At 45.6% G+C, this 57,671-nt stretch carries 59 protein-coding genes, 1 rRNA gene and 1 riboswitch (1 of these 61 running past the window's edge); of the genes, 57 read left to right on the forward strand and 3 right to left on the reverse strand.

What is annotated here, in order from left to right; translation table 11 throughout:
* Both rrf and ACQKMP_RS29895 read left to right on the forward strand, forming a co-directional pair.
* A 5S ribosomal RNA gene (gene rrf, locus ACQKMP_RS29890) occupies positions 1 to 94 on the forward strand; the annotation flags it as partial.
* A gap of 255 nt (positions 95 to 349) precedes the next feature.
* Positions 350 to 763, forward strand: coding sequence for a hypothetical protein (locus tag ACQKMP_RS29895; protein ID WP_042183800.1), 414 nt, complete (start codon positions 350 to 352; stop codon positions 761 to 763).
* A gap of 72 nt (positions 764 to 835) precedes the next feature.
* Here the strand turns inward: ACQKMP_RS29895 and ACQKMP_RS29900 are convergent, their stop codons facing one another.
* Complete coding sequence (locus tag ACQKMP_RS29900) at positions 836 to 1,360, reverse strand: hypothetical protein (protein WP_042183802.1); 525 nt, start codon at positions 1,358 to 1,360, stop codon at positions 836 to 838.
* A gap of 208 nt (positions 1,361 to 1,568) precedes the next feature.
* On the opposite strand from ACQKMP_RS29900, the gene ACQKMP_RS29905 reads away from it, so the two are divergent.
* The 10 genes from ACQKMP_RS29905 to rsmI all read left to right on the forward strand — a co-directional run bounded on the left by ACQKMP_RS29905 (position 1,569) and on the right by rsmI (position 9,282).
* The gene (locus ACQKMP_RS29905; RefSeq protein WP_042123074.1) at positions 1,569 to 1,754 is read left to right on the forward strand and encodes a sigma factor G inhibitor Gin; all 186 of its coding nucleotides are present in this window, start codon (positions 1,569 to 1,571) and stop codon (positions 1,752 to 1,754) included.
* A 209-nt stretch (positions 1,755 to 1,963) separates the two neighbouring features.
* On the forward strand, positions 1,964 to 3,505 hold the full coding sequence (locus ACQKMP_RS29910; RefSeq protein ID WP_427472469.1) for an aminotransferase class I/II-fold pyridoxal phosphate-dependent enzyme: 1,542 nt from the start codon (positions 1,964 to 1,966) through the stop codon (positions 3,503 to 3,505).
* Complete coding sequence (tmk, locus tag ACQKMP_RS29915; RefSeq protein WP_042183814.1) at positions 3,506 to 4,147, forward strand: dTMP kinase; 642 nt, start codon at positions 3,506 to 3,508, stop codon at positions 4,145 to 4,147. It abuts the gene before it with no gap.
* Positions 4,148 to 4,270: 123 nt separating this feature from the next.
* Positions 4,271 to 4,600 (forward strand): cyclic-di-AMP receptor, encoded by a 330-nt coding sequence (locus ACQKMP_RS29920; protein ID WP_042183817.1) that lies wholly within the window; start codon positions 4,271 to 4,273, stop codon positions 4,598 to 4,600.
* Between the two features lie 49 nt (positions 4,601 to 4,649).
* Positions 4,650 to 5,093 carry a YaaR family protein gene (locus ACQKMP_RS29925; protein WP_042183820.1) on the forward strand — a complete coding sequence of 148 codons (444 nt, stop codon included), beginning with the start codon at positions 4,650 to 4,652 and terminating at the stop codon, positions 5,091 to 5,093.
* A 117-nt stretch (positions 5,094 to 5,210) separates the two neighbouring features.
* Positions 5,211 to 6,185 carry a DNA polymerase III subunit delta' gene (holB, locus tag ACQKMP_RS29930; protein ID WP_042123085.1) on the forward strand — a complete coding sequence of 325 codons (975 nt, stop codon included), beginning with the start codon at positions 5,211 to 5,213 and terminating at the stop codon, positions 6,183 to 6,185.
* Between the two features lie 137 nt (positions 6,186 to 6,322).
* Entirely contained in the window at positions 6,323 to 7,123 is an 801-nt protein-coding gene (locus ACQKMP_RS29935) for a PSP1 domain-containing protein (protein ID WP_076286882.1), read from the forward strand.
* Between the two features lie 31 nt (positions 7,124 to 7,154).
* On the forward strand, positions 7,155 to 7,520 hold the full coding sequence (gene yabA, locus ACQKMP_RS29940; RefSeq protein ID WP_042123089.1) for a DNA replication initiation control protein YabA: 366 nt from the start codon (positions 7,155 to 7,157) through the stop codon (positions 7,518 to 7,520).
* 77 nt (positions 7,521 to 7,597) lie between these two features.
* Entirely contained in the window at positions 7,598 to 8,371 is a 774-nt protein-coding gene (locus tag ACQKMP_RS29945; protein WP_042183822.1) for a tRNA1(Val) (adenine(37)-N6)-methyltransferase, read from the forward strand.
* Positions 8,368 to 9,282, forward strand: a complete 915-nt coding sequence (rsmI, locus tag ACQKMP_RS29950) for a 16S rRNA (cytidine(1402)-2'-O)-methyltransferase (RefSeq protein WP_427472473.1) — start codon at positions 8,368 to 8,370, stop codon at positions 9,280 to 9,282. The genes ACQKMP_RS29945 and rsmI overlap by 4 nt, the downstream gene beginning before the upstream one ends.
* 325 nt (positions 9,283 to 9,607) lie before the next feature.
* Here rsmI and ACQKMP_RS29955 read toward each other — a convergent pair whose 3' ends face one another.
* Entirely contained in the window at positions 9,608 to 9,862 is a 255-nt protein-coding gene (locus ACQKMP_RS29955) for an AbrB/MazE/SpoVT family DNA-binding domain-containing protein (protein WP_042123095.1), read from the reverse strand.
* A gap of 304 nt (positions 9,863 to 10,166) precedes the next feature.
* On the opposite strand from ACQKMP_RS29955, the gene ACQKMP_RS29960 reads away from it, so the two are divergent.
* The 13 genes from ACQKMP_RS29960 to ACQKMP_RS30020 all read left to right on the forward strand — a co-directional run bounded on the left by ACQKMP_RS29960 (position 10,167) and on the right by ACQKMP_RS30020 (position 22,948).
* On the forward strand, positions 10,167 to 11,450 hold the full coding sequence (locus ACQKMP_RS29960) for an HD domain-containing protein (protein ID WP_042183826.1): 1,284 nt from the start codon (positions 10,167 to 10,169) through the stop codon (positions 11,448 to 11,450).
* A 111-nt stretch (positions 11,451 to 11,561) separates the two neighbouring features.
* The gene (locus tag ACQKMP_RS29965; protein WP_042183828.1) at positions 11,562 to 12,332 is read left to right on the forward strand and encodes a TatD family hydrolase; all 771 of its coding nucleotides are present in this window, start codon (positions 11,562 to 11,564) and stop codon (positions 12,330 to 12,332) included.
* Between the two features lie 197 nt (positions 12,333 to 12,529).
* A riboswitch (cyclic di-AMP (ydaO/yuaA leader) is annotated at positions 12,530 to 12,759 on the forward strand.
* A gap of 281 nt (positions 12,760 to 13,040) precedes the next feature.
* Entirely contained in the window at positions 13,041 to 14,204 is a 1,164-nt protein-coding gene (locus ACQKMP_RS29970) for a 3D domain-containing protein (protein WP_042183829.1), read from the forward strand.
* A gap of 176 nt (positions 14,205 to 14,380) precedes the next feature.
* The gene (gene rnmV / locus ACQKMP_RS29975) at positions 14,381 to 14,932 is read left to right on the forward strand and encodes a ribonuclease M5 (RefSeq protein ID WP_042183831.1); all 552 of its coding nucleotides are present in this window, start codon (positions 14,381 to 14,383) and stop codon (positions 14,930 to 14,932) included.
* Complete coding sequence (gene rsmA, locus ACQKMP_RS29980) at positions 14,929 to 15,813, forward strand: 16S rRNA (adenine(1518)-N(6)/adenine(1519)-N(6))-dimethyltransferase RsmA (RefSeq protein ID WP_042183833.1); 885 nt, start codon at positions 14,929 to 14,931, stop codon at positions 15,811 to 15,813. The genes rnmV and rsmA overlap by 4 nt, the downstream gene beginning before the upstream one ends.
* Before the next feature lie 71 nt (positions 15,814 to 15,884).
* On the forward strand, positions 15,885 to 16,787 hold the full coding sequence (yabG, locus tag ACQKMP_RS29985; protein WP_042183835.1) for a sporulation peptidase YabG: 903 nt from the start codon (positions 15,885 to 15,887) through the stop codon (positions 16,785 to 16,787).
* Between the two features lie 414 nt (positions 16,788 to 17,201).
* Entirely contained in the window at positions 17,202 to 17,477 is a 276-nt protein-coding gene (gene veg / locus ACQKMP_RS29990; protein ID WP_019914493.1) for a biofilm formation stimulator Veg, read from the forward strand.
* Positions 17,478 to 17,657: 180 nt separating this feature from the next.
* On the forward strand, positions 17,658 to 17,834 hold the full coding sequence (locus ACQKMP_RS29995) for a small, acid-soluble spore protein, alpha/beta type (RefSeq protein WP_042183837.1): 177 nt from the start codon (positions 17,658 to 17,660) through the stop codon (positions 17,832 to 17,834).
* 140 nt (positions 17,835 to 17,974) lie between these two features.
* Positions 17,975 to 18,829 carry a 4-(cytidine 5'-diphospho)-2-C-methyl-D-erythritol kinase gene (gene ispE, locus ACQKMP_RS30000; protein WP_042183839.1) on the forward strand — a complete coding sequence of 285 codons (855 nt, stop codon included), beginning with the start codon at positions 17,975 to 17,977 and terminating at the stop codon, positions 18,827 to 18,829.
* Between the two features lie 76 nt (positions 18,830 to 18,905).
* Positions 18,906 to 19,733 (forward strand): pur operon repressor, encoded by an 828-nt coding sequence (purR, locus tag ACQKMP_RS30005; RefSeq protein WP_042183840.1) that lies wholly within the window; start codon positions 18,906 to 18,908, stop codon positions 19,731 to 19,733.
* Positions 19,734 to 19,943: 210 nt separating this feature from the next.
* Positions 19,944 to 20,234: a septation regulator SpoVG gene (gene spoVG / locus ACQKMP_RS30010; RefSeq protein WP_042123119.1), complete on the forward strand. Its 291-nt coding sequence runs from the start codon at positions 19,944 to 19,946 to the stop codon at positions 20,232 to 20,234.
* A gap of 272 nt (positions 20,235 to 20,506) precedes the next feature.
* Positions 20,507 to 21,907 carry a bifunctional UDP-N-acetylglucosamine diphosphorylase/glucosamine-1-phosphate N-acetyltransferase GlmU gene (gene glmU / locus ACQKMP_RS30015; protein ID WP_042183845.1) on the forward strand — a complete coding sequence of 467 codons (1,401 nt, stop codon included), beginning with the start codon at positions 20,507 to 20,509 and terminating at the stop codon, positions 21,905 to 21,907.
* 87 nt (positions 21,908 to 21,994) lie between these two features.
* Positions 21,995 to 22,948: a ribose-phosphate diphosphokinase gene (locus ACQKMP_RS30020; RefSeq protein WP_036678796.1), complete on the forward strand. Its 954-nt coding sequence runs from the start codon at positions 21,995 to 21,997 to the stop codon at positions 22,946 to 22,948.
* A gap of 185 nt (positions 22,949 to 23,133) precedes the next feature.
* Here the strand turns inward: ACQKMP_RS30020 and ACQKMP_RS30025 are convergent, their stop codons facing one another.
* Positions 23,134 to 23,334, reverse strand: coding sequence for a hypothetical protein (locus ACQKMP_RS30025; protein ID WP_042183847.1), 201 nt, complete (start codon positions 23,332 to 23,334; stop codon positions 23,134 to 23,136).
* A 124-nt stretch (positions 23,335 to 23,458) separates the two neighbouring features.
* Here ACQKMP_RS30025 and pth point away from each other — a divergent pair, with 124 nt between their 5' ends.
* The 32 genes from pth to folK all read left to right on the forward strand — a co-directional run.
* A complete protein-coding gene (gene pth / locus ACQKMP_RS30030) occupies positions 23,459 to 24,019 on the forward strand; it encodes an aminoacyl-tRNA hydrolase (RefSeq protein ID WP_042183849.1) in 561 nt (186 codons plus the stop codon).
* An 84-nt stretch (positions 24,020 to 24,103) separates the two neighbouring features.
* A complete protein-coding gene (locus ACQKMP_RS30035; protein WP_042123127.1) occupies positions 24,104 to 24,334 on the forward strand; it encodes an anti-sigma-F factor Fin family protein in 231 nt (76 codons plus the stop codon).
* A gap of 131 nt (positions 24,335 to 24,465) precedes the next feature.
* Positions 24,466 to 27,990, forward strand: coding sequence for a transcription-repair coupling factor (gene mfd, locus ACQKMP_RS30040; protein ID WP_427472482.1), 3,525 nt, complete (start codon positions 24,466 to 24,468; stop codon positions 27,988 to 27,990).
* Positions 27,977 to 29,020 (forward strand): peptidylprolyl isomerase, encoded by a 1,044-nt coding sequence (locus ACQKMP_RS30045; protein ID WP_042183851.1) that lies wholly within the window; start codon positions 27,977 to 27,979, stop codon positions 29,018 to 29,020. The genes mfd and ACQKMP_RS30045 overlap by 14 nt, the downstream gene beginning before the upstream one ends.
* 255 nt (positions 29,021 to 29,275) lie before the next feature.
* Entirely contained in the window at positions 29,276 to 29,818 is a 543-nt protein-coding gene (spoVT, locus tag ACQKMP_RS30050) for a stage V sporulation protein T (protein ID WP_042123132.1), read from the forward strand.
* A 148-nt stretch (positions 29,819 to 29,966) separates the two neighbouring features.
* Positions 29,967 to 31,649 carry a putative polysaccharide biosynthesis protein gene (locus ACQKMP_RS30055; RefSeq protein ID WP_042183853.1) on the forward strand — a complete coding sequence of 561 codons (1,683 nt, stop codon included), beginning with the start codon at positions 29,967 to 29,969 and terminating at the stop codon, positions 31,647 to 31,649.
* 66 nt (positions 31,650 to 31,715) lie between these two features.
* Positions 31,716 to 33,215 carry a nucleoside triphosphate pyrophosphohydrolase gene (gene mazG / locus ACQKMP_RS30060; RefSeq protein ID WP_427472485.1) on the forward strand — a complete coding sequence of 500 codons (1,500 nt, stop codon included), beginning with the start codon at positions 31,716 to 31,718 and terminating at the stop codon, positions 33,213 to 33,215.
* Between the two features lie 287 nt (positions 33,216 to 33,502).
* Entirely contained in the window at positions 33,503 to 33,775 is a 273-nt protein-coding gene (locus ACQKMP_RS30065) for an HU family DNA-binding protein (RefSeq protein WP_036678778.1), read from the forward strand.
* On the forward strand, positions 33,775 to 34,053 hold the full coding sequence (locus ACQKMP_RS30070; protein WP_042183857.1) for an RNA-binding S4 domain-containing protein: 279 nt from the start codon (positions 33,775 to 33,777) through the stop codon (positions 34,051 to 34,053). The genes ACQKMP_RS30065 and ACQKMP_RS30070 overlap by 1 nt, the downstream gene beginning before the upstream one ends.
* 144 nt (positions 34,054 to 34,197) lie before the next feature.
* The gene (gene yabP, locus ACQKMP_RS30075) at positions 34,198 to 34,482 is read left to right on the forward strand and encodes a sporulation protein YabP (protein ID WP_042123140.1); all 285 of its coding nucleotides are present in this window, start codon (positions 34,198 to 34,200) and stop codon (positions 34,480 to 34,482) included.
* Complete coding sequence (gene yabQ, locus ACQKMP_RS30080; protein ID WP_076286874.1) at positions 34,479 to 35,042, forward strand: spore cortex biosynthesis protein YabQ; 564 nt, start codon at positions 34,479 to 34,481, stop codon at positions 35,040 to 35,042. The genes yabP and yabQ overlap by 4 nt, the downstream gene beginning before the upstream one ends.
* Positions 35,043 to 35,065: 23 nt before the next feature.
* Entirely contained in the window at positions 35,066 to 35,401 is a 336-nt protein-coding gene (locus ACQKMP_RS30085) for an FtsB family cell division protein (RefSeq protein WP_042183861.1), read from the forward strand.
* A 124-nt stretch (positions 35,402 to 35,525) separates the two neighbouring features.
* Positions 35,526 to 36,026 (forward strand): S1 domain-containing RNA-binding protein, encoded by a 501-nt coding sequence (locus ACQKMP_RS30090; RefSeq protein ID WP_036678766.1) that lies wholly within the window; start codon positions 35,526 to 35,528, stop codon positions 36,024 to 36,026.
* A gap of 343 nt (positions 36,027 to 36,369) precedes the next feature.
* Positions 36,370 to 38,877 (forward strand): stage II sporulation protein E, encoded by a 2,508-nt coding sequence (gene spoIIE, locus ACQKMP_RS30095; protein ID WP_076300975.1) that lies wholly within the window; start codon positions 36,370 to 36,372, stop codon positions 38,875 to 38,877.
* Positions 38,878 to 39,415: 538 nt separating this feature from the next.
* Positions 39,416 to 40,162: a VWA domain-containing protein gene (locus ACQKMP_RS30100; protein WP_042183866.1), complete on the forward strand. Its 747-nt coding sequence runs from the start codon at positions 39,416 to 39,418 to the stop codon at positions 40,160 to 40,162.
* Entirely contained in the window at positions 40,152 to 41,090 is a 939-nt protein-coding gene (locus ACQKMP_RS30105; RefSeq protein WP_042193073.1) for a serine/threonine protein kinase, read from the forward strand. The genes ACQKMP_RS30100 and ACQKMP_RS30105 overlap by 11 nt, the downstream gene beginning before the upstream one ends.
* A 36-nt stretch (positions 41,091 to 41,126) precedes the next feature.
* A complete protein-coding gene (tilS, locus tag ACQKMP_RS30110; RefSeq protein WP_427472490.1) occupies positions 41,127 to 42,569 on the forward strand; it encodes a tRNA lysidine(34) synthetase TilS in 1,443 nt (480 codons plus the stop codon).
* Positions 42,570 to 42,615: 46 nt separating this feature from the next.
* Positions 42,616 to 43,155 carry a hypoxanthine phosphoribosyltransferase gene (hpt, locus tag ACQKMP_RS30115; protein WP_042183870.1) on the forward strand — a complete coding sequence of 180 codons (540 nt, stop codon included), beginning with the start codon at positions 42,616 to 42,618 and terminating at the stop codon, positions 43,153 to 43,155.
* A 109-nt stretch (positions 43,156 to 43,264) separates the two neighbouring features.
* Positions 43,265 to 45,319, forward strand: a complete 2,055-nt coding sequence (ftsH, locus tag ACQKMP_RS30120; RefSeq protein ID WP_149643860.1) for an ATP-dependent zinc metalloprotease FtsH — start codon at positions 43,265 to 43,267, stop codon at positions 45,317 to 45,319.
* 258 nt (positions 45,320 to 45,577) lie between these two features.
* Positions 45,578 to 46,516: a quinolinate synthase NadA gene (gene nadA, locus ACQKMP_RS30125; protein ID WP_042183878.1), complete on the forward strand. Its 939-nt coding sequence runs from the start codon at positions 45,578 to 45,580 to the stop codon at positions 46,514 to 46,516.
* A gap of 39 nt (positions 46,517 to 46,555) precedes the next feature.
* Entirely contained in the window at positions 46,556 to 48,172 is a 1,617-nt protein-coding gene (nadB, locus tag ACQKMP_RS30130) for an L-aspartate oxidase (RefSeq protein ID WP_427472493.1), read from the forward strand.
* The gene (nadC, locus tag ACQKMP_RS30135; RefSeq protein WP_042183890.1) at positions 48,162 to 49,037 is read left to right on the forward strand and encodes a carboxylating nicotinate-nucleotide diphosphorylase; all 876 of its coding nucleotides are present in this window, start codon (positions 48,162 to 48,164) and stop codon (positions 49,035 to 49,037) included. Before nadB ends, nadC begins: the two co-directional genes overlap by 11 nt.
* Positions 49,034 to 49,801 carry a type III pantothenate kinase gene (locus tag ACQKMP_RS30140; protein ID WP_427472494.1) on the forward strand — a complete coding sequence of 256 codons (768 nt, stop codon included), beginning with the start codon at positions 49,034 to 49,036 and terminating at the stop codon, positions 49,799 to 49,801. Before nadC ends, ACQKMP_RS30140 begins: the two co-directional genes overlap by 4 nt.
* A 47-nt stretch (positions 49,802 to 49,848) precedes the next feature.
* Complete coding sequence (hslO, locus tag ACQKMP_RS30145) at positions 49,849 to 50,733, forward strand: Hsp33 family molecular chaperone HslO (protein WP_042183894.1); 885 nt, start codon at positions 49,849 to 49,851, stop codon at positions 50,731 to 50,733.
* Between the two features lie 8 nt (positions 50,734 to 50,741).
* A complete protein-coding gene (locus tag ACQKMP_RS30150) occupies positions 50,742 to 51,686 on the forward strand; it encodes a peptidylprolyl isomerase (RefSeq protein WP_379426099.1) in 945 nt (314 codons plus the stop codon).
* Between the two features lie 174 nt (positions 51,687 to 51,860).
* The gene (gene cysK / locus ACQKMP_RS30155) at positions 51,861 to 52,799 is read left to right on the forward strand and encodes a cysteine synthase A (protein WP_042123166.1); all 939 of its coding nucleotides are present in this window, start codon (positions 51,861 to 51,863) and stop codon (positions 52,797 to 52,799) included.
* 421 nt (positions 52,800 to 53,220) lie between these two features.
* The gene (locus ACQKMP_RS30160) at positions 53,221 to 54,828 is read left to right on the forward strand and encodes an anthranilate synthase component I family protein (RefSeq protein ID WP_427472496.1); all 1,608 of its coding nucleotides are present in this window, start codon (positions 53,221 to 53,223) and stop codon (positions 54,826 to 54,828) included.
* Positions 54,825 to 55,406, forward strand: coding sequence for an aminodeoxychorismate/anthranilate synthase component II (gene pabA / locus ACQKMP_RS30165; protein ID WP_042123170.1), 582 nt, complete (start codon positions 54,825 to 54,827; stop codon positions 55,404 to 55,406). The genes ACQKMP_RS30160 and pabA overlap by 4 nt, the downstream gene beginning before the upstream one ends.
* Positions 55,403 to 56,284, forward strand: a complete 882-nt coding sequence (locus ACQKMP_RS30170; RefSeq protein WP_427472497.1) for an aminotransferase class IV — start codon at positions 55,403 to 55,405, stop codon at positions 56,282 to 56,284. Before pabA ends, ACQKMP_RS30170 begins: the two co-directional genes overlap by 4 nt.
* The gene (gene folP, locus ACQKMP_RS30175; protein ID WP_427472499.1) at positions 56,281 to 57,138 is read left to right on the forward strand and encodes a dihydropteroate synthase; all 858 of its coding nucleotides are present in this window, start codon (positions 56,281 to 56,283) and stop codon (positions 57,136 to 57,138) included. The genes ACQKMP_RS30170 and folP overlap by 4 nt, the downstream gene beginning before the upstream one ends.
* Positions 57,139 to 57,168: 30 nt before the next feature.
* Positions 57,169 to 57,531: a dihydroneopterin aldolase gene (gene folB / locus ACQKMP_RS30180; protein WP_042183904.1), complete on the forward strand. Its 363-nt coding sequence runs from the start codon at positions 57,169 to 57,171 to the stop codon at positions 57,529 to 57,531.
* Between the two features lie 11 nt (positions 57,532 to 57,542).
* Positions 57,543 to 57,671, forward strand: the 5' portion of a protein-coding gene (folK, locus tag ACQKMP_RS30185; RefSeq protein WP_427472502.1) for a 2-amino-4-hydroxy-6-hydroxymethyldihydropteridine diphosphokinase. Its footprint extends 423 nt past the window's final position; the window shows 129 of its 552 coding nt (coding positions 1-129); its start codon is at positions 57,543 to 57,545; its stop codon lies beyond the right edge, outside the window.

The raw sequence follows: 57,671 nt of genomic DNA on the forward strand, positions 1-57,671 counted from the left end.
TCCACGCGTACCCATCCCGAACACGACCGTTAAGCCCTCCAGCGCCGATGGTACTTGGACCGAAGGGTCCTGGGAGAGTAGGACGTTGCCAAGCAGATTAAGCCATTGTTGATAATATCAGCAGTGGCTTTTTTTCTTTTTTATTATGCAAGTATTTAAGGCTAGTAATAACAGTAGAATAGGTTACTGTGGAATGACATTTTTGTTACCGACGCTGCGGTGGATACAAGTATAATAGAAAAGTGCTAATAGTTAGCAGATCTTTAATACGAAGGAACTACTCATAAATTCTAACTTTGAATTTTCTTGTGTCTTTAGATGCATTGTAGAGGTAGGGAGGATTTAAGGCATGAAACAATTAAAAATATTCAAGTTAATAATGATTTCTTGTATTTTAACTTTAATACTGGCAAGTTGCGGGGCTAAAGAACCTAAGTGGGATACTTTTGAGGGTGCACTGAATGAGAAAAGCTTCCCTGTCCCCCATGAGGCAAACTCACCAGACCAGACCACTACTAACGTTGCCATGGATTATGTACGTTATTCTTTACCTGGATTAAAGGAGAAGAATGGTATTCCGGATCCTTATTTGGAGGCTATTAAAGCCTGGGGATGGACAGAACAGGAAGATGATGATAGTGATTCTTCGGGTGTTTTTCTGAAGGATGGGTTAACGGTTCATTTAACAGTGCATGATGATTATTTTGTAGTGATGATTCCTAAAGAAAAGAAGACCTCCATTAAAGGCCTTAAGACGAAATAAAGAATCGCCATCCCTAAGGATGGCGGTTTATTTTTTAATACGTGAAAATAATATGAGCTATACTGCTGCACTTTATTGAGAGTAATAGGATACATCGGTCGGATTGAATTTCAGCATGCCTCCCTGATCCTGTCGATTCAGTCTGAACAGAGTATAAAGACGAGGCAGTAGGAGCCATAAGTGACAAGTGATCAGTGATACTGTAAATGCTGGCGGTGACCAGAAAATAAAGAGTGCTGCAATACAAAGACCGATATAGAAATTATGTAGTTGTACTTTACGGAATATACGGTAACTAATATGTTGATCAGGCATAAACCCTAACCAAGGCAGTTTAAATGAGACAGACCATCTTTTTGAAATGGGGTGTCCTGAGATTAAAAGAACTGAGCGTGAAATGACATATTGAACCCAGAAGGCTACAGGCGCTGCTATGATTATGTAAAGAATGCTCCACCAGGAAAGAAATACGGTTTCGAGCACAAGGACTAATAAGGGAAGCATAATATAAATAGGCAGCAGGCGTGCCGTTAGATTTACTTTTTTAATTAGTTTATATTGATAGAATGTAGCTGCACCTTTGGTAGTGGGTTCCATAGATTATAGTCTAACCTCCTCGTGAATTCGTATGTTCTTAATATCGGCGAGTGGATGTATTTTATTAAACTGCGGCGAAAATTCACCGATATAACGGCAACGGAATATATATAATGCACGATACGGAGGATATGAAAAAACTATGAAAAGGTTTAAAATGATAGAAGGTGTATCATACTGTTCTTAAAAGAGTCAAGGTGGGATGGTTATGGAACAGCAAACCGGGCAAGCTTGTATCATTTGTGGACAGGTAAAAGAGGAAGGTATTGTGATTGTCTCGCATTTTATTTGTGAGGAATGTGAGGCTGAGATGATACGTACCGAGGCTGAAGATGCCAAGTACCGTTTTTTTATCGGCCGGATGAAGAAGATTGGATTGCAAAAGAACGCTTAAGTAGAGTAACTCTGTTAAATGATGCAATTAAGAGAGCGGTCTGGATGAAAGATACGAAGGCTGCATTAGTGATATTCAATACACGGCTTCCTCGTTCTTCAGGCGGGAGGAGCCGTTTTGTTGTCCAAAGGGCCGCTTTTACACTGAAGCGTAGGCGTTTGCGAATATTTACGTTAAAATAGAAGGAACCCTATGGGAAGGAATTTAATATGAATAAATTACAACGTTGTAGGGCGCCTATATACGAAATGCTGGAACAATATAGAATTATGGGTAATAGATCATATCATGTGCCAGGTCATAAGAATGGAGAGGCATATGATGGCGTTGAAGGCGCTGGCTTTTTAGATGAGGTAATGAAGTATGATGTTACGGAAATTTCCGGAACGGATGATCTTCATCATCCTGAGGGAGTTATCAAGGAAGCGCAAGAGTTGGCAGCAGATTGCTTTGGAGCAGAGGAAAGCTTTTTTCTGGTTGGAGGGAGTACAGCCGGCAATCTGGCTCTTATTCTAACCGCTTGTCCCGAGCCTGGAATGATTATGATTGTTCAACGCAATGTGCATAAGTCAGTCATTCATGGACTGATGTTGGCTGGAGTACGTGCTGTTTTTCTGGAGCCTCTGATTGATCCACTCAGCGGCTTGGCAGTCGCGCCGGCGGCCAAAGCTGTTAAGGCTGCACTTGCAGCCTATCCTGAAGCCGCAGCTGTACTTGTTACTATGCCGAATTATTACGGCATGGGTAGTGATCTTGCGCCCCTCGCGAGTATTTGTCACGACAGCGGTGTACCGCTGCTTGTGGATGAGGCGCATGGGGCGCATTACGGGCAGCACCCGGCGCTGCCAGCCGGGGCACTTGCTTGTGGCGCGGACGGCGTCGTGCAGTCCACGCACAAGATGCTCACAGCGATGACCATGGGCGCTATGCTGCATGTCCAAGGGCCGCGGCTCAACCGCGCCCTGCTCCGGCAGCGGCTCGCCATGGTGCAGAGCTCCAGCCCATCATATCCTATGATGGCGTCGCTGGATCTTGCCCGGCGTCTGCTGCACAGCCGGGGCAAGGGTGCCTTCACGGCGGGGCTGGCCGCCGTGGACGTTCTACGGCGCGGGCTCGCGGAGCTGCCGCGCTACGGACTAGTGCAGCCGGCAGAGCCGCTGCACCCGAATACGCCGCCTGATTCTTTGGCGGCGTATGTGACACAGGACCCCTTTAAAGTCGTCATTTATGACGCCACCGGGGTCCTGAGCGGCTTCGAGCTGCAGCGCAAGCTCGAAATAAAGGGCTGCGTGCCGGAGATGAGCGATGACCGGCACGTAGTGCTGCTGTTCAGCCTTGGATCGAAGGCTGAAGATGCAGATCATTTGCTGCAGGCGCTGCGGGAAATAGATTCGGAGGAACCTTCCGAATCACAGAACGCCCCCGACTTATCAGGCGCTCGCAATATTTCCACGTGGAACAATTTCCATTCTTTACAAATCTCAGATCCTGTCCCCTTCTCATTGAAGCCGGTGTCAGCAAATGAAATTGAAAGCATTGATCTTGAACATTGCGTGGGTAGAGTGGCGGCAGAGATGGTTATTCCCTATCCACCAGGCATCCCGGTATTATATCCGGGTGAAGTGATCACAGATCAGATCCAAAGAAGGCTGGCTGGTTTAGCTAAAGGAGGCGCCAAATTCCAGGCTTGTGCTGATCCGGTCTTGCAGCGTATTGAGGTATACAACATTCAGAAGGGCGGAGAAGCATAAGTGGGAAAAGAAGGATTCTTCATAACATTAGAAGGGGGCGAAGGCTCCGGAAAAACAACGGTACTAGGTAGAGTAACGGCCTATTTACAGAACCGGTCCATGCCTTATCGAATTACCCGTGAACCGGGTGGCGTTGAGATTGCTGAGAAGATTCGTTCCATTATTCTAGATCCTGCCCATACAGCTATGGATGCGCGTACAGAGGCATTACTATATGCTGCATCAAGAAGCCAACATCTCGCCGAAGTCGTTGAACCGGCTCTTAGAGAAGGGCTTACTGTACTCTGTGACCGCTTTGTAGACAGCAGCCTCGTTTATCAAGGACATGCGAGAGGACTCGGAATAGAAGAGGTATGGAGTATTAATCGTTTTGCGATAGGGAACCGTATGCCGGATCTAACCTTTTATCTGGATGTAGACCCAGAGATAGGGTTGTCACGGATTGCAGCGAATCAAGAACGGGAAGTGAATCGTCTGGATCTGGAGAGCCTTTCTTTTCATAAGAAGGTTCGTGAAGGCTATCAATTATTAGCCCAGGCCAATCCGGACAGAATAGTAGTTCTGGATGCTAATCGCCCCATTCATATGGTAGAACAAGATATCGTGAGAACTCTTGAAGAGAGAGTATTAAAGGGTTTTTAAGGTGTTTTGTCTAATATACTAAGAGAAGTAACATATAACTAGGCGTGTGCTTATGAAGTAAGGGTTACTACGAGTAACTCTAAGTAGTAATACACCATAAAAATATTGGGAGGGAATGCGAAGATGAAGTTGATCATTGCAATTATCCAGGATAAAGACAGTAACCGGTTGTCCAGTGAGCTAGTCAAAGCCAATTTCCGTGCTACTAAACTTGCAAGTACAGGTGGATTTCTACGGGCAGGGAATACGACATTTATGATCGGGGTAGAAGACAGTCAGATTGAATCCGTATTGACCGTGATCCGTAACAGCTGTAAAGTGCGTGAACAGCTAGTCACTCCTGTAACACCGATGAGTGGAACAACGGATTCGTATTTGCCACTTCCTGTTGAGGTACAAGTCGGTGGAGCTACTGTATTCGTACTTCCTGTAGATCGTTTTGAACATTATTAAGTATAATATAGATTAGCAAGCCATTTATAAAAAGGGCGGTAGATAACCTTTGAAGATCAATCCGGGGTATAGGCCCTTGAAGAGTGAGATGCCAAATGCAGAAGGGGCTAACAAACCCGTTCAGCAAAAAACGTTCTCTGATGTTTTTCAGCAGCAAAGTGAGCAGAAAACCAAAGATGAACTGAATCGCCAGATCAAAGAAATACAGTCTCAAGGCGATCGTTTATCTAAGTCTATGACGATTCGTGAGCTTACCATCTACCGGATGATGATCAAAAGATTTCTGGAGGAAACGGCTCGAAGAGGCGTCATTCTGAAGGAAACACGCGGATGGGATCGACGTGGACGTGGCAAGCGTTACAAGCTGCTTGAGGAAATTGATTCGGCTTTGCTATCAATGGCAGATGATTTGCTGAATAGTGAGCAAGGCCGGATCGATCTGTTAGGACGCGTTGGAGAAATCCGTGGGTTGTTAATCAACCTTTCTTTTTAAAATATAAGAAAGTATATGCTTTACACTATACTTTAGCCTTATATTTCTCGATTAAACACTTATCGTCCTTATAAGGACGATAAAGGCGTTTATGTTTGAAAGTTTTGGGAGGAAATTATGCCTTTTCATGATATAGTAGGCCAGGAGAACGCCAAGCGGCTACTCCAAAACGCCTTGCGCAAAGAAGCTGTGAGTCATGCTTATTTATTTACAGGGCCGGCAGGCAGTGGACAAATGAAAACGGCGCTGATGTTTGCCCAAGCTATATTTTGTACCCAGAGCAAGGACGATGCCTGTGGGGAATGCCTGGAGTGCCGCAAAGTAGAACATGGAAACCACCCTGATTTGTCACTGCTGCAGCCAGATGGAGCAAGTATTAAAATAGATCAAATCCGTGAGCTGCAGCGCGTCTTTTCCTATCGGTCAGAGGGTGTGAATCCGAAAGTTTATATTATAGATGGAGCAGACAAAATGACGGTACAAGCTGCCAATAGTCTGCTGAAATTTCTGGAGGAACCACCAGCTCCGGCTGTTGGAATCTTAATTTCTGATAATAGCCGTTCCTTATTGCCAACCATTCAGTCGCGGACTCAGCGGATTCCATTTAGTCCGTTAAACCCGGATATTATGCTCCAAGCTCTGGCAAGTGAGGGCGTTCCCATACCCTTAGCTCGATGTGCAGTATCACTTAGTTCAGGACTTGATGGTTGCAGGAAACTTTTGGAACAGAATTGGTTTGCAGAAATGAGAAATGTAATGTTACAATTAGCTAAGGAGTCCTTAGGCAAGGGCAGCTCCGCTGTAGCAACTGCTGGGCAGAAGCTGTTCAAGACCGGACTCGCTGAACATTTGGATATCTTCTTCAGCATGTTCCATCTGTGGTTTAAAGATATGCTTTACTTCCTGTATCGTAAGCATGAGAGTATCGTTTTCATAGATCAGTTAGACTTTATTTCCAGGCATGCCCGTGAGCGGAGTGCGGAACAATGGGTGGCTTATATGGGATTTGCTGCAGAGAGCACTAAGAAGCTGCGATCCAATGCCAATGCCCAATTGTGTCTGGAGCAGTTTTTAATCCGACTGGAAAGTTAAAGGATTAGTTATGATATATCCTCCGGATGTCGCTTTACCTGGAAATATCGTTTTAACAGACGAGGAAGGAAGCATGGATCATCAGGGAGCGGACATGCCCATAGATTCCTTTTACCGGCAAACAAGGGGGTTAATTTTTGTACAGCGTAGTAGGTGTCCGTTTTAAAAAAGCGGGTAAAATATATTATTTCGATCCACTTGATTTTCCGATTGAACGGGATCAACATGTTATTGTGGAGACAGCACGTGGGGTTGAATACGGTAAAGTTGTCGTAGGCAAAAAAGAGGTGGAAGAATCCGACGTAGTTTTGCCCCTCAAAAAAGTGATGCGTATTGCCGGAGAAACCGACGCACGCGTAGTTGAAGAGAACAAAGGGGCCGCTAAAGAGGCTTTTACCACCTGTTTAAATAAAATACGCGACCATGGTCTCAAAATGAAGCTCGTCGATGTAGAGTTTACTTTTGACCGTAATAAGATTATATTTTACTTTACGGCCGAAGGACGGGTCGACTTTAGAGAATTGGTTAAAGATCTAGCAAGTATCTTCCGGACCCGCATTGAGCTACGGCAAATTGGGGTGCGTGATGAGGCTAAAATGCTAGGTGGACTTGGACCTTGTGGGCGAGTGCTTTGTTGTTCATCTTGGTTAGGGGATTTTGAACCCGTATCCATTAAAATGGCGAAGGATCAGAACCTGTCACTTAATCCGACGAAGATTTCAGGACTTTGTGGACGTCTGATGTGTTGTTTGAAATTTGAGCATGACAATTATGAGAGTGTAAAGGAAGAAATGCCAGCGGTCGGCAAGATTGTCGTGACCTCATTGGGTGATGGCAAAGTAGTAGGACTTAATGCCGGAAGCCGTACGGTTCATGTACAGTTGTTTGAAGTGGGCAAAGTTAAGGAACTTCCAATGGATGATGTTGTCGTCAAGTAAACCATTATAAGGTTACTTTCGGGGTGGAAACTTGGAGAAGAAAAATATATTTGCACACATGCAGGATATGGAAGCACAGATGGAAACGATGCGCGCCAATCTTGGAGAATGGAAACAGACGGTAAAAGAACTGATGGAAGCTAATCAGAGGTTAACTCTGGAGAATGAACAGCTTCGCAAAATTTTAAAGCGGGATGCACCTTTGGATCCTACCGTAGATTCTGCGGAGGCGGAAGCTCTTTTAGCTGCCGGAGAGGGAACAGAAGAGGTTGTCGGGGAAGGTTATGACAACTTGGCCCGGCTTTACCATGAAGGCTTTCACATCTGTAATGTTTATTTTGGACATTTACGTACGGAAGGTGATTGTCTGTTCTGTCTTTCTTTTCTTAATAAATGAGGATATCCAGCCGTAGGAGATTGATCCTACGGTTTTTTTTGAATTTTAGCTCAACAAAACATTTAGGAGATTACTACATGACAAATTCTTTTAACGATATATCTGTTCCTTTGTTGCCGACGGAGCGGGTGGATGATTTATTAACACATGACTTGCGCATTATTCAAAGTGACGAAGTATTTAGCTTTTCTATGGATGCTGTACTGCTTGCCCGTTTCGCCAGCGTTCCGCCTCGTGGGAGAGTCCTGGATCTTTGTACTGGGAATGGTGTAATTCCTATTTTGATGACGACCCGAACTAAAGCTTCTATAGAAGGGATTGAAATTCAGCCCCGTTTAGCGGATATGGCTCGGCGTAGCGTGGCTCTAAATGGGCTACAGGATCAGGTTGTGATCCATGAAGGTGATTTACGTGAGTTATATAAAGTAGCAGGACATGGCGTATATGATGCAATAACAGTCAATCCTCCTTATATGCCGCTTAACGGCAGTGACCTCAAGCTGAACACTCATCAGGCTATGGCTCGTCATGAAATCGGGTGTACGCTGGAGGAGGTCATTCAAGCCTGTGTGAGACTGGTTCGCACCGGTGGAAAGGTAAGTATGGTTCACAAGCCACAACGATTGGTCGATATTATTAGTCTTATGAGAAAATATAGGCTCGAGCCTAAGATTATTCGCTTTGTACATCCACGTGCGCATCTGGAAGCTAATATGGTATTAATTGAAGCGATACGTGATGGTAAGCCGGAGGTTCGTTTACATCCACCACTCATTGTATATAATGAGGACAATCAATACTGTCCAGAAATTATGGACATCTACTATGGTGCTAAAGAGGGTAAATCATGACGATATCATGCCAAAGCAGTTTTCAGAACAATAACAATACACATAAGCAGGAATCAACCGGTTCACTCTTTTTGGTGGCAACACCCATCGGTAATTTAGAGGATATGACTTATCGTGCTGTCCGCACTTTGCAGGAATGCGATATTATTGCAGCTGAGGATACAAGACAAACTCGGAAATTGTTGAGCCATTTTGAAATTACACCCTCTATGCTGTTCAGTTATCATGAGCATAATAAGGCTGCCAGTGGACCTGAACTTATCCGCTATATAATAGAAGGAAAAAATTTGGCACTCGTCAGCGATGCCGGTTTACCAGCCATTTCCGACCCTGGTGCTGACCTTGTAGCCCTTGCCATAAGTCACGGTATACCAGTAATTCCTATACCCGGAGCTAACGCAGCTTTGTCAGCATTAATTGCCTCCGGTCTGCCTACGACTACTTTCACTTTTATCGGCTTCTTACCTCGAGAACGTAAAGATATCCGTGTGGTATTAAGTCCACTTCGTTCGGCGCAAGGGACTATACTGTTCTACGAATCTCCACATCGCGTGGTGAAGACATTGGCTCATCTCCATGAAGCATTTGGCAATCGGCGAATTGTGCTTGCTCGTGAACTGACAAAGAGATATGAGGAGTTTCTGCGTGGGACGATCGAGGAATGTACGGATTGGCTCGCTGAACATCCACCACTTGGTGAATATGTTATCGTCGTTGAAGGCGAGAGCAAGGAAGATGCTGAAATGGCGGAATCGGCCTGGTGGCGCCAGTTAAATATTGAAGAACATGTTGCTCATTACGAAGCAGCAGATATGCCGCGTAAAGAAGCTATGAAAAAAGCAGCCTCTGATCGTGGTGTGTCAAAGCGGGATATTTATAACGCACTTCTGGATAAAACGGAGCAGCAGTAAGTGTTATTGACGGATTCTAATTCTAAGAGGCTAATAAGGTGCGGAGGGGTATTACGAAGCTGACGAGATTCTAGCCTGAAGGTGGTTCCCAAAAGGAAGCCCAAGATAGACCAGATCATGGTAAAAACTCGATTTGCTTCATGCTCTCACCGCATTCCCCATCATTATTAGGTGTCATGAGGGGAGTTAATACTTGTAAACACCTTTTGGGCAGGAAACACAGGTGATTGCAGAAAAAAAATACCTCCCGCGGTCACGGGAGGTCAAGGAGATATGAAAAGGTTAGAATTAACAATTTGATTAGTTCTATTATATACTATTTATTTTAGTTTGTCACAGGGGTAGGGATAGTAGAAATGCATTCATGACAAACTATTTTTCCTTTGAAGTAAGTTACGTTCTCAGCGTTGCCGCAGAAAATGCAGGCAGGCTCATATTTCTTAAGCATAATGCGCTCACCATCAACGTAAATTTCAAGTGCGTCTTTTTCACCAATGCCAAGAGTACGGCGCAATTCAATGGGAATAACTACCCGTCCAAGTTCGTCTACTTTTCTTACAATTCCTGTTGATTTCATCATAACAATCGTTACTCCTCTCAATGTTCCAAAAACGTCATTATTCGACATTGTTCACTGTTTTATGATATTTATAATACCAACGATTCCCAAAACAGTCAACCTTTTTTCATCTGTTGAATAAGTGCTTTTTCACGAAAACTTTGAATTCCCTATAACAATCACGAATTCTAAAAAAAGTGAAAAAATAAACTTTGTCGATTTACCAAGACTAAAAACGTCACTATTCGACAAAGTACGACATAATTACTTATTATATACTTATATTGGTTAAAATCATACTAAATTTAATAAAGGAGTTGATCTCATGAAGCAGCCGCTCACAGAAGAAAAGGTTTTCAAAGATCCGGTTCACAATTATATCCATGTGCAGGATACTATTATTTGGCGACTAATAAATACAAAGGAATTTCAGCGTTTACGCCGTATTCGCCAGCTGGGTACCTCGTATCTTACTTTTCATGGCGCAGAGCATAGTCGGTTTTCTCATTCCCTAGGGGTGTACGAAATTACACGTAGAATTATTTCGCAATTTGAACGAAGCGGGTATAAGGATTGGATTCCTGAAGAAAGTCTGCTCACCTTGTGTGCGGCCTTGCTGCATGATCTGGGACACGGTCCATTTTCCCATTCTATAGAAGAAGCTTTTGAAATGAATCATGAGGATTGGACTTGTCGAATTATTCTGGAGGACACAGAGATTACTGAGATCTTGCGTGATGTGGAGGAGGATTTTCCTCGTAAAGTAGCCTCTGTAATCGCTAAAACTTATGAGCATGAAATTGTTGTAAATCTGGTTTCGAGTCCGCTAGATGCTGATCGCATGGATTATTTGCTGCGTGATGCATACTATACAGGTGTAAACTATGGAACGATCGACATTGATCGGATTTTAAGAATGCTGCGTCCTTATAATGGTCGAATTGTTGTAAAAGAATCGGGAATGCATGCCATTGAAGATTATTTAATGTCGCGTTATCAAATGTACTGGCAAGTCTATTTTCATCCGGTGACACGCAGCTCAGAAATTATTTTGCGACAAATTTTTCGTAGAGCCAAGGAGCTTTTCCAAGAGGGGTACAATTTTAGTTTCATGATTAATCCACTGGAGGATTTGTTCCGTGGTGAGGTGACAGTGAAGCAGTATTTAATGCTGGATGAAGCACTGGTACAGACGGCTTTTATGCAGTGGACGCTTGAGAAAGATGAGCTACTAAGCGACTTGTGTACCCGTTTTATTCATCGTAAACTTTATAAATATGTTGAGGTGGAGAATCTCGATACAGATATGATTACTGAAATTCGCAGCAGTTTTGCGGCAGCGGGACTTCACCCAGAATATGATTTGGAGATTGATTTTCCGACAGATCTGCCCTATGATGTGTTCCGTCCGGGAGAAGCTTTTGACAATAAACAAATTCTGCTGCTTGATCGGCATGATCATCTGCGGGAAATTTCAGAGGTGTCGGATATTGTGCGTTCTATTAGCGGCATTCACCGTGGAAGATATCATCTTTATTTTCCTCAGGATAAGTTAAGAAATGCGCTTACGCGATTGCCTGCTTCTATTGCAGAGATTTTTGCAAAATAATACAAGAAAATATGGGATTTTTGACAGGAAGAGTAGAAAAATAAGATATCACGGATAGCGTGAAACTTATATTGTCTTATATTAAAAAAAGAACAAGGAGTGAGGGTTAAAATGTTTCTGTTTGACACACATACGCATCTGGATGCACCTCAATTCGACGAGGATCGCGAAGAAGTTATCGCTCGTGCTGTAGAAGCAGGAGTTAGCAAGATGATTAATATCGGATTTAATCGGGAGACGATTCCCTCAACGATGAAGCTGGCGGAATCTTATGATTATATTTATGCGGCAGTGGGTTGGCATCCTCAGGATGCGATTGATATGAAAGAAGGAGATCTCGATTGGATCGCTTCTCTATGCAGTCATAAAAAAGTAGTGGCTATTGGTGAAATCGGACTGGATTATTACTGGGATACTTCTCCCAAGGATGTGCAACATGAAGTTTTTCGCAAGCAAATTGGACTAGCCCGTGAATTAAATATGCCGATTTGTATTCATGATCGTGATGCACATGAGGATGTTGTACGGATTTTACGGGAGGAAAAAGCAAATGAGGTTGGAGGCGTGATGCACTCGTTCTCAGGAAGCTGGGAAACAGCTAAAATGTGCTTGAATCTTGGTTTTCATTTATCCTTTGGAGGACCCATTACGTTCAAAAATGCAAGAGTGCCAAAAGAAGTGCTTGCGCAGACACCACTAGACCGATTATTGATCGAAACCGATGCTCCATATTTGACTCCACACCCCTTCCGCGGGAAGCGAAATGAGAGCGCTCATGTGAAGCTTGTAGCAGAGGCAGCAGCTGAAATTAAAGGGTTAACATGGGAAGAATTGGCTAAAATAACGTATGCGAACGCACTGGAACGATTTGGGATTGAGTGAAAACGGGAGCAAAACAGGTGAAAAATAGAGAATGGCCGATATATTAAACTTTTTTAATATAAAAACGGCTGAATATTACAATATTTTAACCATATTTTTGCGTAAACGTGGTTGAATCGTCCTTTACAACATGCATCAAAACAGGATATCATCTTTTCAGTGATGTGAGCTGTGTTATAGTGACAGCCATTGATTCATGGATCGTCTCGCTGAGTCTCCGTATGGAGAACGGGGGAACCAATATTGACCTACCGCATGCCTGTATTTTAAATACGGTTTAGACGTGCCGTAGGACAGTATTTGATTTCTTCACGTGGTCTTTGGGGTGAATTTAAGGGCAACCGCCATGAGCGGGTGACCTGAAATAGGGCGTCTCTCTTTCGTCCGAACCCGACAGCTAACCCCGTAAGCGCAAGTAAGAGAGGCAACCTCGTGCACAAGCATTCTCTATTCTGATATTGGAGAAGCCACGAAAGAGTCCTCAGTTGAACTCTTTTTAGGCTTTTTTATTTTTGAATAAATAGAATGTTGCCCACATACTGTTATATAACAGGGGTGGGAGTAGCTGTGCCGAGCAGGCGATCCATGAGCAGGAGACGCTAAGTTATTACGTGCGTGTCCTGTGACAATCTCAAATAGTTTCGTCAAAGGAATTCAGTCCTCATGATATACAATTGACGACGGGGCTATGTAAGGAGGATGGAGAGAATGGGCGTATTCCAACCAGAAGTATCCCATGATTCGCAGTCATCCAGCAGGTCTTTCGCATTACGGTGGGAGCAAGTAAATACTCGCGTACTTTTACTTGCAGGCGTGATTTCAGTCGCTATCGCGCTACTTATTCTGCTGTACGTACACGGTCAAAGTAACAAACAATTATTTTTAGTAATAGACGGGCAAACACAGACGCTTGAAACGCGGGAAGCGCTTCTTGGTGATGTGTTGGAGAAAGAGCAAATTTCGCTGCAGCCGCATGATGAACTATCTTTAGGTCTGAGTGATGAAATAAAAGACGGTGACCGTGTCGTTATCAATCGTGCGCAGAAAATTAGTCTTACTGCGGATGGAGCAACAAAAACGTTATATACGACCGAGGACACAATTGGTAAAGCAATTGAGAAAATGGGCATTACCCTAGAAGGTCATGATAAGATTTTCCCTTCGTTAGACACCACCATTTCTGCAAACATGGAGGTTAAGATTGTTCGCATCAACAAACAGACCGTACAGCGAACAACTAACTTACCCTTCAGAGTCATCAAGACAGCAGACCCCTCCCTTACTGTGGGAACAGTTAGAGTGGCACAGGCAGGCAAACCAGGCGTCATGATTCAGCATATTGAGAAGATCTACCAAGACGGAGAACTGGCCTCTATGCGCATGATTGGTAAGGAAGTACAAACGGTAACGAAAGATAAGATTATTGCCGTTGGTACCAAAGCACTTCCTAAGCCGGCTGTAGCTAAGACTACAACAACTTCCAAATCAAACACCACTTCAAAAACGGCTAAGGTTAGCGCTAAGACTAATAATGTCACAAGCAAGGCTGGCGTAGACTTTGAGTACAAGAAGATGATTAAGAACGTCTCCATGACAGCTTATTCATCAGAAGAGCCAGGTATTGGTAACAAAACTGCTTCCGGAACACGCGTAACGGAAGGTCGTACAATTGCGGTAGACCCGAATGTAATTCCTATTGGCTGGTGGGTATATATCGAGGGGCTTGGATTCCGCCGAGCAGAAGATACTGGCGGTGCCATTAAAGGCAATAAAGTAGATGTCTATTATGATTCACTGAGCCATGTGCGTAATTTCGGACGTAAATCACGTACCGTTTATGTGATTGGACCTGTGAAGCCGGAGTTAAACTAGGCTGAAGCTTTTGCAAATTATTCTTTGATAAGCTATAGTGATGATAACCGTTAAGGAACGCCAGATGATCATTTCGTTGATCGCAGAGCAACCGCTCATCACTTATACATTCTTTAACCAAAAGAAGAGGAGCGAAACCTCTTCTTTTTTGCTTTTTTTGGAAGGAGTCAAGAGATATGATTAAGGAATTAATTGTCGTTGAAGGTAAGAGTGATACCGTCGCTGTTAAACGTGCTGTAGAAGCAGATACGATCGAAACAGGGGGCTCGGCTGTAGACCGGACCGTAATTGCGAAGATCGCGCTTGCTATGGAGCGTAGAGGAGTGATTATCCTTACTGACCCGGATCATGCGGGTGAACGAATTCGTAAGATTGTGTCCGCAAAGGTGCCGGGCTGTAAGCATGCCTTCATTCCTGAGAAGGACGCAACCCGCAAGGGAGATATCGGTGTGGAGAACGCTTCACCAGAGGCGATTCGTCATGCGCTGCGGAATGTACATACCTCTTTTGAAGGTGCACCTGCTTTAATTGGACTTGATGATTTAATGGCCGCTGGAATGCTTGTACACCCTCGGGCAGCTGAAAGACGTATGGCACTTGGTAATTTGCTTGGAATCGGATATTGTAATGGCAAGCAGCTGTACAAGCGGCTGGCGATGTTTGGAATTACGCGGGAGGAATTTGCCGGAGCTCTCGCCCAAATTGATCAGGGGGGCATTACTTCATGAGTGGTAGAGAGGAAATTTCGACTCCAAAACGGACGAAAGAAATTATTCAACGTTATGGATTCAAGTTCAAGAAGAGCTTAGGACAGAATTTTTTGATTGATCAAAATATATTGGACAAGATTGTTGACGCTGCTGGGCTAGATAGCGAATCAGGGGCATTGGAAATCGGCCCTGGGATTGGTGCCCTGACGGAGCGTTTGGCGCTAACCGCTGGTGCGGTGACCGCTGTGGAGATCGACCGTAGGCTGATTCCTATTTTAAGGGACGTACTTTCCCCTTATCCGCATGTTAAGGTTCGTAATGATGATGTTCTGAATGTAAATCTGCAGGAGCTGTTCAAAGAAGATTTTGCATCCGTGAACAAGGTAAGCGTAGTTGCCAATCTGCCGTATTATGTAACTACTCCGATTCTGATGAAGCTGCTCGAAGAGAAGCTTCCGCTTGATAACATTGTTGTAATGATTCAGAAAGAGGTTGCGGAGCGTATGGCCGCTTCTCCGGGAGGAAAGGAATACGGGAGCCTTAGCATTGCCGTGCAGTACTACAGCGAGCCTGAGCTCGTCTGCATTGTGCCGCGTACGGTGTTCATTCCTCAACCTAATGTGGAGTCCGCTGTAATCCGTCTAAAGGTAAGAGAGCGTCCACCGGTAGAAGTTGAGAGTGAGAAGCACTTCTTTGAGGTCGTCCAAGCTTCTTTCACACAGCGTCGCAAGACGATTGCTAACAATCTCAAGGCTCGTTACTTCCCTGAAGAGGGACGTGAGCGTCTGGAGGCTTTACTCGCAGAAGCTGGTATTGAACCAACACGTCGTGGAGAAACGTTAAGTCTAGAAGAATACGCCCGATTAAGCGGTGTTCTGTTGGCTGCTGGAATTGAATAAGCTAAAAACATAGCTAGTTATGAACCAACTGAGGCCTTTGCCCATACGATGGGGTAGAGGTGGTGGTTGTAATGAATTTAGGAGACTTGGTCGTTCGCAAATCTTATGGCGGAGATTTGACTTTTCGTGTAGATCATATTGTGCAGGACAGAGCCGTCATTAAAGGCACAGATTTCCGTCTGTTGGCGGATTCTCCTCTGAATGACTTGGTTCAAGTTCCTCCTACCCGAATTACGGAACGAGGACAGCAGGCACAGATTAAAGCGAATGAATCACTGACACAGCTGCGGAAAGACCGACAGGAGCAAAGTCAGCGGAGCGGGAGCGCTCTATCAGAAGGAGCATGGGCTCCATCGCCCAAGGAAGCTGCTTATTTTGAAGTGCCGGGGAAAGTACTGCATCTGGATGGCGATCCAGCGTATTTGAATAAGAGCCTTAGCTTATACGAGCAATTGCGGATCCCTGCTGAAGGTCATCATGTTCATGAGTCCGCAATGGCTGACACTTTATACCGGCTGCTGCCCCGCGTGCGTCCAGATATTGTGGTGATTACCGGTCATGACGGGGTGCTGAAGCAACAGCATACTTACGATCTTCACAGTCTGAGCAGCTATAAAAATTCGCAAAACTTCGTAGCTGCTATTAGGGTAGCTAGGGATTATGAGCGAAATTTTGATGCGTTGACGATTGTTGCAGGTGCTTGTCAGTCACATTTTGAAGCACTGCTGGGGGCAGGGGCGAATTTCGCCAGTTCTCCTGGACGGATATTGATCCATGCCCTAGACCCAGTTTATGTGGCGGCAAAATCGTCGTTCACGCCCATTAGGGATACGGTGAATCTGAGTGAGGTTTTGAACAACACCATTAGTGGTAATCAGGGAATCGGCGGTATTGAGACCCGTGGCAGCTTCCGTATTGGGATGCCGCGTCTGCAGAACCTGTCAGCACTAAAAGTGACACCTTCCGCAATTTAATCGACAGGTACTGGTCTATTTTCAAAGCTAATAGGTAATTTGGAGTGGCCGAATAGAGTAACGCGAAGAAAGGGTGAGCGATGAGCTTAACCCTTTTTTTATATAAGAAAGTATAAGTTTCACGCTATACATTATCCTTATATTTCCCGCATTAACGCTAACCGTCCTTATAGGGACGACGCCAAAGGCGATTATGCTTGTGTGAAATGGTAGTTATCTTTAAAGATCGACAATGTTATTTTTCTTGCTTTGTGGTAAACCTATTACAGATAACAAGGCTATTAGTTCGCCTCTGATTCTCCGCAAAAAAATTCCGTTGACAACCAAATATTCATCATCTATAATTATTTATTTGCTTTGACAAACACCTGGGGAAGTTGTATAATGGACAAGAAAAGAGGTGGTCGTCAGGCAATGGCTAATAACGCGCTGTTGGAAATCAAACGCAGTCTCGAAGCTCACGTCGGTCATAAGATCACGTTGCGTGCAAACGGAGGTCGTCGTAAAACCGTAGAACGCACCGGTGTCCTGGAAGAAACGTACCCTTCTGTATTTATTGTCAAACTGGATCAGGAGCAGCAAACATTCAAGCGAGTCTCCTATAGCTATGCCGATATCCTTACTGAATCTGTGGAAATCACAGTATGTGAAGACGATGGGCAGATGCGGATTATGTATATTAAAGCTTAATGTTTCACGGGCAGCTTCCTTTGGAGGCTGTTTTTTATTTGTATCAGAAACGGTTGTCCTTCATAAAGGATGACTGTTTCTTTTTTTGCGTTAATATTCAGTGAATGATCCTTGTTCTAAGCAAGCATACTAATTGAGCAATCGGTTTATCATTTTCTTTCATAAGGGAGGAATTCCGTAATGAGCCGCAGAAAACGAGGCATGATGTCGGAAGAACTAAAGACAGAGTTAGCCAAGGAGCTTGGTTTTTACGAAACGGTGGAACGTGAAGGCTGGGGAGGAATACGGGCGAAGGATGCAGGTAATATGGTGAAAAGAGCGATTCAGCTCGCTGAAGAGGCTGCCCGGAAATCTTAATCTTTAGCGTGTGAACAATTATTTAACGAAAAAGGGTGCGTCTAACTGGCGACACCCTTTTATTATTGGACTTCATTAGAAGTTTTTCATATAATATGTTAAGTTGTTTTTACGGGAAAAGCTGAAGGTGGGTGAACGCCTTGAAAATGTATGAGAAGGCACCAGCTAAAATTAATTTGATGCTGGATGTGCTGCACAAGCGTGCTGACGGTTTTCATGAGGTGGAAATGATTATGACCATGGTAGATCTAGCAGACCGTTTAGAGCTGTCTGAGCTGCCAAGGGATACTATTATAATATCAAGTCAAGCGGGTTATATTCCCCTAGATGAGAAGAACCTGGCCTTTCAAGCGGCTAGGCTTATTAAAGAGCGTTATAACGTGAAGAGTGGTGTACATATCCATCTGGATAAAAGAATACCGGTGGCAGCTGGCCTGGCTGGCGGCAGCAGTGATGCAGCGGCTACCCTGCGTGGTCTGAACCGACTGTGGCGCCTAGGTATACCTGCGCAGGAGCTGCAGGAGCTTGGCGCTGAGCTTGGCTCAGATGTGCCTTTCTGCGTTACAGGTGGCACTGCCTTGGCAACAGGTCGTGGCGAGAAGCTGACGCCGATTAAGAATCCTCCGCAATGCTGGGTAGTATTGGCTAAGCCACCTATCAATGTATCGACTGCGGAAGTATACGGACGTGTGCGGAGCAATAATATAGCTGTTCATCCTTCGGCTCGAAAGATGCAGGACGCGATCGAAGCTGGAGATTTTGGGGGCGTGTGTAATCATCTGGGCAATGTGCTTGAGGATGTTACCCTAAAGCTACATCCAGAGGTCCAGCAGCTCAAAGAGGCGATGGTTAAGCTCGGAGCAGACGGAGTGTTAATGTCCGGCAGCGGTCCTACAGTGTTCGGTTTAGTGTCCAAGCAGTCTAAAGTAGCAAGAATTTATAATGGACTGCGAGGGTTCTGCAAGGAAGTCTATGCAGTGAGATCACTCAATTAGTATGCTTCTCTTGTGTAAACCCGTACAAAAGTGATATATTTTTCATAAAATATTCGGTTTTGGCGAGGAGCATTCCGTGAAGAAATTAAAAAGAAGCCAACGTTTGGTAGACATGACTCAGTTTTTACTTGAGCGGCCACATGACCTACTGCCGCTGTCTATATTTGCCGATCGGTATGGAGCGGCTAAGTCCTCCATCAGTGAAGATTTGGCAATCATAAAAGAAGTATTTGAAGGTGAGGGCATTGGAGAGCTTCAGACCTTAGCCGGTGCAGCAGGTGGAGTACGTTATATTCCTGTGATGCCTAAAGAAATGGCGCTCTCTTTTGTTAAACGTTTATGTGTGCAGCTGGAACAGACAGATCGGATATTGCCTGGTGGTTATTTGTATATGTCGGACCTGCTTGGACTGCCATCTTTGATGGAGCAAGCAGGGAAGATCATCGCAACGGCCTTTTATGGATCGGAAATCGATGTGGTGATGACAGTAGAAACTAAAGGGATTCCGCTAGCCTATGCAACGGCAGCACAGCTCGGCTTGCCAGTAGTGCTGGTACGACGTGATCATCAGGTTACAGAAGGCTCAGCAGTAAGCATTAATTATGTATCTGGATCACATAAGAGCATACACACCATGTCTCTTTCTAGACGAGCACTCAAGGAGAAATCACGGGTACTCATTGTAGATGACTTCATGAAGGCAGGCGGGACCGTTCGAGGGATGGTTGATTTACTCGGTGAGTTCAATGCCGAAGTTGCTGGAGTGGGTGTGTTGGTCGAATCAGGTGCAGTAGAGACGGAAGAGCGTCTGTTGCATGACTATGTTTCTTTAGTGAAACTAAGCGAGGTAGACTCGAAAGAGCGGCGGATTTCCGCGCATCCGGGTAACTACTTTTCCTCTTGATAGATTGACGTTTCTTTGTTTTCAAAAAGCGTGGAAATTGTCGAAAACGTAAGGGATATTAAGAAAATCACCCGATGCGTGTCGAAAACAACAGATCCTAAAAAATATATTTCTTTTTTAGGTATTTTATGGAATCAAAAAGAAGGAATTCGCTTTGCTGTGTGGAATTATACACCAAGTCTCTGATGGAAAAAGGTGGTGAACACACACATGCAAATTACGGATGTCAGACTCCGCCGCGTTAACTCTGAGGGGAGAATGAAAGCAATCGCATCCATTACAATCGATAACGAGTTTGTTGTTCATGACATTCGCGTCATCGATGGTAATAACGGGATGTTTGTTGCAATGCCCAGCAAGCGTACACCGGATGGCGAATTCCGCGATATCGCTCACCCGATCTCTTCGGGAACACGCGAGAAGATTCAATCCGCGGTTCTGGCCGAGTACGATCGCGCCGCTACTGAAGAAGAAGAAGAAGTTATTGAAGAGGGAGCTTAGGCTGCCTCGGAAGACGGCTACCTTTTGGGTGGCGTAGGATCCGCCGTTTTTGATAAGATCATACCGAATATACTTCATGACTTAAGCAGCTTGATCTTGCAAGAAAAGCTAGCGCTAGTGAAGGATTTGACGACATCTTCGAAAGGCAGCGATAAATGCTTTTCTAACATGGGGTTTATAGAAAAGAGAACCATGACTTCATGGTTCTCTTTTCTTTTTGCCCGGAATGAGATATATTCAGTAGTGAGTTCAAGAGTAGGAGGTTGGCATTCTTGAAAAGAATGGCTGTAGTTCTTGCCGCAGGTCAAGGCAAGCGAATGAAATCTAAATTATATAAGGTGCTGCACCCCGTTTGCGGTAAGCCAATGGTAGGGCACGTGCTTGATACAGTAGAAGCGACCGGATGCCAGCGCACCGTTGTTGTTGTTGGGCATGGCGCAGAGAAGGTTAAGGCCTATGTAGGGCAAAGTGCGGAATACGTGCTGCAGGAAACTCAGCTCGGTACTGGTCACGCTGTCAAACAAGCTAAGGATTTGCTCGGTGGTGAAGAAGGAACGACGATTGTTGCTTATGGTGACACTCCGCTTATTACATCGGAGACGCTGATAGGATTGATGGCTCTGCATGAGGAGCGTCAGGCGGCAGCGACTGTATTAACCGCAGTAATGGATGATCCATCTGGATTAGGACGGATTATACGTAGTGAAGATGGCGGCTTAATGAAGATCGTAGAACAGAAAGATTGTAATGCCGAACAGGCAGCTATTCATGAAATCAACACAGGAATTTATTGCTTTGATAACATCAAGTTATTTTCGGCTTTAGAGAAGGTTACTAACAGCAATAATCAACAGGAATATTATTTGACAGATGTTATCAGTATTCTGCGTGAGCAAGGTGATCTTGTTCTAGCATTCCAGACTGAGGATGCTAACGAGTCTATTGGTGTTAATGACCGTTTAGCTTTATCTGATGCGGAAGGTATTATGCGTCAACGTATCAACCGCAAACATATGCTGGGTGGCGTAACCATAATCGATCCTGCCTCCACATATATCGGAGCAGATGTAGTCATTGGGTCGGATACAACGATCTATCCAGGAACCATCTTGAAGGGTAAAACTGTAATCGGTGAGAACTGTGTGATCGGACCGGCAAGTGAAATCGAAGATTGTCAGATCATGGACGACGCGACGATTAAGCAGTCCGTATTGAATCAAGCACAAGTTGGCGCACGGACTACCGTTGGGCCTTTTGCCTATTTGCGTCCAGGTTCTATACTTGGAGAAGAAGTGAAGGTTGGAGATTTCGTCGAGATCAAGAATGCTACGATTGGTGACGGTTCTAAGGTGTCGCATCTTAGCTATATTGGCGACGCATCTGTGGGTAAGAATGTAAACGTCGGTTGCGGTGCGATTACTGTTAACTACGACGGGTATAATAAATTTACGACAACAATTGAAGACGATGCCTTTATCGGCAGTAACGTTAACCTTATTGCACCGGTTTCTGTGGGCAAGGGAGCTTTTGTTGTAGCTGGTTCGACAATTACGCGTTCCGTTTCAGAGAACGATCTGGCTGTTGCCAGAGTACGGCAGGAGAATAAACCGGGATATGCAGAGAAGATCCGTTCCCGTGCAAAAGCGAAGAAAGACCACTCGAGTCCATCGTAAAGCGTTGCTAAGAAGCGCCGGACGGACTTATATTTCCGCGCCGGCGCCTTTGGAAAGCTAAATTCCGTCACGGAGGGTTTAAATTTTATGACTTATTGTGATTCCAAATTAAAGATTTTCACCTGTAACTCCAACCCAAAGCTTGCTAGTCAAATCGCTGATTACATCGGAATTCCGATGGGTGAATCGCATACTACAAGTTTTAGCGATGGAGAAATTCAGGTCAAGCTGTCAGAGAGCGTTCGGGGTTGTCATGTGTATATTGTTCAATCCACCTGCGGCCCGGTTAATGACAACCTAATGGAGCTTTTAGTTATGGTGGATGCACTCAAACGCGCCTCCGCAAAAAGCATCAATGTGGTTATCCCTTACTATGGTTACGCTCGTCAAGATCGGAAAGCTCGTTCCCGTGACCCTATTACGGCCAAGCTGGTAGCAAATTTGATTGAAAAAGCCGGCGCCCACCGTGTAATTACGATGGACCTCCATGCTATGCAGATTCAGGGATTCTTTGATATTCCAGTGGATCACTTGCTGGGAGTTCCTATCCTGGCTCAGTATTTCCGTTCCAAACAAATCGAGAACCCAGTTGTCGTATCGCCAGATCACGGCGGTGTAGTACGTGCAAGAAAGCTTGCTGATTTCCTGAACGCTCCGCTTGCAATTATAGACAAGCGTCGTCCAGAGCCGAATGTCAGCGAAGTCATGAACATTATCGGTAATATTGAAGGTAAAACAGCCATTCTGATCGATGATATTATCGATACTGCTGGAACCATTGTACTTGGTGCTAATGCTTTGATGGAAGGCGGCGTGAAGGAAGTATACGCTTGCTGTACACACCCAGTATTGTCTGGTCCTGCACATGAACGTCTGGAGAATTCTCCAATTAAAGAGATTATCGTGACAGATACGATTCCAATTCGCAGCGCGAACCCAACTTCTAAACTCAAAGTGTTGTCCGTGGCTCCACTTATGGGTGAGGCAATTATCCGCGTTCATGAAGAGTTGTCGATTAGTAAATTGTTTGAAATTGAATAAATATAATCAATAATAGCAAGCAAAAACGCCTTCGGCGTCCCAAAAGGACGGTAAGCGTTTATGCGAGAAATATAAGGTTGATGTATAGCGTGAAACTTATACATTCTTATATTGTACAAAAGGGTTACACCTCCGCTCTCGGAGATGTAACCCTTATCGGCGTGATGCAGGTAGAAGCGCTGGCTTCAATACCCGGCGCGGGAGACGAAGGTGAATATGCTGCGGTTATAGAGTGTCCCTTGCAGCTCCACGAATCCTTCGTCCACTGCTGTCAATACACCAATGTCAATGTGCACGTCGCCTCTGTATATTTCCACAGGCACAGCATATTGGATATGGTACTGAAAATCGCGCTGATGTGTTAAGATTCCACTTTGATGTAGCATAGGTTATCACCTGTCTTCGGAGTATAATTTCGCTCTGGTTGCACAGAGATATGTAGATAAGATCTATTGTACCAAAAACGGACTTCTCTTGCCGGAGAGCCCGATGGAAAGGAAAGGTTCGATAATGAAATGGATTGTCGGATTGGGAAATCCGGGAACACAATATGCGAAAACAAGGCATAATGTTGGTTTTATGGCATTGGATGAGCTTGCGGCTCAGAACGGGATTTCCTTCAACCAAAGCAAATGTAAATCCGTGATCGGTGAAGGGGTTATCGGGGGAGTCAAAACCGTATTGATTAAACCGATGACCTTTATGAATTTGTCCGGTGAGGCCGTTCGCGCTTATATGGATTATTACAAAGTTAAACTAGAAGATATGATCGTCGTCTACGATGATCTAGATACCGAAATCGGAAAAATTCGCTTGCGTTATCAAGGTAGTGCTGGTGGGCATAACGGAATTAAATCGATCATTCAGCATGTAGGTACACAAAGCTTTAATCGGGTACGAATGGGTATTTCTCGCCCTGAACCGGGTTTTGCAATAGTGGATTATGTTCTCTCTTCTTTTCCTAAAAAGGAAGGCGATCCTCTGAAGCAGATGATCCTTAATACTTGTGATGCACTGGAGTTCAGCTTACAGAATTCATTCGAACAGACGATGGCTAAATTCAATGGTTGATCTGTAAACTCTGTTGGTTATGAGGCTAAAGATGATGCTCCCCGGACATACTGAAGGTATATAGTACCTTCAGGAGGCATATAGATGGCAATAAACTATGTATGTAGGCACTGCAAGACATCTCTAGGCAGCATTAATAGAAGTGATGTAACAGAAATGCAGTTGGGCCTTCATTCCTTGACCCCTGCGGAGCGCAGAGATATAATAGCGTATAATTCAGAAGGTGAGATCACGGTAAAGGTGACTTGCGACTATTGCAAGGAGGCTTTAGAGCATAATCCGGAGCTTAGCCTGCTGACGAGTCCGCTTCAGTAGGTGATAGCGCCTGTCTCTATCGTCATCCGCAAGCCTTGGCGTTACAGCTGAGGCTTCTTTTCGATTCCAATCATAATAGGTGACGGTGGCTTTGGCTTCCGTTAGCCTGTTTAGTAAGAGAGGTGCGCCTGTTGTTACAAGGTATTATAGAAGCTTTTTCCAAGGATCCCGATTTCCAGTCTATCACCCAGGGTGTAGCTGCAGGTATGAAAGAGCAGCTCATATCGGGGCTTACAGGTTCAGCTAGACAGATCATGCTTGCAGCACTGCATGAAGAGACAGCTCGTCCCTTGCTTGTGGTGACTCATAATATGTTTTCGGCTCAGAAAATGGCCGATGATTTACAGGAAGCGCTTTCCCCGGAACGAGTATTGCTCTATCCTGCTAATGAACTTGTTGCTGCGGAAGCGGCTGTCTCAAGTCCAGAGACATTAGCCCAGCGTATTGATGTACTGACCAAATGTGCCCAGGGCTTCCGTGGTATTGTTGTAGTTCCCTACTCGGGAGTGCGCAGACTGCTCCCTGCACCAGAGGTTATGGCAGAGGCACAGGTTACGGTTTCTCAGGATGGAACGCTTGCTCTGGATGAATTCTTGATGTCCATGATCGAAATGGGTTATGAAAGAGTAGAGCGGGTTGAGAATCGCGGTGAACTGAGTGTAAGAGGTGGAATTATTGATTTTTATCCAATGACTTCTCCTTTGGCATATCGTGTTGAGTTATTTGATGATGAGGTTGATTCCATCAGAACTTTTGATCCAGTCGATCAGCGTTCTATTGATAAAGTACGAAGTGTGAAGATTACACCGGCTAAAGAGATTATAGCGAGCAGGTTTCGCCAGGAATCTGCTTCTGCTGAAGCATCTGTTATGCTGGAACGACAGCTTGAGAAAATGGCGGATCGGCAGGCTAAGTTGCGTCTAAAAGAAGAAATTGGACGCGAGCTAGAAATGCTGCGCGAAGGAACCTATTTTCCTGAAATCTATAAATATATCAGTCTTTTATACCCTGAACGCTCTCATTTATTTGATTACATGGCCCAGGATACGATCCTTATTCTCGATGAGCCGACAAGACTGCTTGAAACGGCGAAACAGCTCGAAAGAGATGAATCGGAATGGAACCTCCATCTGATGCAAAACGGCAAAACATTGCCGGATCTGGATCTCTCTGTCGAGACAGATATTGTGATGTACAAACGTCCGTTCCAAAGCCTGTTTATGTCGATCTTTTTGCGCCAGGTCCCACACATTCAACCACAGAACATTCTTGGGTTTATTAGTCGTGGGATGCAGGATTTCCATGGTCAGATGAATGTGCTTAAATCGGAAATGGAGCGTTGGCAGAAGTCTGGTGTAAAGGTAATGATGCTTGCGAGCAGTGAAGAACGGATTGAACGTGTGCGCAGAGTCCTTTATGACTACGGCATTGATGAGCCAACGATCGTACAAGGAAACCTGGGTTCAGGCTTTGAGCTGCCTTCTATTCATTTAGCCGTTATCACTGAAGGAGAGATGTTCTCTCAGAAGCAGCGGAAGGCACGGAAGATCTCCAAAGGGATAGATAATGCTGAACGGATCAAGAGTTATACTGAGCTGAAAATTGGTGATTATGTTGTTCACCAGAACCATGGTATCGGTAAGTATATGGGGATCGGCACGCTGGAGGTCAGCGGTATTCATCGTGACTATATGCATATTTTATATGCGGGTGGCGATAAGCTCTCGGTTCCAATTGAGCAAATTGACTTGATTCAGAAATATGTCGGTTCAGAAGATAAAGAGCCGAAAGTATATAAATTAGGCGGTAATGAATGGACGCGGGTGACCAATAAGGTTCGCTCTTCCGTTCAGGATATTGCTGATGATCTAATCAAACTGTACGCTGAACGCCAAAGTGCAGCAGGGTATGGTTTTGAGAAGGACACACAGGAACAGCGTGAATTTGAAGAAATGTTCCCTTACGAGGAGACTCGGGATCAGCTTCGAGCGATTGAAGAGATTAAGAAGGATATGGAACAGAATCGTCCAATGGATCGGCTCCTTTGTGGAGACGTTGGATATGGTAAGACGGAGGTAGCTATACGAGCAGCCTTTAAATCAGCGATTGAAGGTAAACAGGTGGCTGTGCTGGTACCGACAACGATTCTAGCTCAGCAGCATTATGAGACCTTTCGGGAACGCTTCGCAAATTATCCGCTAAATATTCAAGTCCTAAGTCGTTTCCGCAGCCGTAAGGAGCAGAATGAGACGATTAAAGGCGTTCGGGCAGGAACGGTTGACGTGGTTATTGGTACCCACCGTTTGTTGTCTCAGGACCTTGTATTTAAGGACTTAGGTTTATTGATCGTGGATGAGGAACAGCGATTTGGCGTGACTCATAAAGAGAAGCTGAAGAAGTTAAAAACGAATGTAGATGTTCTTACCCTGACAGCAACTCCAATTCCTCGTACATTGCATATGTCGATGCTGGGAGTGCGTGATTTGTCTGTCATTGAGACGCCGCCGGAGAACCGTTTCCCCGTCCAGACTTATGTTGTTGAGCATAGTCAGACGCTTACGCGGGAAGCTGTAGAGCGTGAATTGGCTCGTGGCGGTCAAGTCTACTATCTCTATAATCGTGTGCAGGGCATTCAAGAAATGGCCGCTCAAATTTCTATGCTTGTTCCTGAGGCTAGGGTAGGCATCGGACATGGCCAAATGTCGGAAGCAGAGCTGGAGAAGACGATCCTTGATTTTCTTGATGGAGAATACGATGTGCTGGTCAGCACAAGTATTATTGAGACGGGTGTAGATATTCCTAACGTAAATACACTTATTGTGCATGATGCCGATAAGATGGGCTTGTCTCAGCTCTATCAATTACGTGGACGTGTAGGCCGGTCCAACCGGATTGCGTACGCCTATTTTACCTACCAGCGGGACAAGGTTCTGACTGAAGTGGCAGAGAAGCGGCTGCAATCTATTAAGGAATTTACGGAACTGGGTTCTGGTTTCAAAATAGCGATGCGGGATTTATCTATTCGTGGTGCCGGTAACTTACTTGGTGCAGAACAGCATGGCTTTATTGCATCCGTGGGATTTGATCTATACTCACAAATGCTGGCGGAGGAGATCCGCAAGCGTAAGGTTACTGTGCTTGGAGAGGAAGACACCTCGCTCAAAGAGGGCAATACCGTCATTGATTTGTCGATTGACGCATATCTGCCGTCCGAGTATATTTACGACAGTATCCAGAAAATTGAAATCTACAAAAAAGTTGCGGCAGTAACATCCTTCGATGATGCTTCTGAGCTTGAGGATGAGCTCTTGGATCGGTTCGGAGAACTGCCTGAAGCAGTTGTTAATCTATTAACTGTGGCTCGTCTAAAAGTGTATGGAAAAATGTATGGTATTGACTCCATGATCAGACGTGGTGATGATGTTACCCTGAATTTCTATGAGGGAAGTCTTGGCGCTCTGGATACGGCCAAACTCGCCAAAGTTGGAAATAGCTTCGAAAGACGTGTACAATTCGATAGAGATGCTAAAGCCAGTATCCGAGTAAAGTCGAAAGACTTAAGTGATAAACAGCTGCTTGACTTGCTTGAACAGTTTCTTAAGGAAGCTAAACAGTCTTTTAAATCGAAGGGAGAACTACACAATGTCGTTAAATAAAAAAAAATCATGGAAAGTACTGCTCGTTTCATTGGTAGCAGCGGTTTCCTTTTCTATGCTAGCAGCATGCGGTAGTAGTGCTGATGATAGCAAGGCAGTTGCGACTTATAAAGGTGGAACAATCACAGAGAAGGAATTTGCTATGGATCAAAAAATCATGAAATTCCTCTCCCCACAGCAAGCGCAATATTTAGAGATTGAGGCGTTTAAGGAATCTATTTTGAAGCAGGAAGTGGGCTTTGAATATTTGGCTTCCAAAGCAACGGATGAAGCGAAGAAGCAGGCGAAGAAAGAGGCTGATAGCCAAATCGCTGACTTGAAGAAAGCTCTGGGCGACACTTATAAGAAAACACTTAAAGACGCAGACGTTACAGAGGGCGATATCCATAGTTATATGGAGCGTGTGCTGACGGTTTATCAGGATATGCTGCTTAAAGTGACAGATGATCAGGTTGTCAAAGAATTTGAAGCTACAAAAGGTGACTTTACGGTAGCGACTTTGCGCCATGTGCTAATCGGTCTGACAGATGCTAACAACAAAGAGCGCACTAGCGAAGAAGCACTGAAAATCGCGAAGGAAGTTAAGGCAAAGCTGGACGGCGGAGCTGATTTTGCAGCAATCGCTAAGGAATACACTGACGATACAAGCTCTAAGGAAACAGGCGGAGAATATAAAGATAAAGCTGTAGGAACGTATGTAGACGAGTTTAAGAAGGCTGCTCAAACCTTGCCTTTGAATACCATTAGTGATCCTGTAGAGACTTCTTATGGTTACCACATTATCAAAGTGGAGTCCCGTACCGACAAAACCTTTGATCAGTTAACGGATGAACAAAAAGAAGGCATTAAGAGCTCCATTGTGTCCAAGAACCTAGAAGCGTTCATGGAGAAAGATCTGGAAGGCATTATTGAGAGCATCAATCTGCCGAAGAGCTCTGCTGCCGCAGATGAATCCGGAACAAAAAATAGCGGAACAGAAGCCACTACAGCGCCAAGCGCATCCCCAAGTGCTACAAAAGCTGCTGAATAAACATCGGTAAAAATGGACAAGCTTACCTTAGAAAAGCCATCCTCACTTAATGTGAAGATGGCTTTTTATTTCGAAGAAACATCTTCAGAACGGCCTTTATCTTGATGCAGATATTAATACATGTCAGCTTATGTATAAGGATCTGGGAAGAGATGAATACTATGGTCAGATATTACGATAAATCACTGGGATTATCCTTTCCCATAATGGACAGTAGTAAGACCATACTTCTTAAGAAAGCGGGGCACATGTGAAATGAAAGCTACTGGAATTGTTCGGCGTATTGATGATCTCGGACGAGTGGTTATTCCCAAAGAAATTAGACGTACTCTACGGATTAGAGAAGGCGACCCACTGGAAATTTTCGTCGATCGGGACGGTGAAGTCATACTCAAGAAATATTCCCCGATTGGCGAGCTTGGTGACTTTGCAAAAGAGTACGCGGAGTCCTTGTTCGAAGGTACTGGGCATATTACGATGATTGCTGATCGTGATACCTTTATTGCACTGGCTGGTGGCTCCAAGAAAGACTATTTGGAAAAACAAGTAGGAATTCTTTTGGAGAAGGTCATGGATAGTCGTAAGACTGTACTGGAAACCAACGAAGGCAGTTATGAAATCGCTAAAGATCATCCGGATTTGGTGTCCTCATATGTAGCCTCACCGATCATTTCCGGTGGAGATCCTATTGGTTGTGTAGTGATGGTAAGTAAGGATGATTCAGCGAAAATGTCGTCAATGGAAGTGAAAATGGCCGAAACCGCCGCCGCATTCCTTGGCAAGCAAATGGAGCAATAGCCGTAATGTAGACCCCGCTTTCCTTTTGGTAAGATATACAAAGGGCAAACGGGGTTTTGTCGTTCTTACAAAACCGTTTCTACTTGTGGGTATACATACGTTATAATATAGAAATTCATCCCATTAAAGTTGTAGAAGCAGGTACTTTATGAAATCGAACTCACAAACATCACGATTGCTGCAAGGGGCATTTATTCTAAGTGCAGCAGCGATTATTTCAAAGCTTATAGGTACACTCCAAAAAATCCCGCTGCAAAATCTAGGCGGAGATGCGGTATTTGGTATATACAACACGGTTTATCCTTTGTACACGATGTTGTTGACGGTAGCGATGCTGGGTCTGCCAGCGGCCATATCCAAATTTGTCGCTGAAGCCTCTGCAGGAAGGCGGGATGACGAGGGTCGGCGGATTCTGCGGTTATCTGCGGTTATAACAGCCATAAGCGGTTTGGTTATCGGAGCAATCACCTATGCAGGTGCGCCGATTATAGCTGGGTGGGTCGGCAACTCGCATGTGATGCCCGCTTTGCGGGCAAGTGCGTGGGGACTTGCGGTTGTTCCAATCATGTCAGCTCTTCGGGGTTACTTTCAGGGTCTTCATAATATGGTTCCGACGGCTGTGTCACAAATTGTAGAGCAGTCTGTACGTGTTACAGTAATGATTGTACTGCTCTTATATCTGACCTCACTGGGTGCAGGAGCTGAGAGCATTGCTGCTGGCGCATTGCTTGGTTCAGCCGGGGGAGGGGCAGCAGGGCTTGTGATTATGCTGCTATTTTTGCGACGTCATCGGCGGGTGTTAAGACAAGGGTCCCCTTTAGATGCTGCCGCTTCTGTCGAAAGTCAGGGTTTAAAGCTGCCCAATGCAGATAATGAGGGGCGTTCGAATCAACGGATTATGGGCGTTAAAGCAGGGGCCTTGCTGGCTTATGGAATTCCCGTGATGCTTGGTGCGCTGGCAATGCCTCTTATCGGTCTTGTAGATGTATTCACTGTACCTCGCTTGCTATCCTCTGTAGGAAGCGAAGTGGAGGCAATGACACAGTTTGGTGTATACAATCGTGGTTTGCCACTAGTGCAGATTGTAACGATGATTGCCACTTCTTTGTCTGTTGTATTCATACCAGCCTTAGCAGAGGCGAAGTATAAGGGAGATATGAAGCTGATCGAGAACCGTTGCAGCTTGTCGCTGCGTTGGTTCTGGCTGCTAGGGCTGGCAGCGTCAGCGGGCCTTGCAGTGCTTGCTGAGCCGATTAATATGGCTCTTTATGGCGACACCGCCGGCAGCAGCACTATGACTTGGCTGGCCTTAACCGCTGTTGGCGGTACGGTCAGCATCATCTCGGCTGCACTCCTGCAGGGCCTCGGCTACGTGCGCGCCCCGGCCCTGCACCTTTTGGCCGCCGCGCTGCTCAAGGCGGCCCTGAACCTGCTGCTGGTTCCGCAGCAGGGCATTACCGGCGCAGCCATCGCTGGCGTGGCCGCGCATTCGTTCGCAGCAGCGCTCAACGTGCTGCTGCTCTACCGCCAGGGCCATCTGCGGCTTCGCCTCGCAGATGCCCTGGCACGGCCCGCGCTGCTCACAGCGGGCCTGGCTCTTGCCGCTGCAGCCACCAGCTGGGGCGTGGACGCTGCGGCTACGGCCGCTGGCATCGGCGGCGGGCGCACTGCCAGCTTGGCGCAGAGCCTGCTCGGGGTGCTCGCAGGCTGCGCTGTCTTTGCCGTAGGGGCTATAGTCCTTCGGCTCCTTAGCGAGAGCGAGCTTCGCCAGCTTCCAGGCTTCGGCCCGTCCCTGGCGGACAAGCTGAAGAAGCTGCGCTTATTCCCTTAATCAACGTTTACATCACAATATAAAAATGCGGTCTGCTGAGACAGCCGCTTAAGAGGAGGAACAGACATGAGTGCAACATTAACGGTCGTCGGTCTGGGTTCAGGCAACCCTGATCGATTGACGCTAGGAATTATAAAGAAGCTGAAGGCAGCATCCGTTGTCTATGTCCGCACAAAAGAGCATCCAGTCATGGCTGCCCTCTCCGAGCTTGAAATAACTTCACAGTCCTTTGATGGATTGTATGAATCTTTATCCTCGTTTCCAGAGGTGTATGCAGCGATTACTTCAAAACTGATTGAAGAGGCACAAGCAGCAGCAGACGGTACAGATATTGTTTACGCGGTTCCGGGTCATCCTATGGTTGCGGAATCAGCGGTTTCGCAGCTGCGCGAGCGGTGTCTTGAGGAAGGCATTGAACTGCAAATATTGGGTGGGGAGAGCTTTCTCGACGAGGCGTTTGTTCGACTGGGGTTTGACCCCATTGAAGGGTTTCAGTTACTAGATGCTTCAGGCATTCGCAGTGCTCAGCTTCAGCCTGAACTACATACTCTGGTTGGTCAGGTGTACGATAGCTTTACAGCCTCGGAGACAAAATTATGTTTGATGGAGCTGTACCCGCCTGAATATGAAGTTGTTGTGGGGCATGCACTCGGTGTCGAGAACGAAGAAAGTATTGTAAGAGTCCCACTGTACGAACTGGATCGACTCGACGGTTATGGCAACCTGTCGTTAGTTTATGTACCTGCCAATCGTGACGAGAATCTAAGAAATCGTACCTTTGCCCGTCTGCATGAGATTGTCGATATTCTTCGAAGCCCGGAAGGTTGTCCATGGGATCGGGAGCAGACACATGAATCCCTGCGCAAAAATTTAATCGAAGAAACCTATGAAGTCCTTGAAACGATTGATGAGGATGACCCTGATCATATGAAAGAGGAGCTGGGCGACCTTTTGCTGCAAATTATGCTTCACTCTCAAATGGAGGAGGAGCTTGGCACGTTTAACGTGTATGACGTCATTGAAGGGCTGAATGATAAGCTTATCTTCCGTCACCCTCACGTATTTGGGGATACCAATGCGAATGATGCCGAAGAAGCACTGAAGAACTGGGAGGGCATGAAGGCAGAAGAGAAGCGGCGTAAAGGTGTGAAGCCAGAGGAATTATCCGTTCTTAGTGGTGTTCCGCGTGACCTGCCTGCTCTTATGAAGGCATACAAGCTTCAGAAAAAAGCATCCAAGGTGGGCTTTGACTGGGACAACGCTACGGATTGCATAGCCAAGATTCGTGAGGAGATCGATGAGCTGCAGGAGGCGATTGACACAGATGCGGCAACAGATGATCAAATTCTGGAACTTGGGGATTTGTTGTTTGCAGTTACGAATGTCGCTCGTTTTATCGGTGCAGATCCGGAAGAGGCATTAACCCGGACTAACCGTAAATTTGTGCGCCGATTTCAATATATTGAGCAAAGCTTGCAGCGCAAGGGAACGAGCGTAAAGGATAGTAGTTTGGAAGAGATGGAAGAACTATGGCAAGAGGCTAAGGCTGAGGAGCGAAAAGTCTAGTAATTCACAGCCTCTTTACGGTATATGGACTCAAAAATGGGGCAATGCTGTGGATGTAGCTTTTATTTTCTGATTTAGAATGTGGCCAGTAGTTTAATAGTGCTATAGAATAGATTCTGCGACGATTTCTGAGAAATAACTGCTTCTTTTTTAAAAAAACGACGAATCGTGGCAGGATTTTAAGGTGACATCAAGAATAACATAAAGACGAAATGCGATTCGCCCCATATTATGGTGGTGATTCTCGTTTCATTTATTTTTTCGTATCCTAGGAGGAACTTTAAATTATGAACAAGACAGATTTGGTAAACAACATTTCCGAGAAAAACGGATTGGCAAAAAAAGATGTAGAAGCAGTATTGAACGGATTCTTGGGTGAGATTACAGAAGCTTTGGCAAAAGGTGATAAAGTCCAACTGATCGGTTTCGGAACTTTTGAAACTCGCAAACGTGCAGGACGCACTGGTCGCAACCCGCAAACGGGCACAACGATTGAAATTCCAGAATCGACTGTACCGGCTTTCAAAGCTGGTAACAAGCTTAAAGAAGCCGTTAACTAATGCGTCTTGACAAATTCCTGAAAGTGTCCCGTTTAATTAAGCGCCGTACAGTGGCCAAGGATGTGTCCGAACAAGGCCGGGTACTGATTAACGGGCGGGAATCTAAACCTAGTAGTGCAGTTAAGATCGGTGACGAGATTACTGTACAATTTGGACAAAAGCTTGTAACGGTCAAAGTAGAAAAGCTGGTCGAAACGACTCGCAAGGACGAGGCCGCTGGTATGTATACTCTAGTTCGGGAAGAGCCTGTTGCCAAAAGCAGCGGACTGGACTGGTAAGAGTAATAGAAGAAGGCATAACTTTACATTTTGTAGAGTTGTGCCTTCTTTTTTCTTTTTGTTTCTATTATTTTTAGTGGGACGGGATGTTCTATAACTTCTGCCTCTGCCATAGATTAGAGGTAAGAAGGAGGGGTACATGCTATGATCGAGCCAGGAAAGGTAAATAAACAGCATGATCTGCACATGCGCAGTCGGAAGCAGCTGGAGTTGACGGGCGTGCAAAATGTGGAGAGCTTCGACAGCGAGGAATTTTTGCTTCGTACAGAACTCGGCCATCTCACCATTCGCGGGAATCATTTACATATCAAAAATTTAAGTCTGGAGAACGGAATGTTGTCCCTAGAGGGCAATGTACATTCCCTGATTTATCTCGATCCCGGATCGCAGGGCAAAAATAAAGGTCTGCTCGGTAAGCTATTTAAATGAATCCTGCAGTCCAGTGGGTGACGCTGTTCTACATGATCATGGCCGGGCTGGCAATGGGACTGGCCTATGACAGCTACCGGGTGCTGTCGCTGAAGTTCAATTTTCCCAAATGGCTGAATGCCATGCTAGATCTACTGTATTGGCTTTGGGCCGCCTTGCTCGTTTTTCGTATGCTGTATGCCGGAAATCAAGGACAATTGCGGTTTTATGTCTTTCTAGGTTTGTTTCTAGGAGTATGGATCTATTTTTTAATCTTCAGTGTTACGGTGCGGCGTTTTGTGTTAAGGTTAATTCAATCGGTTCAGTATATGTGCAGGTTGCTGTGGAGACTTGTGGAGATCCTGATAGGTACACCTCTTCTCTGGCTTTGGCGATTTATTTTAGGGCTGCTAAAGCTACTAGGTCGTATTCTGCGGTTCATCTTTAAGCTTCTGCTGCGTCTGACCAAACCAATTTGGGTATTACCTGTTAGGTGGATCTCTCCACAGTTATCGCGGCTGACACATAGCGCCTGGATTGTGAAGATCACTGAATGGATTACCAAATGGCGGAAACGCTGACCTTGAATTAGGGGGTACGTTGCATGAACAGATTTACTGCGGAAGAGAAAAGTAATCATAGCAAAAATTCGGCCGCAGGCGCGAAGAGAAGAAGATTTATGTGGATTGTCTTTGTGGCAGTATTTTTTGGTTGGGCGGGTTATACTTACTTCGCTCAAAGTGCGGTCATTGCGGACAAGGGTGAGGAACTTGCAAAGAAACAGGAGACTAGTGAGGATGTCATGGCATCTTTAACTCAATTAAAATATGAATTATCCAGACTTAATGATGACGAGTATATTGGCCAATTAGCACGTAAATGGTACAATATCTATCCTCAAGGGGAAACTCCTATTCGAACAGAGCAATCAGAGCAATAATAGCGGCGAAAAGAGGCTTTTACTCTGTTGCCTTGCTTTGCTCTTTACTGTATAATCAAATCACCGCAGACAGGATGACCTTAATATTCGTCTGTATATTTTTAAGGGAGGATCATTTTATTCTATGGCAATTGAAGTGGGCACCAAGTTAGAAGGCAAAGTGACAGGCATCACGCATTTCGGAGCATTTGTGGATCTGTCAGGAGGTGTCACAGGTCTCGTTCACATCTCGGAAATCGCCGATAATTATGTCAAGGATGTTAACGATCATCTGAAGATTAGTGATGTAGTAACAGTCAAGGTGATCAACGTCGATAAGGACGGCAAGATCGGACTTTCCATTAAGCAGGCTGTTGACAAGCCAGCATCGGAAGTACGTCCGCCTAGAGCTCCAAGACCAGAACGTCCTAGCGGCGGAGACCGTTTCGGCGGTGGAGGCGGCAGTGGTGGAGGCGGCGGTGGATTCAATCGTGAACGGGGTGGGCGTCCATTTAAGCCTGCAGCCGGTAAACCTTCATTCGAGGATAAAATGTCGCGATTCCTGAAAGACAGCGAAGAACGGATATCTTCGATTAAGAAGAACACAGAAGGAAAGCGCGGAGGCCGTGGAGCTAAACGCGTGTAATCCAATACCTGTACATCATAAATAACCGCAGGGGCATTTCGCCCTTGCGGTTTTTTTGTCATGTCATATAAAATTGCCGACAGCATCCATGTCATTCTCACATAACTCTAGGGCAATCGCTGACGAAAGACCGCCGCGTCAGCGCGTGAAATTACGTTGTAAACAATCTTGAAACCAATCAACCTACCGTCCCGCAAGGGATAGAACCGCTTTTTTACAGATCATGAATGAAGGCTTTTTTGTCGGAAATTTCTTGTGTGTGTCCCTCCATTTCTGACAAACTTTCTCAATTCCCCGGTTATATAATGAGTACCATAAATTCTTAAACGGGTGGTGTAGGGGAATGAGTAAAAGCAACGTGGTAAATTTGCCAGAGTGGACAAGAGTGGGAAGTGAAGATAAGAAGCAGAGACAAGCATTGCGCACGCGTATTACAGCTTGGGGTCAGAAACAGCGGTATATTCAGCTAATAGCAGCGAAGAAATGGATGCTATTGCTTAGTTTCATGGGGTTTCTGCTGGGTAGAGCCATGATTCTGGACGAACTATCCCCTTTTGCTGTCGCATACTTTGCCGTCATTGTGTTTATGCGTCGTGACTCTATTCTACCTGTAGCTGCAGCCATTATAGCTGGAAGTCTCTTTACTCCATTCCCTGGAGCTTTGGTTACTACTGCTGAGCTGATTATTTTCTTTTTAGTTTATAAAGGCTTGGAAAGTTATGAACGAATAGATTTATCCTATGCACCACTAATGGTGTTCGTGTCTTCGTTTATGGTTGGCTTGTTCCAGATTGTTATTGGACCTTCTCTTTCTTGGTATCCGCTTATGATGACAACACTAGATGCTTTACTAGGTTTTGTGCTTACACTGGTGTTCATTCAAGCGCTGCCTTTACTAACCTATAAGCAAAAGAGTAGAGCGCTTAGGAACGAGGAGATTCTGTGCCTTATTATCTTACTTGCCTCAGTAATGACGGGCCTTGTGGGCTGGACCCTTAATGGTTTGTCTTTGGAGCATATATTGTCACGATATTTGATTCTACTCTTCGCCATGGCAGGGGGGGCTCCTCTTGGGGCTGCTGTTGGGGTGGTGACCGGATTGATTCTCAGTTTGGCGGATATTAGTGCTATCTATCAGATGAGCCTGCTTGCTTTTTCTGGAATGCTAGCGGGAATGATGCAGGGTGGTCGAAAAGGTGCAGTATCTATCGGGATGTTGCTAGGATCCACGATCCTTTCCGTCTATTTTACGGGTCCGGGTGATATGATGGCCTCAACATGGGAAACCTGCGTAGCGGTAGTGCTATTTCTTATAACGCCTAAGGCGATGATATCTGCCATTGCTAAATATGTTCCTGGCACGTCAGATCATAGCCGATCTCAACACGAATATGCGCGAAGGGTCAGGGATTTAACGGCAGAACGGGTGACGCAATTCTCACAGGTATTCCAGCAGCTGTCGAGCAGCTTTGGGCAGATTCCACGTGCCGGAGAAGTAGGGAAGTCAGACCGTGAGATGGAGGATTTCATGAGTACGGTGACAGAGGGGGCCTGTGCAGGATGCATTCGGCGTTCCCACTGCTGGGATGCAAAATTCTATCAGACGTATAGATACATGACAGATATGATGACTACTGTTGAGGAATGCCCTGATATTACGGCAGCTCAGCTGCCTCCGGAATGGAGCCGGATTTGCGGTAAAACTGGTGAAGTACTTGAAGTCATGAAAGGACAATATGATCTTTACCAACATGATATGCGATGGAAAAGACAAATATACGATAGTCGTCAATTTGTTGCCGAGCAGTTATCGGGCGTGTCACAGGTTATGGAGGACCTGGCGCGTGAAATAAAACGTGAGGGACAGGCTATGTATCGTCAGGAAGCTCAAATCCGTGAGACATTGGAGAAATTAGGGCTGTCTATTCATAGTATCGAAATCCTAAGTTTAGATCCTGGGCGTGTAGAAATAGAGGTGGTGCATGCCTATACTCGTGGTTTTGATGAATGCCGTAAAATGATCGCTCCGCTCCTTTCCGACATACTAGATGAGAATATTGCTGTCATGAGCGAGACGGCAGTCCATCCTCGGGAAGGATTGTCGATGGTTACCTTCGGTTCAGCCAAAGCCTTTGAGATAAACACAGGAGTGGCCGTTGTTTCTAAAGGAGGAGATATGTTATCTGGCGATAGCTTCAGTACCGTGGAGCTTGGAAACGGCACCTTTGCAGTATCCATTAGCGATGGAATGGGAAATGGTGAGCGGGCGAGAATGGAGAGTAGTGCCGCCCTCGGTATGTTAGAAAAGCTACTGCAATCCGGTATGGATGAGAAGCTGGCTGTAAAGTCGGTAAACTCTATTCTCTTATTACGTTCTCCTGACGAGTTCTACGCTACCGTTGACATGGCTTTGATCGATCAGTATTCCGCACAGACAACTTTTATGAAGATTGCTTCCGCACCGAGCTTTATCCGGAGGGGTAGTGAGGTCATTCCAATAACCTCTAGCAATCTGCCTATAGGAATCATTAAAGATATCGATGTGGATCTGATTAGCATGCAGCTTCGGGCCGGTGATATTTTGATTATGATGACGGATGGTATTTATGATGCGCCTGGATATGCCGTTAATAAGGAGATATGGATGAAACGGTTGATCCAAGAGCTTGAGGGGGATGATCCTCAAGATTTGGCGGATAGCTTGTTAGATAAGGTAATTCGTTATCAGGGCAATGAGATCCATGATGACATGACGATTGTCGTAAGTCGTGTAGATCATTTCCATCCGGAATGGTCCAGCCTGCATATGCCTGGTGTTGGCCGAATGGAGCGTCCGCGTACGGTGAGCTAGGAATTTTCTCGGTTTAGGCTTAGGTTTTATGTTTGGTACGCGCGAAGGGCCGTATTGCTTGTGTGTTTAAGCACGCACGAAGTGTCGTGTTGCCTATATATTTGCAGTGCGCGCAATGCGCCGTGCTGCTATAGGAGGTTTAAGTACGCGAAGTGTCGTGCGTGCTTGGAAGTCGGGGCGAGTCTGTGATGTGAAACTCGCCGGTCTCTACTATTTACGTTTCAAAGTTTCGCTGACTTTGGCGCGTAATTTTTTAGATCTAAACTGTTTACTAGTGAAGGTACGGAACGGAGAGAAAGTTTGGAGCTGTAGAAGCGGAGCGTTCGCCTTTATTATTTGATTTCAACCGCAGAGGGCGGTTTTAATAGAGAAATCAAATAATAACAGCGATCGAAAGCCCAAACATTTCTCGCAGTTCCCCTATTCACTATCCCCTTAGTTCAGATCACAAATTTCCCCAACAAAAGCGACCGTTTGAAATCTCTCATTTCTGGATATGCTAGAAACAGAGGTTCAAACAAAGGGGGAGTTGAGGGTTATGAAGCAAATTATGCTCATTACTGACGGTTGTTCGAATGTAGGAGAAAGTCCGGTGTTGGCAGCGGCGCATGCCCTGCAGGAGGGAATCACCGTAAATGTGGTTGGTGTAGTTGATTATGGTACGATCGGCGAGCTCGGAAGCCGGGAGATTGCCGACATTGCCAAGGCCGGGGGAGGCCTTAGCCGAATAGTCGGAACGCCACAACTGGCACAGACGATTCAGATGATGACACGCAAGACCGTGGTTCAGACGATCCAGCAGGCGGTTAATAAAGAGGTAAAAAAGATACTAGGCGATGGCTCACTGGATCAGTTACCTCCTGTTCAACGTTCACAGGTTGTTACAGTTGTAGATGAACTGACAGAAACAACACCGCTGCGCATTGCACTTCTTATCGATGCCAGTGCTAGTATGAAACCTAAACTGGGTGCTGTGGAAGATGCTATCCGCGATTTGGCGCTCAGTTTGGAAGCACGGGAAGGTAAGAGTGAGATTGCTGTATTCCATTATCCTGGAAATAACAGCAGCGAAGATGCCAAGCTTGATCTAGATTGGACCCATGACATGTCAGGTATTCGTACGTTATTCTCTAAATTACACATGAGAGGCGCGACACCGACGGGTCCAGCTATTTTCAAGGTGCTTGAACATTATCGTTATGATACACTGGATGAACATCGTGGACGCCGACTAAGTGATGACCACGACGAAAGAGAAGGGATGATTGGTGGGTATGTCGTCTAATCCGTCCTATCCTACTGGTACCTTAATTAACGGCAAATGGCGGGGTAACCGTTATGTCGTTGAGCGGATGCTGGGAAGGGGCGCGAACGGAACCGTATATCTTGTGCAAAGAGAAGGCAGACGGGAAAGGTACGCGCTAAAAATCGGATACGATACACTTGAACTTCAATCGGAGATCAATGTACTAACCTCGCTGCAATCACGGCGAAAGCGGAATGAGCATCGTGCTCGTCGTGAGAATCCATTGTCTTCTTATTTTTTGGAAGCGGATGATTTTGCGAATGGGGATAATGTCCCCTTCTATGTAATGAGGTATGTTGAAGGCAAACCTCTGCATCATTTTTTATCGAAAAACGGTCCCGACTGGTTAGGCCTGGTAGGGCTTGGTCTGCTTGATAAGCTGCGCACACTGCATGAATGCGGTTTTGTGTTCGGGGATTTGAAGCCGGAGAACGTCATGGTATCAAAGTACGGCGAAGTGGAGCTGATCGACTTTGGGGGCACAAGTCCTATTGGTCGCAGTGTGAAGCAGTTTACCGAATGGCATGACCGTGGCTTTTGGAATGCAGGCAGCCGCACGAGTGATGAGGGTTATGATCTATTCGCTTTTGCTGTACTGTGCCTCCGTCTTTTGAATGAAGAGGGGCTCAAGAAAGCTGCGCTACAGCTGCCGCAGACAAGAAGTGTAGATGAGCTGTTTAAGCTGGCTAGAAATCTACCCGACAAGAAACTATCCTCTTGGATTTGTTTGGCATTAAAAGGAGGTTTCACCGGTTCCGCAGATGCTACAGAGCTCTGGCGAAGCCATATTTACAATTCGCGTAGAAAGCGTCCTGATAGTATGGACACACCTCGCTGGCTCAAAAATGCTTTTGGGTTATCCTTGTTTGTGCTTGCCTTTACAATTTATTGGGTATTTCGGTTTTGAACTTATACATATAGTTAGAGAAAAGGGGGGCCGCATATGGAGCAAATGAATGGACTGGTGGAGTCAGTATTGGAGTCAGCAGCCGAGCACGAGCTGTGGGCGCCCCATGACACCATTGTAGTCGCAGTTTCCGGCGGCCCGGATTCTGTGGCTCTTTTGCATGTTTTGCACGAAATAGCTTTAAACGTTATGCCACTTACCTTAATATGCGCTCATGTGAATCACGGATTTAGAGTGGAGTCTAAGGAAGAGGCAGAGCTAGTACGTGGTATGGCTGAACAATTGGGACTGCCCTTTGAGTTGGCAGAATTCGATATTCCCTCTTTGGCTAAAGAGAGTGGACTCGGCCCTGAGGGGACAGCACGCGAGAAGCGATACGAATTTCTGATTGATACCGCACACCGTTATGGGGCGCGCTCCGTTGCTCTGGCTCATCATGCGGATGATCAGGCAGAAACGGTGATTATGCGTCTATTGCGAGGAAGCGGTTTATCGGGGCTGTCCGGTATCAAGTGGAAAAGAACAGAAAAAAAGGTGGAACTCATTCGTCCATTCCTACGTATTAACAAAACGGCTCTTTTTGGGTTATGTCAGAATGAAGGTTTCACCTATGCCGAGGATGCGACTAATCTGCTGACGAAATACAAGCGGAATGCTGTTCGATTGGAAGTTCTTCCTTTTCTGGAAAGGTATAACGGCAGAGTAAGGCAGTCACTTGTGCAGCTTGCGGAAATTGCAGGAGCTGAGGATGAATATATGGAAGCATCTGCGGTAAAATGCTTTGAGGAGCTGGTTTCGGAAGGGGAAGGGAAATATACCTTTAACAGAGCTTCATTTGCGGCCATACCCTCCGCTTTACAACGGCGTTTGATTAAACTAATATTAAATTATCTGTCGGCGGATCTATCTGCCCTTGATTTCTCCAAGATTGAATCTGTACGTCGGGGAACGCTGCAGAGCTATCCCACCACCTGGAGTTTGGATTTAGGTGGAGGCCTGACTTGTGTGCGGCAATATGATATCATCTTGTTCTCGTCCAAGCCCGCGCAGCAACAGGCAAGCTATACATATCGTCTGTTTTTACCGGATTCCGAGCTTAAGCTGGAGGAAATAGGTAAGGTGATGTCGATGGCGGTGCTGGAGAGAGAAAACTTTTTTGTACAGGGGGAGGATTATGGGAAGATGTCGGCTTGGTTTGACCGTGATGAACTGGTCTTTCCACTAACGATTCGTTCCCGATTGCCTGGAGATACCATAAGAGTCATGGGATTAAACGGAAGCAAAAAGGTAAAAGATATTTATATTGATGATAAAATACCTGCTGCTGAACGCTCAATGATCCCCCTCGTTTGTGATGGTTTGGGCAATATCGTCTGGATTCCGGGCGTAAGACGCTCGATGCATGCCGCAGTAGGGCGGCAAACGACCTCGGTACTTCTATTGTCTCTAGCAGAGCTGGATGACCGTGAAGAAACGTAATGGTCGATGTAAGTCTTTCATAGTATAACTTAGGAGGTTTCGCAAGTTGCAAAATGATATTCAAGAAGTCTTGATCACCGAAGAGGAACTTCAGCAGAAAATTAAGGAGCTCGGTCGAACACTGAGCGAAGAATACGCAGGACGTACCCCTTTAGTCATTTGTGTACTAAAAGGCGCGTTTATATTTATGGCAGATCTGGTTAAAGCCATTACAGTACCTGTTGAGATGGATTTCATGGCAGTATCTAGCTATGGAGCATCCACCAAGTCCTCTGGTGTTGTCAAAATTATTAAGGATTTAGATGTATCGGTAGAAGGCCGCGATATCTTGATCGTTGAAGATATTATTGACAGTGGCCTTACGCTCAGCTATTTGATTGAGCTACTCCGCAACCGCAATGCTGCTTCTATCAATGTGGTTACCTTGTTTGATAAGCCCTCAGGTCGTACGGTTAATCTGGAAGCCAGCTATACAGGCTTCGTGTTGCCAGACGAATTTGTAGTAGGCTACGGATTGGATTATGCCGAGCGGTATCGGAACCTCCCATATGTTGGAGTACTGAAGCCTGAGATTTATTCCAATTGAACTATTGATTGCCTTGATCATACGGATCGGGCACCCTTGGCTTCCTTTATTTGAGGTGTCCCAAGAGGCTATGGTACAATAACTTGAGTGTTGCGAGAGGAGGTAGGGGATGAATCGGTTCATCCGGAATTCTGGTTTTTATTTGATTTTATTTTTAGTCGTGGTGGGTATTGTCCAGTTTGTGAGCAATGGAAATGAAGCCGCCGATTTCCCTAGATACGACGAGTTACGGCAGGAGATCAAGAGCAACAATGTGAAGGATTTGACGGTTCAGTTTGAGGGTAATGCCTTTTTAGTTACAGGCGAATATAGAGAGTTGCCTGCCGATACTAAATCGAAAAGCTTCTCCACATATATTCCTCCAACAGATGCTGCTATTAATGAACTGATTCAAGCCAGTGATGTTAATGGGATTGAATTAACTCAGAAGAAAATGGAAGGTACCAGCATTTGGCTGACATTCCTTTCTTCTATTATCCCGCTAGTCATTATGTTCATCTTGTTCTTCTTCCTGTTTAACCAGGCGCAAGGTGGCGGCGGTAAAGTCATGAATTTCGGCAAGAGCAAGGCTCGGTTATATAATGAAGAGAAGAAGAAAATCAGCTTCGAGGATGTTGCAGGGGCGGACGAAGAGAAGCAAGAGCTTGTCGAAGTCGTTGAGTTCCTGAAAGATCCGCGCAAATTTGCAGCTGTCGGTGCACGTATCCCTAAAGGCGTACTGCTTGTAGGCCCTCCGGGAACAGGTAAAACATTGCTTGCACGTGCAGTAGCAGGTGAAGCCGGTGTTCCTTTCTTTAGTATTTCCGGTTCCGATTTTGTAGAAATGTTCGTGGGTGTCGGTGCTTCTCGGGTACGTGATTTGTTCGAGAACGCTAAGAAGAACGCGCCATGTATTATCTTTATTGATGAAATTGATGCTGTGGGTCGTCAACGCGGCGCCGGACTCGGCGGCGGACATGACGAGCGCGAGCAAACACTTAACCAATTGCTGGTTGAGATGGATGGATTCGGTGGTAACGAAGGCATTATTATTGTTGCGGCAACTAACCGCGCTGATATACTTGATCCTGCATTACTTCGTCCAGGACGTTTTGACCGTCAAATTACGGTTGACCGCCCTGACGTAAAAGGCCGTGAAGCTGTACTTAAGGTTCACGCTCGTAACAAGCCGCTTACGAAAGATGTAAGACTGGATGTTGTCGCTAAACGCACAACTGGATTCACGGGTGCTGATCTAGAGAATCTGCTAAATGAAGCAGCATTGCTAGCTGCACGTCGTAACCGCAAAGATATTTCCATGATTGAAGTGGATGAAGCCATTGACCGTGTTATCGTGGGTACTGAGAAACGTAGTCGGGTTATCAGTGACCGTGAGAAACGCATTGTTGCTTACCATGAAGCAGGCCACACTATAGCTGGTTATTTCCTTGAGCATGCTGATATGGTGCATAAAGTTACAATTATCCCACGCGGACGTGCCGGCGGATATGTTATTATGCTTCCGAAGGAAGATCGGATGATCGTTACCAAGCAGGAGCTTTTGGATAAGGTTACTGGATTACTTGGTGGACGTGTTGCTGAAGAATTGTTTATTGGTGAGATCGGTACGGGCGCATACAGTGACTTCCAACAGGCTACGCGCATCGTGCGTGCCATGATCATGGAGTACGGTATGAGCGATAAGCTTGGACCTATGCAGTTCGGCTCTTCTCAAGGCCAAGTATTCTTGGGTCGTGATATTGGGCATGAACAGAATTATAGTGATTCCATTGCTTATGAGATTGATCAAGAAATGCAGAACTTTATTACTTCGAGCTACGAACGTTGTAAAGAACTGTTGCTCAAACACTCTAAAGAAATGCACCTGATTGCCAATACGTTACTTGAGAAGGAAACACTTGAGCTTGATCAGATTAAAGAGCTGATTGAACAAGGATTCCTTTCTGAAGATGGTAAGGCTGAGGGCGGCGAAGGCGTTGCGCTTGAAGTTGGCGAACCTGTCATTGATAATATCGGTGATGTGCGTGTCCGCATTCAAGGCAAGTCTGAAGATACTGATTCCACGCCTCCGAACCTATCAAAGGAAATCCCGAACAAACCTGAATCTGAGGGTAATGACGGATCTGATGATGACAATAAAGGCGGCGGAACTAGCCTTACCTAAGCAGGATCACTATTCATAAGATGTAAATTAATCCGGAGAGCGTAATTGCTCTCCGGATTTTTTATTTTAATTTTTAGGTAATTTCATGCTTGGAAGCCTGTCTAGTCACATTGACAGGGGCTGGAACGTTGTGTACATTAGTGATTAATATTACTTACTATTAACATCAGCTTATTCATTTTTTCGGATGATGGCTCATGCCATTTGATAACATCGCACCGGCGTAAAGCCGCGAAGATTTAAGGGGGAGAACAATCGGTGGAAGCTCTGGCACTTGAGCGTAAGCAGGAACAGAATCGAGAACTTCGTATACGTCTTGAACAGCTTAAGAAGGAAAGAAACGCAATCATTTTAGCTCATTATTATCAACGTGATGAAATTCAGGAGGTTGCCGATTTCCGGGGAGACTCTTTTTTACTCGCTCAGAAGGCTGCAGAGACTGATGCAGAGGTTATTGTATTCTGCGGTGTTCATTTCATGGGGGAAAGTGCTAAAATTTTGGCTCCAAACAAAACCGTCCTTATTCCTGATGAACGTGCAGGCTGCCCAATGGCTGATATGGTCAATGTAGACGGTTTGCGTAAGCTTAAAGCGCAACATCCAAATGCTAAAGTGGTGACTTATATCAACTCGTCTGCAGAGATTAAAGCGGAAACTGATATCTGTTGTACCTCTGCCAATGCCGTGAAAGTAATCGAATCCCTCGATGCTGAAGAAATTATCTGGGTACCCGATAAGAATCTTGGTCAATACGTACAAGATCAGACCGGCAAAAAACTGATTATCTGGGAAGGCTATTGCAACACTCATGATATGTTGACTGTTAAAGATGTAGTAGAAATGAGAGCGAAATACCCAGAAGCAGAATTTGTAGTTCATCCAGAATGTCGTCCGGAAGTAGTGGCCATGGGTGATTATGTAGGTAGTACTACATCCATTCTCGAGTATTGCCGGAAATCTGACCGTAAGCAATTTATCGTTGGAACTGAGGATGGTACAGGATATCAGCTTCGTAAAGATAGTCCGGATAAAGAATTCCATTTTGCTACAAAATTTCTTGTTTGTCCTAATATGAAAGTTAACAATCTAAAAAAACTGGTGAAATGCCTGGAGACGATGAAGCCACAAATCTATGTACCGCCTGCTGTCGCCGACAAAGCCAGAACTTCCCTAGAGCGCATGCTACAAGTCCGGTAGTATGCGCTACTCTTTCGTTGAAACAGGTGAAACGCGGTCATGATTCCACAATATTTGGTTGATTTTGATCTTCGGGATATTCCTAAAGTAAAGACAGATTGTATTGTTATCGGTTCAGGGATTGCCGGATTGTTCACAGCTATTAAAGCTAGTGAAGATCGGCGTGTCATTATGATCACAAAGAAATCAGTAATGGAGAGTAATACTCGCTATGCACAGGGGGGGATCGCAGCTGTAATCGCTGAGGACGATTCCCCTGCTTACCACCGGCAGGATACATTAATGGCGGGAGCAGGTCTTTGCTCATCCACAGCTGTCGATGCACTTGTTAATGAAGGACCAGATAGAGTTCATGAGCTAATTCGTTTAGGTACTCTTTTTGATAAGGAAGATGGGGTACTGGCTTTGACGCAGGAAGGAGCGCATAGTCACCGTCGTATTTTGCATGCTAATGGAGATGCTACAGGGTATGAGATTGTTCGTGCCTTGGCTGAACAGGTAGCTGAACATGAGAACATTGAGGTGTGGGATGATCATTATGTCATTGATCTCATCACTGAAGGTGGAGAATGTGTAGGCGCATTGTTGCAGCGTCCCGGCGGCGGACGGTTATTCCTGCAAGGGGATGCGACTATTTTGTGCTCTGGCGGTGCAGGACAATTATTTAGATATACTACCAACCCTGAAGTAGCTACAGGCGACGGGGTAGCCATTGCTTATCGTGCCGGGGCTCATATACGAGATATGGAATTTATTCAATTTCATCCTACAGCATTGAGTTATCCTGGAGCTCCTAGATTCCTAATCTCCGAAGCAGTTCGTGGGGAAGGAGCAGTATTGCGCAATATTAATGGAGAGCGGTTCATGGAACGATATCATGAGTTGCTTGAGCTAGCCCCACGAGATATTGTAGCTCGGGCTATTGTAAGTGAAATGGAGCTTACAAAGTCAACGTTTGTCTATTTGGATATTACGCATGAATCCCCAGAAATGGTGAAGCATCGTTTCCCTACAATACATGAGACCTGTATAGGCTATGGACTGGATATTACAAGTGATTGGATTCCAGTGGCTCCAGCTGCGCATTATATGATGGGGGGCATTAAGACCGATCTGAATGGGGAGAGTACGATTCCTCGCTTGTTTGCTTGCGGGGAGGTTTCTTCCACAGGCGTACATGGGGCTAATCGATTAGCAAGCAATTCATTATCGGAAGCAGTTGTTTTTGGACATCGTATTATTGAGCGGATTCGCCAATTATCTCCGCTTGGACGTGATGTTACATCAGTTAGTAGCAACGAAGGGCGTGTTGATTCGCCAACTCAAGCTATTGTGGAACGCCGTTTGAAGCTACAAAAGGTAATGGTTCGATATGCTGGATTACGACGTAATGAAGAGACCTTGTCTAAGGGAATAGAAGAATTGAAACGGCAGCTACCCATCTTTGGATCCGTATTGACTAAACGAGAGGAATACGAGTTCGCTAATATGCTGACCTGCTGTTTGCTCGTGACAGAGTCTGCTCTAGCACGGGAAGAGAGTCGCGGGGCACATTACCGTGAGGATTACCCGCAGCGAAGTGATGATCAGTGGCGCAAGCACCTGCTTCAAATTCGCGATCTGGGAATAGTGGAGGAATTAAGCGATGATGTTTAATGGTTACAATGAAGAACTAGTACAATCCATTAAGGCTTGGCTACGGGAAGATGTTGGTTCCGGTGATGTAACAACACAAATGACAATACCTGTTGGCCATGAATCTAAAGGGATTATTCATGCTAAAGAAGATGGCGTAATTTGTGGTATCCCGATTGCAGAGTTGGTTTTTGAAATTGTTGATCCTACGCTTAGCTTTACAGCCCTTGTAGAAGAAGGTCAAGCAGTGACAAAAGGGACTGTAATTATTGAGGTAGAGGGAAGCACACATGCAATTCTTACGGGTGAACGGCTTGCACTCAACTTGATGCAGCGTCTTTCCGGTGTAGCATCACGTACGTCATCTTTCGTACAGGTGCTCGATGGATTACCGACTCGTCTAGTAGATACACGTAAGACTACACCAGGACATCGTATGCTGGAAAAATATGCAGTTCGTGTTGGTGGAGGCTTTAATCATCGTTTTGGTCTATATGATGCGGTTATGATCAAGGACAATCATATCAAAGGTGCAGGTGGTATTAGGCAGGCAGTAGGTCGTGCGCGGAAGAACATTCCACATACGATGAGCATTGAAGTAGAGACTGAGAACTTAGAGCAAGTCGAAGAGGCGCTGGCAGCAGGTGCTGATATTATTATGCTTGATAATATGTCTAACGAGATGATGAAGCAAGCGGTGGCTAGGATTAAAGCTAAAGCTCCACATGTGAAGACAGAGGCCTCCGGCAATGTATCGTTAGAAACGGTTCGTGGGATCGCAGAAACAGGTGTGGATGTGATTTCTGTAGGACGCCTTACGTACTCCTTCTCCAGTCTGGATATTAGTCTAGACCTTAATGCCAAGAAGGAAGGGTCCTCATCATGATGCTTGCTGTCGATATCGGTAATACCAATATTGTTCTCGGTGTATACAGAAAGCGCGAATTGTTACATCATTTTCGGCTAAGTACTGCCCGCCAATCCACCGTGGACGAATATGGAGTGCTGATACACAATCTTTTTCAGATGTCAGGGATCTCTGTCAAAGATGTGGAAGGTGTAATTATATCCTCGGTAGTTCCACCTCTGGTTAAGACTATCGTGGATATGTGTATAAAGTATATAGGCAAAGATCCGTTACTCGTAGGACCAGGGATAAAAACGGGACTTAATCTTCGCTATGAGAATCCGCGTGAGATTGGCGCAGACCGGATTGTTAATGCTGTGGCTGCGATTGAACAATATAAATGTCCGCTTGTTGTTGTTGATTTTGGTACGGCTACGACCTTCGACTGTATCGATGCAGGGGCTAATTATCTTGGAGGAGCGATTGTTCCGGGTCTTGTTATTTCTACAGAGGCCTTATACCAGCGGGCGTCGAAACTGCCACGAATTGAGTTGGAGAAGCCTAAAAAGGTTATCGGACGTAATACAGTTCACGCTATGCAGGCTGGTATTATTTTTGGGTATGCAGGCCAAGTCGAGGGGATTGTAAAGCGTATCAAAATCGAGATGAACGCTCCGGAACTGAAGGTTATTTCTACTGGAGGCCTCGCTTCGCTAATTGCGGGGGAGACGGATTGTATCGACGAAGTAAATCCTATGTTAACACTAGAAGGATTACGAATTATTTATGACCGTAACCAATAAAGATAAAGAAGCCTAAAGGGCGAAGAGATAGGAGGGCTATGCACCCAATGGAAAAAAAGAAGGATCGACTTATCCGTGGAACGGCTATGAATGGTAAAGTGAGAGCGTTTGCTGTCCGCACAACAGAATTGGTCGAGGAATTGCGGCGCAGACATGATACGTATCCAACGGCTACAGCCGCACTTGGACGTACAGTTACCGCTGCAGCCATGATGGGCGCTATGCTCAAAGGAAGAGAGAAGCTATGTATCATGGTCAAAGGGGATGGACCGATCGGGCAAATCGTTGCGGAGTCCAATGCGTTGGGAGAAGTGTGCGGTTATGTACACCATCCTCACATTCACTTACCTAGCAATAGTATGGGCAAATTGGATGTTGCTGGAGCCGTAGGAACTGAAGGGTTCATTGATATTATAAAGGATTTAGGTTTGAAGGAACCTTATCGAGGTAGTATTCCTATCATCTCCGGAGAACTTGCGGAAGATTTCACTTATTATTTCGCTGTTTCTGAACAAACCCCAGCTGCAGTTGGCTTAGGTGTATTAGTGGATACCGATGAGTCAGTGATTGTAGCCGGAGGGTTTATCGTGCAGCTTCTTCCAGGACTGACGGATGCGGAGATTACGGAGATCGAAAAAGCTCTAGGGGCTATGCCTTCCGTGACAACACTTCTTGATCAGGGTCTAGAGCCAGAAGAAATGCTGCGTTTTCTTTTGCCGGATGCCGTAGTTATGGATGAACTGGATATTAACTTTGCTTGTCAATGTTCGCGTGAGCGGGTAGAGCAGACATTGGTTAGCTTAGGGCAAGATGAACTGGAGAGATTAATTGCAGAAGATGAGCAGGCTGAAGTTGTATGTCATTTTTGCAACGAGGCTTATGTTTTTAATAAGGACGAATTACAGGTCATTTTAGAACAAGCGAAATCGTAGGGCATGGGATGATGACGAGACAGGAACGTGCACTTCGCAATACGGTTATTATTCTGGCTGTTGCAACTTTAATGCTCGGGGGCCTATTGTTCTGGAGCTTACGCGCCATGGCTCTTCTAAAAGGGGATACAACAGAAAACGAAACACCGGATGCAGCGACTGCAGGCGGATTACCGATAACAGATAAGCAGTGGATGGATGAGCTCAAAAAAAAGCATGGCCACGAAGTGCTGGTTGGAATGATCAATCATATTGTTGTGGAGAAGGAAGCAAAGGCTCTGGGGATTACCGTGACCGACGATGAGGTTGAGCAAGAACTTGCACGAACTATGGTTGGATACGGATCGGAAGAACAGTATTATGCACAAATGCAGTCTCAGCTGGGGTTATCTCGTCAGGAAGTGTTCGCAGAAACGGCTTATCGTCTGACCTTACAAGCAATAGCCACTGATGGTATTACGATTAAGGAAGCTGATATCGATACTTATTTAGACCAAAACACGGAGCGTTTCACTCCCAAAAGGGAATTGGAACTCTCCATGATTAAGGTTTCATCTTATGACGAAGGCGAGCAAGTAATGGATCGCTTGGAGCAGGGCGAGAATTTTGCTGATTTAGCTAGGGAAGTTTCCATTGATGCAGAGAGTCGGCTGCAAGGAGGCCGTTTGGGCAAAGTAGAGGAAGACGATCCTTTTTGGCCTGAGGGACTGCTTAAGACCGCTGCTAGTTTGGATGAGGGTGATATAGCGGGGCCGATTCAGGCGGAGGACGACTTCGCTATCATTCGACTAGAGAGTATTCACACACAAAATATTCCTGATCAAAAGGAAATTCGGGCGCTGATACGTCAAGAGCTAGCGTTGGAGCAAGCACCCCCTCTACAGCAAGTGGAGAGTGATTTGCGCACGAAATATGATGTGGCAATAAATATTGACAACAGCCTGCAAGATTGATAATATGATATTAACGTAAAACCTACCGTTTTAGTCGGAAATAACTAACGGTGGTCCAATATCTATACCCCTTTATAGCAGTTATTATTGCATAATAGGGACACACATACAGAAGAGTAAAGTCACAATTTACGTTCTTATATCGCATTTATCATTCTAAGGAGGTTTTTGCTCATGGCTAAAGTCGTTAACAACGTAACAGAATTGATCGGAGGTACTCCGCTCGTTCGTTTGAATCGTCTGGCACAGGAAGGCTCCGCAGATATTTATTTGAAATTGGAATATCAGAATCCGGGATCAAGCGTAAAAGACCGTATCGCAATCAGCATCGTTGAAGAAGCTGAACGTGAAGGTCTACTGAAACCTGGAGGTACAATTGTAGAAGCAACCAGTGGTAACACTGGTATTGGCTTGGCACTTGTGGCTGCGGCTAAAGGCTATAAGGCAGTTATCGTAATGCCGGAAACCATGAGCTTGGAACGCCGTAATCTACTTCGTGCATACGGAGCAGAATTGGTTCTGACTCCAGGATCGGAAGGCATGAATGGTGCGGTTAAGAAAGCGGAAGAAATTCTGAAAGAGAACCCAAGCTATTTCCCATCGGAGCAATTCAAGAATAAAGCGAACGTGAAGATCCACCGTGAGACCACTGGACCTGAAATCGTTGAAGCTATTGAGTCCATCGGAGGCCCGCTGGATGCTTTTATTGCAGGTATCGGAACAGGTGGAACGATCACGGGTGCGGGTGAAGTGCTGAAGAGCAAATATCCTGACGTGAAGATCTATGCTGTGGAACCTGCTGCTTCTCCAATCTTGGCAGGAGGCAAACCAGGCCCTCACAAAATTCAGGGTATCGGAGCAAACTTCATTCCTGAAATCCTGAACCAGGACATTTATGATGAGATCATCCATGTTGAGAACGATGAAGCATTCGAAACTGCACGCCGTGTAGCTAAAGAAGAAGGCGTCTTGTCTGGGATTTCTTCCGGTGCAGCAGTATTTGCAGCACTTAAGGTTGCTAAAGACCTCGGTCCTGGCAAGAAGGTAGTTGTCATCATCCCAAGTAATGGTGAACGTTACCTGAGCACACCACTTTACAATTTCGAAGCGTAATTGTTTGCAATAACGTAATTTATAAGAGTCTTCATACCACTTTTCTGGTGGTGATGGAGACTCTTTTCGTTGATTATATGGGCAAAAGGCTCTATGGATATATGACGACCTAGACGTGGTAATTTATTATTTTTGAAAAATGCTATGGTTTTTACTGAAGACTTAAAAGCCATAATAATTTCCTATAGCTGGGGGCTTTTCAATAATGCCTTAAGTACAGTATACTGACAGGCAATATACTACTGATGATTAATAATAAGTAATTGCTAGACAAAACTAAGCGAATGCTTACGAAGTAAGTTTTGTTGCGAAGTGATGTCTATGATGTAATGGCTCCATAAAACTAAGCAAATGCTTACGAAGTAAGTTTTATTGCGAAGTGATGTCTATGATGTAATTGCTTCATAAAACTTTTAGGAGGATGGCTTTGGAAATCATAACGACATGGAATGAGTGGGAACAATGGGCAGCTGAAGACTGGAGCATGTTCCCCTTGATTATAAAATCACCCAAGTGCTCGGGGGAATTGCCCGCATCCTGGAAGAAGGCCTGGGAACTAGCTTCCGAATACTCCGTAGTGTTGGAGAGTGGCAAGGGTGGCCGCTATACGTACTTAGGTTTAAATCCTGTATCAATATTAAAAGGCAAGGGAGAAGGCGCTGAGGTGTTTAGCCTTTCTCCCGAATCATTGGGTCATACAGCCGATGAGGGTTCACATGAGACTACAACGCTGATAGGTCAGCCGCTAGAGCTGCTACAGCAGTGGATGTCAGGCTTCACCTCGCCAAGTCTAAACGTTCAGGGCATTCCTCCATTTACCGGTGGATGTATTGGATTTCTAGGGTACGATGTGGTTCGCTCATTGGAGCGTTTACCGTCTCTCGCACAAGATGATCCCGGTTTTCCTGATTATCTCTTTATGAGGATGGATGAGGTATGGATTTATGATCACGAAGAGCATGTGCTTTATTGTGCTGTTCATGTCCCGGTTCCAGCAGAATGTGGGATGGAGGATTTGCAGAACCTTTATCTCGGTGCTATAGAACAGGCTGGGCGAATGGTAGAGCAGTGGCAGTTGATATCCACTGCTTCGGGATTGAACGAAGAGGTCAAAGGTAGCATTGAGGCCCTCACAGATTCCTCAGGGGAGTGGCCGGGTATGACCTCGGCCTTCTCGCCTGAGAAGTTCCAGCAGGCCGTGCTGGACGTTCAGGAATACATCCGCCAAGGCGATGTATTTCAAGTGAACCTCTCGCTGCGCCAGGAGGCGCAGCTGAAGTCCTCGCCGGAGGATGTTTACGAATGGCTGCGCAAGCTCAATCCGTCCCCGTACATGGGGCTCTTGCGGTCGCCCGGCTTCGCGCTATCCAGCGCTTCACCGGAGCTGCTCGTCAAGCTGCACGGGGACAAAGTGAGCGCACGGCCAATCGCCGGCACCCGGCGCCGAGGCCTGACTCCCGCGGAGGATGCCGCCATGGAGGCGGAGCTTCGCGGGAGCGAAAAGGAGATCGCCGAGCATATTATGCTTGTCGATCTGGAGCGCAACGACATCGGGCGTGTCGCTGCATATGGATCCGTCAGCGTGCCTGAGCTGATGACGGTGGAGCGCTACTCTCATGTGATGCATCTCGTTTCGCAGGTAGAGGGCCAGGTCGCACCGGATAAGGATGCTTATGCTGTAATCGCAGCATTGTTCCCAGGGGGAACGATTACAGGCGCGCCCAAAGTAAGAACAATGGAAATCATTGAAGAGCTGGAGCCGGTTCGGCGTGGGCCGTACACAGGATCCATGGGCTTTATTGACTATAACGGAAATATGGAATTAAATATTATTATTAGAACACTGGCTGTAAAGGATGGAGTCGGATATATTCAGACAGGTGCGGGCATCGTGATCGACTCTGATCCCTACCGTGAATACCGTGAATGCCATAATAAAGCCAAAGCGGTAGTGAAGGCAGTACTCTGTAGTGAGTTACAGCAGGAATCCCAAACTACCAGCGGCGCCGAAGGGGGAGAAACACTGTGATCTTGGTCATCGATAATTATGATTCCTTTACGTATAACCTCGTACAGTATTTGGGTGAACTTGGGGAAGAGGTTAAAGTACACCGCAACGATGAAATTACCATTGAAGAGATTGAAAAAATGGCTCCCGATCATATTTTAATTTCTCCAGGACCATGTACACCTAATGAAGCGGGGATCAGTTTGGAATTGTTACATCATTTCAAAGGTATTATTCCGATCTTCGGCGTATGCCTTGGGCATCAGGCGATAGGCCAAGCATTTGGTGGAAATGTTATTCGTGCAGAGCGTTTGATGCATGGAAAGACATCCCCGATTCATCATAAGGGCACGTCGGTTTTTGAAGGTCTGGAGTCTCCTTTTACGGCAACAAGATATCATTCTTTGATTGTAGAGCGCGAGAGTCTGCCGGATTGTCTGGAGATTACAGCGGAGACCGAAGAAGGGGAGATTATGGCACTGCGCCATAAAGAATACCCTATCGAAGGTGTGCAATTCCATCCGGAATCGATTATTACGGATCATGGTCATACGATGCTGCGTAATTTCTTGAAACGGAGAGCCGGAGAAACGGCATGAAATATATAGGATTTAACAATGGTGTCATAGATGCAAGACAAGCCGTGGTTTCCGCCCTGGATCACGGTTTTTTATACGGTATAGGATTGTTCGAGACCTTTCGGACGTATGAGGGAGTGCCTTTTCTGCTGGAGCGTCATTTGAAGCGTATGGCAGAGGGGTGCAAGGAGCTTGGTATTCCATTTGCGCAGGATGTTGAACAGCTGCAGGAGTGGATCCAGCGTGTTATGGACAAAAATGAATTAAAAGAAGCTTATATACGCTATACCGTGACCGCTGGTGAGGATATTCTCGGGTTACCTGCGGGCGACTATTACGAACCCAATCATTTGCTGTACATCAAAGCGCTGCCGAAAGTATCCGAAAAGATATATAGCGAAGGCAAAGACCTGCAACTGTTGTCCTTACGGCGTAACACTCCGGAGGGAGCAGTGCGATTCAAGTCTCTGCATTATATGAATAATATTTTAGCCAAGCGTGAGCTTAGGGGCTATGCCTCTGCGGCGAATGGTGCTGAAGGATTGATGTTAACTGCACAAGAGGTCATAGCAGAGGGCATTGTCAGCAACATCTTTTTTATAAAAAACAATGTTCTCCACACTCCAGATATCTCAACTGGGATTCTACCGGGAATTACCCGGGAAATGGTAATGGAGCTGGCTCGTAGTGCTGGGATTAGGGTAGAAGAGGGCGCATATCATTGGGAGCAGTTAAAAATAGCCGACGAAGTATTTCTTACTAATTCCGTACAAGAAATTGTCCCGGTCACAACGCTTTGGGAAAAAGATAAAAAATTTACCGTAGGCGATGGCCTTTGCGGCAGAATGACTTCGGATTTGATTTCATTCTATAGAGAAAGGACGGGAATACCGAAATGAGACCAGCCATATTCAAGCGGACATACCGCTGTGGAAATACTGATTTGGAATTGGGAAAGCGAACGCTGATTATGGGCATCCTGAATGTAACCCCGGATTCTTTTTCAGATGGAGGACTTTGGGATGATCCGGACAAAGCAGTAGAACATGCGCTACAAATGGCCGCAGACGGTGCTGATATTATAGATATTGGTGGAGAATCTACCCGTCCTGGTCATAAACCAGTGGGGCTTGAAGAGGAATTAGCTCGTGTATTGCCTGTCATCGAGAGTATTCATCGAGCGGCACCGAATATTCCGTTATCTATAGATACGTACAAAGCTGAAGTGGCACGCCAAGCTATTGCTGCTGGTGCCCATATCATTAATGATATATGGGGCTGTAAAGCTGATCCGGAAATGGCGGCAGTGGCAGCTGCTGCGGACTGTCCCATTATTTTGATGCATAACCGGCAGGACCGTGATTATACGAATCTAAGTGCGGATATGTCGGCAGACCTTAAGGAAAGTATTGATCTTGCTTTAGCCGCAGGAGTGAAGCCGGCCAATATCATCTTGGATCCAGGGATCGGCTTTGCGAAGGATTTTAATGAAAATTTGCAGGCGATGATGCTTTTGGACGGGTTGACTGAGTTTGGCTATCCACTGTTACTGGCGACTTCACGCAAAAAATTCATCCGGACCGTACTTGATTTGCCCGCTGATGATGTTGTGGAAGGTACCGCAGCTACAGTAGCCTTTGGTATTGCTCAGGGCTGCCAGATCGTACGAGTGCATGATGTGTCCCTAATAAAACGAACGGTCAAGATGTGTGATGCGATGTTGTATGCTGCACCTCCATTGGTGCGTGAATAAAGATATTTTATAAAAAGGGCGGGTTTAAAGATGGATAAAATGACACTGCATCGAATGGAATATTACGGATATCATGGTGTGTTTGAAGAAGAGCGTAAGCTGGGCCAACGTTTTTACATTGATTTGGAGCTGGAACTTGATCTACAGGGAGCGGGCCAGAACGATGATTTGAACCAAACCGTAAACTATGCTGAAGTGCATGAACTGGTCAAAAACATTGTCGAAATAAAGTCCTTTAAGTTAATTGAGGCTCTGGCAGAATATATTGCATCCTCCGTACTGGACACTTATACTGTTATCAATGCAGTAACGGTAAAGGTAACTAAACCGCATCCGCCATTCGACATTCATTTTCAGGGAGTGACTGTGGAGCTGCGCAGAACTAGAAAGTGAGAACAAAGTCCATGAATATACATTCCACCTCTGAAGAATCAGAGGCTTATATTGCTTTAGGGGCTAATTTGGGCGACCGTGAAGGCACGCTGTCAGAGGCTTTGAACAGACTGAATAATCATGATGAAATATCGGTAGTT

Source organism: Paenibacillus sp. NPDC101420, assembly GCF_050277435.1.
In the GTDB taxonomy this organism is placed as follows: Bacteria; Bacillota; Bacilli; order Paenibacillales; family Paenibacillaceae; genus Paenibacillus_AQ.

Excerpts from the sequence above, each read along its gene's own strand:
- ACQKMP_RS29895 (WP_042183800.1), top strand. The coding sequence starts at position 350 with ATGAAACAATTAAAAATATTCAAGTTAATAATGATTTCTTGTATTTTA.
- ACQKMP_RS29900 (WP_042183802.1), bottom strand. The coding sequence starts at position 1,360 with ATGGAACCCACTACCAAAGGTGCAGCTACATTCTATCAATATAAACTA.
- ACQKMP_RS29905 (WP_042123074.1), top strand. The coding sequence starts at position 1,569 with ATGGAACAGCAAACCGGGCAAGCTTGTATCATTTGTGGACAGGTAAAA.
- ACQKMP_RS29910 (WP_427472469.1), top strand. The coding sequence starts at position 1,964 with ATGAATAAATTACAACGTTGTAGGGCGCCTATATACGAAATGCTGGAA.
- ACQKMP_RS29920 (WP_042183817.1), top strand. The coding sequence starts at position 4,271 with ATGAAGTTGATCATTGCAATTATCCAGGATAAAGACAGTAACCGGTTG.
- holB (WP_042123085.1), top strand. The coding sequence starts at position 5,211 with ATGCCTTTTCATGATATAGTAGGCCAGGAGAACGCCAAGCGGCTACTC.
- ACQKMP_RS29945 (WP_042183822.1), top strand. The coding sequence starts at position 7,598 with ATGACAAATTCTTTTAACGATATATCTGTTCCTTTGTTGCCGACGGAG.
- rsmI (WP_427472473.1), top strand. The coding sequence starts at position 8,368 with ATGACGATATCATGCCAAAGCAGTTTTCAGAACAATAACAATACACAT.
- ACQKMP_RS29955 (WP_042123095.1), bottom strand. The coding sequence starts at position 9,862 with ATGATGAAATCAACAGGAATTGTAAGAAAAGTAGACGAACTTGGACGG.
- ACQKMP_RS29960 (WP_042183826.1), top strand. The coding sequence starts at position 10,167 with ATGAAGCAGCCGCTCACAGAAGAAAAGGTTTTCAAAGATCCGGTTCAC.
- ACQKMP_RS29965 (WP_042183828.1), top strand. The coding sequence starts at position 11,562 with ATGTTTCTGTTTGACACACATACGCATCTGGATGCACCTCAATTCGAC.
- ACQKMP_RS29970 (WP_042183829.1), top strand. The coding sequence starts at position 13,041 with ATGGGCGTATTCCAACCAGAAGTATCCCATGATTCGCAGTCATCCAGC.
- rnmV (WP_042183831.1), top strand. The coding sequence starts at position 14,381 with ATGATTAAGGAATTAATTGTCGTTGAAGGTAAGAGTGATACCGTCGCT.
- rsmA (WP_042183833.1), top strand. The coding sequence starts at position 14,929 with ATGAGTGGTAGAGAGGAAATTTCGACTCCAAAACGGACGAAAGAAATT.
- yabG (WP_042183835.1), top strand. The coding sequence starts at position 15,885 with ATGAATTTAGGAGACTTGGTCGTTCGCAAATCTTATGGCGGAGATTTG.
- veg (WP_019914493.1), top strand. The coding sequence starts at position 17,202 with ATGGCTAATAACGCGCTGTTGGAAATCAAACGCAGTCTCGAAGCTCAC.
- ACQKMP_RS29995 (WP_042183837.1), top strand. The coding sequence starts at position 17,658 with ATGAGCCGCAGAAAACGAGGCATGATGTCGGAAGAACTAAAGACAGAG.
- spoVG (WP_042123119.1), top strand. The coding sequence starts at position 19,944 with ATGCAAATTACGGATGTCAGACTCCGCCGCGTTAACTCTGAGGGGAGA.
- ACQKMP_RS30020 (WP_036678796.1), top strand. The coding sequence starts at position 21,995 with ATGACTTATTGTGATTCCAAATTAAAGATTTTCACCTGTAACTCCAAC.
- ACQKMP_RS30025 (WP_042183847.1), bottom strand. The coding sequence starts at position 23,334 with ATGCTACATCAAAGTGGAATCTTAACACATCAGCGCGATTTTCAGTAC.
- pth (WP_042183849.1), top strand. The coding sequence starts at position 23,459 with ATGAAATGGATTGTCGGATTGGGAAATCCGGGAACACAATATGCGAAA.
- ACQKMP_RS30035 (WP_042123127.1), top strand. The coding sequence starts at position 24,104 with ATGGCAATAAACTATGTATGTAGGCACTGCAAGACATCTCTAGGCAGC.
- ACQKMP_RS30045 (WP_042183851.1), top strand. The coding sequence starts at position 27,977 with ATGTCGTTAAATAAAAAAAAATCATGGAAAGTACTGCTCGTTTCATTG.
- spoVT (WP_042123132.1), top strand. The coding sequence starts at position 29,276 with ATGAAAGCTACTGGAATTGTTCGGCGTATTGATGATCTCGGACGAGTG.
- ACQKMP_RS30055 (WP_042183853.1), top strand. The coding sequence starts at position 29,967 with ATGAAATCGAACTCACAAACATCACGATTGCTGCAAGGGGCATTTATT.
- mazG (WP_427472485.1), top strand. The coding sequence starts at position 31,716 with ATGAGTGCAACATTAACGGTCGTCGGTCTGGGTTCAGGCAACCCTGAT.
- ACQKMP_RS30065 (WP_036678778.1), top strand. The coding sequence starts at position 33,503 with ATGAACAAGACAGATTTGGTAAACAACATTTCCGAGAAAAACGGATTG.
- ACQKMP_RS30070 (WP_042183857.1), top strand. The coding sequence starts at position 33,775 with ATGCGTCTTGACAAATTCCTGAAAGTGTCCCGTTTAATTAAGCGCCGT.
- yabP (WP_042123140.1), top strand. The coding sequence starts at position 34,198 with ATGATCGAGCCAGGAAAGGTAAATAAACAGCATGATCTGCACATGCGC.
- yabQ (WP_076286874.1), top strand. The coding sequence starts at position 34,479 with ATGAATCCTGCAGTCCAGTGGGTGACGCTGTTCTACATGATCATGGCC.
- ACQKMP_RS30085 (WP_042183861.1), top strand. The coding sequence starts at position 35,066 with ATGAACAGATTTACTGCGGAAGAGAAAAGTAATCATAGCAAAAATTCG.
- ACQKMP_RS30090 (WP_036678766.1), top strand. The coding sequence starts at position 35,526 with ATGGCAATTGAAGTGGGCACCAAGTTAGAAGGCAAAGTGACAGGCATC.
- spoIIE (WP_076300975.1), top strand. The coding sequence starts at position 36,370 with ATGAGTAAAAGCAACGTGGTAAATTTGCCAGAGTGGACAAGAGTGGGA.
- ACQKMP_RS30100 (WP_042183866.1), top strand. The coding sequence starts at position 39,416 with ATGAAGCAAATTATGCTCATTACTGACGGTTGTTCGAATGTAGGAGAA.
- ACQKMP_RS30105 (WP_042193073.1), top strand. The coding sequence starts at position 40,152 with ATGTCGTCTAATCCGTCCTATCCTACTGGTACCTTAATTAACGGCAAA.
- tilS (WP_427472490.1), top strand. The coding sequence starts at position 41,127 with ATGGAGCAAATGAATGGACTGGTGGAGTCAGTATTGGAGTCAGCAGCC.
- ftsH (WP_149643860.1), top strand. The coding sequence starts at position 43,265 with ATGAATCGGTTCATCCGGAATTCTGGTTTTTATTTGATTTTATTTTTA.
- nadB (WP_427472493.1), top strand. The coding sequence starts at position 46,556 with ATGATTCCACAATATTTGGTTGATTTTGATCTTCGGGATATTCCTAAA.
- nadC (WP_042183890.1), top strand. The coding sequence starts at position 48,162 with ATGATGTTTAATGGTTACAATGAAGAACTAGTACAATCCATTAAGGCT.
- ACQKMP_RS30140 (WP_427472494.1), top strand. The coding sequence starts at position 49,034 with ATGATGCTTGCTGTCGATATCGGTAATACCAATATTGTTCTCGGTGTA.
- hslO (WP_042183894.1), top strand. The coding sequence starts at position 49,849 with ATGGAAAAAAAGAAGGATCGACTTATCCGTGGAACGGCTATGAATGGT.
- ACQKMP_RS30150 (WP_379426099.1), top strand. The coding sequence starts at position 50,742 with ATGATGACGAGACAGGAACGTGCACTTCGCAATACGGTTATTATTCTG.
- cysK (WP_042123166.1), top strand. The coding sequence starts at position 51,861 with ATGGCTAAAGTCGTTAACAACGTAACAGAATTGATCGGAGGTACTCCG.
- ACQKMP_RS30160 (WP_427472496.1), top strand. The coding sequence starts at position 53,221 with ATGGCTTTGGAAATCATAACGACATGGAATGAGTGGGAACAATGGGCA.
- ACQKMP_RS30170 (WP_427472497.1), top strand. The coding sequence starts at position 55,403 with ATGAAATATATAGGATTTAACAATGGTGTCATAGATGCAAGACAAGCC.
- folP (WP_427472499.1), top strand. The coding sequence starts at position 56,281 with ATGAGACCAGCCATATTCAAGCGGACATACCGCTGTGGAAATACTGAT.
- folB (WP_042183904.1), top strand. The coding sequence starts at position 57,169 with ATGGATAAAATGACACTGCATCGAATGGAATATTACGGATATCATGGT.